Below are 57,671 nucleotides of genomic sequence, written 5' to 3'. Positions count from 1 at the left end.
ATCAATATTTAATAAAAGATGCAAATGGAAAATTAAAACCAGAAAATGATACTCATTGGAAAATTATTAAAAAGAAAATACCTTATGATGTTGGTAAAAAATTAGAAGCAGAAAAGCTAACAGGAGTTCATTTGGAAGCAGATACACAAAGAAATTATCCACAAAATAATACAGCATCTCAAACAATTGGATTTATTATGGGAGATACAAGCTGGGGATTAGAAAAATTTTATAATGAACAATTAACAGGTACACCAGGTAGAATTTATAGAACATATGAAACTAACACTTCAATTGTTACTAATGATATAGAGCCTATAAAAGGTAATGATGTAGTTACTACTATAGACCTTACATTACAACAATATGCTGAAGAAATTGTAAAAAATACTTATAAATCTTTATCACCAAACCATACACCTCAAAATGTATCTTTAATACTTATGAACCCTAAAACAGGTGAAATATTATCTATGGCACAATATCCAAACTTTAATTTAAATAATCCAAATCAAATATCGTTATTAGAAGACTCTAGCTATAAAGCTAATTTTGAAAAGCTACCTTCTGATGAACAATTAAAAATAAAAAATTCAATTTGGAAAAATTTTGCCATTACAGATGCTTTTGAACCAGGCTCAACATTTAAAGCTATAACAGTTGCAGCGGCATTAGAAGAGGGGATTATAAGCCCTAATCAAACTTTTTATTGCGCAGGGTATAAAAAAGTAGCAGACTATACTATAAGGTGTCATAAAAGAGATGGACACGGCACACTTAATCTTACAGAAGCTTTAGAAAAATCTTGTAATATGGCTATGTTAGATATAGCAGATAAAATGGGAAGAAATATTTTTTATAAGTATCAAAGAGATTTTGGGTTTGGATACAGGACAGGAATAGATTTATATGGTGAAGTAAAAGCAGATACTTATATTTTACCAGTAGAAAAATTAAATATTACAGAGTTGGCAACAAGTGCTTTTGGACAAACTTTTACGGCAACACCAATTCAAATAATAACGGCTTTTGCAGCTACTATTAATGGTGGAAACCTTATGAGACCATATTTGGTATCTCAAATAATAGATGAAAATGGAAATATTGTTGAAGAAAAAGGACCAGAAGTTGTTAGAAAAGTTATATCAGAAGATACATCTAATTTCTTAAGAGTTGCTATGATAGAAACTTTAGAGCAAGGGGGTACAGGATATAAAGCTAATATAAAAGGGTATAATATAGGGGGTAAAACAGCAACGGCTCAACAAGGAAGACGTTCGGATAATATATATACACTTGGGTTTGCAGCTTATTTACCAGCAGAAGACCCACAATATCTTATGTTAGCTACAATAGATAAACCGAAAGATTATATAAAAGCACCTCCTGGTACAGTTTCACCAGTTCCTATGGTTAAAGAATTTTCACAAAAAATTATAGAGTATAAAGCTATACCACCGTCAGATACAAGCTTGATAAAAGAAGATAATAAAACATCTAATAATCAAGTTTTATTAAAAGATTATACAAACAAAAGTTTAAAAGAAGCTATACAAATGTTAAATTCTTCAGGATTAGACTTTCAAATAGTTGGTGGTGGTGGAGATACAGTTGTAAAACAAATACCAGCACCTAATACAGCTATAGATAAAGATAGTAAAGTTTTATTATACGTACAGTCTAAAAGTGATGGAAAAGAGCTTATAGCTGTGCCAGATGTTAAAAACTTATCTTTAGATGAGGCAACAAAGCTAATAAAAGAGCTTGGATTTGAAGCCTCTGTTATACAAGAACAATTAAATGAAAAAGAAAAAAATATGGAAAATAAAAATAATAATAATATAGAAGATGAGCAAAATATAGAAGCAAACTCTAATGATAAAACAAAAGAAAATAATAGTAGTAAAAAAGTTTTTGAACAAATTCCTGAGGCTGGAATTTTTATAGAAAAAGGAAGTATAATAAAAATAAAAGTAAAATAGTATAAAAATAGCTGAAGAAAATCTTCAGCTATTTTTACTATAAAATAAAAAATATTAATAATATTATTTTACAAATTTATCGTGAATAGCGTTAGCAGAACGTTCAGCATCTTTTTCATCAACTAAAACAGAAATTTTTATCTCAGATGTGGATATCATATTTACATTAATAGCAGAAGAAAATAAAGCTTCAAATAAATCTGAGGCAACACCAGAGTTTGTATCCATACCCGCACCAACAATAGACACTTTTGCAATGCTTTTATCATAGCTAATACTTTCAAAAGGTACTTTACCTTTTAAATCTTCTAAAGCTAAAAGGGCCGGCTCTAATTCATCTCTAGATACAGTAAAGGATATATCCTTTGTGCTATCTCTACCAATAGATTGAAGAATAATATCTACACTAACTTTGAATTTTGATAAGTTAGAAAATATTTTAAATGCCATTCCAGTAACATCAGGTACACCTATTACAGATATTCTAGCTACATTTTTATCAACCGCCACACCAGTAACAATCATTTTTTCCACGAAAGCTTCCTCCTTTACAACAGTTCCTTCTTCATTTGTTAAACTAGAACGTACTACTAAGTTTACATTATATTTTTTAGCTAATTCTACTGAACGATTATGAAGAACTTTAGCACCTAAAGATGCAAGCTCTAACATTTCATCATAGCTTATAGCATCAAGTTTTTTTGCATTTTTTATAATTCTTGGGTCACCAGTATAAACACCGTCTACATCTGTAAATATTTCACATAAATCCGCTTTTAATGTAGCAGCAAGGGCAACAGCAGAAGTGTCAGACCCACCTCTACCGAGAGTTGTTATATCGCCATATTTGTTTATACCTTGAAAGCCTGTTATAATAACGATATTTTTTTTATCAAGTTCGGCCTGAATTCTATTAGTGTTTATACTTTCTATTCTAGCATTACCATAATTAGATGTTGCACAAATATCGCATTGATTAGCATTTAAAGAAATAGCAGGATAACCCATAGCATGTATAGTCATAGCCATCAAGGCAACGGACTGTTGTTCACCAGTAGCAAGGAGCATATCCATTTCACGTTTTGAATATTTAGGATTTATCTCTTTAGCTTTTTCTATAAGCTTATCTGTAGTATCTCCTTGAGCAGAAAGAACAACAACAACTTTGTTACCTTTGTCGTATTCATCTACTATTCTTTTAGCAGCGTTTTTAACTCTTTCTGGAGTGGCAACAGAAGTTCCGCCAAATTTTTTAACAATTAACAATTATTTAACCCCCTTCATATTAGATATATTTTAATAAAATTAAATATTTGTTTAAAAGTACATTTTTATAGTATAATGTATTTTATAAGATTTAGCAATAATTAATAATAATTTTATTAAAAATATCATAAAATGTTAATTTATAATTATATCTATACTTATTTTTATGAATAATATATATAAAGTGTGCCTTTAAATTGATATGTATCAATAAAAATTTATTAATATATAAAGTAGTATTATTTTTTAATTAAAAATATTTTTATTAAGTAAAAACAACTTTTTATATTATAGCACAAACAAATAATATAATAAATAAGTAATATATAAAAATTTTTGTTCTTGACAAAGTAAAGGAAAGTAAATATTATTAAAATATATACTTTTAAAATATAAAGAGGTGTTTTATGGTTATTATTTTATCTCCAGCAAAAAATATAAAAATTAGAAATTTTGAAGGATTTGATTTTGAAGAACCTATTTTTTATAAAGAAACAAAACAAATATATAATAATTTAAACACTCTTGAGCCACATAATATAGAAAGTATAATGAAAGTTAATAAAGAAATTGCTTTTAAAACTTTTATAAATATTAAAGACTTTAATATAGATAAAAAACAAGGGCATGCATTAAAATCTTATGATGGATTAGTATTTAAAAATATAGAGGTAGAAAAATTTAATAACGAAGATATAACATTTGCTAATGAACATTTAAGAATATTAAGTGGTTTTTATGGTGTATTAAAGCCTCTTACATACATACAACCTTATAGGCTAGAAATGGGATGTAAAATATCTATTGATAATGCTAAAAATCTTTATGAATTTTGGGAAGATAAAATATATAAGAAAATATCAAGTATAAATGAGCCAATAGTAAATTTAGCATCTAAAGAATATAGCAAGACTATAACTCCATTTTTAAAAAGTACAGATAAATTTATAAACATAGATTTTTTTATTTTTAAAAATGGCAAATATAGAACAGTTGCAACGTCTGCTAAAATGGCTAGAGGGCAAATGACAAAATTTATTATAAAAAATAAAATAAACGATATAGAAAAAATAAAAGACTTTTATTATAATGAGTATCAATACAATAAAAATTTATCTAATGATAATAACTTTGTATTTACAAATTAATATAGAAAAAATTATTAATAATACAGTAGTGAAAGGATTGATATAAATGTTAAATGTAGGAGATAAAGCTCCAAATTTTACTTTACCAGATAAAGATGGTAAAGAAGTTAGTTTAAGTGATTTTCTAGGTAAAAAGGTAGTACTATATTTTTATCCTAAAGATAATACTCCAGGGTGTAGCAAACAAGCCTGTGGATTTTCTGAAAATTTAGAACAATTTAATGACAACAATACAGTTATTATTGGAATAAGCAAAGATAGCCAAAAATCACATCAAAATTTTATTGCAAAATATAATTTAAATATAATTCTTTTGTCTGATACTGAAAGAAAAGTAATAGAAGACTATGGGGTTTGGCAAGAGAAAAAACTTTATGGTAAAGTTAGTATGGGTGTTGTGAGAACAACCTTTATTATAGATGAGTTAGGAAACATAGAAAAAATATATGATAAAGTGAAAGCAAGTGAAAACCCTAAAGAAACTTTAGAATATATAAAGAGTAATAAATAAAAAAATTTATTTAAGGTAGTTGACTATTTTATAAAAATTGTGTATAATTTTGTAGTGCATGTTGCATGTAAAAATGTAACTGGAGGGAGGGAATTCAAATGTCAGAAGTTAGAGTTAAAGAAAATGAATCTTTAGATAGCGCTCTTCGTAGATTTAAAAGAAGCTGTGCTAAAGCTGGTATCATGGGCGAAGTTCGTAAAAGAGAAGCTTATGATAAACCTAGCGTTAAACGTAAGAAAAAGTCTGAAGCAGCTAGAAAACGTAAATTTAACTAATAATAAAAGGGATGATGTGTATGTCATTAAAAGAACAGCTTTTTGCTGATTTGAAGGAGGCTATGAAGCAAAAGGATAATATCCTAAAAGATACCATCCAGATGGTTCGTGCTGGTATTCTTCAAATCGAGAAAGACCAAAAAATTGAACTTGAAGATGACGGTGTTATTGAAGTTATTATCAAAGAAATTAAAAAATGCAATGATGTGCTTCCTGACTTTGAAAAAAGTGGCAGACAAGATTTAATTGATGAATTAAACCAAAAACTCACGATTTTAAAATCTTACCTTCCCGAACAGTTAAGCGTTGATGAAATCAACCAAATTGTTTTATGTGCAATAAAAGAAACTAATTCTAGCTCTATGAAAGATATGGGAAAAGTAATGAAATTAGTTTCTGATAAGACAAAAGGTCGAGCAGATAATAAAACGATAAGTGAAGTTGTAAAAAAACTTTTACAACAATAAAATCTTATTTTAGGCTGAAGAACATATCTTCGGCCTTTTAAAATATAAAAAATTATTAAAATTAACTCTAGTTATTTATATATCTATTTAAGAAAAAATAGTAATTGAGGTAGTAGATTTAGTAAAAGAAGGAAAAAAGAATAGGCGACGAAACTATTAAAAAATATGTAGAAAAGCAATGGTTAAATATATAGAATGATCAATGTATATTAGATAAAAAAGTACATTTAAGAGATTACTATGTTAGGGTATTTGTGCATAAAGGTAGCAATCCTTGTAAAAATGTATAATTTAGATGATGAAATATTAAAAGAATGTGATTATTATCCATATGAGCTAGCACATTTTGAGGGGTAAATATAAAATTTTTAGTTTTATATATTACTATAAACTTTATTTGATAAATAAAAATGATAAGAAAAAATTATAAAAACTGTTGACATAAATATTATAATATGATAAAATCTATGAGAATAAAGAAGAAGCTCTACTTCTCACCTTACGGTATATAGCTTTAAGGTTATTAAAATTTCATACTTTAATGTTTTATGCATTTTAGGGATTTTTTAGTAGGAGCATCTTCATTGCTCTTTTTTTATTTTTCAAATTTTAGGAGGTGCTCGCGATTAACGAGTTAATGATTAACGAACAAATCAAGGATAGGGAAGTTAGAGTTATAGGTGATGACGGAAAACAACTTGGAATTATGTCGTCTAGAGAAGCTCAAGCTTTAGCAGATGATAGAAATTTAGATTTAGTTAAAATTTCACCAACGGCTAAACCACCTGTTTGTAGAATAATGGACTATAGTAAATTTAAATTTGATAAAGCTAAAAAAGAAAAGGAAACTCGTAAAAAGCAAAAAGTAGTTTCTGTTAAAGAGTTACGTTTATCCCCTAATATAGATAAGCACGACGTGCAAGTTAAAGTAAAAAAAGCAATAGAGTTCCTTAAAAATGGTGATAAAGTTAAAATTAGTATAAAATTTAGAGGTAGAGAACTTGGGCACACAGACATTGCAAATGATATTATGGACAATTTTGCACAGCAAGTTAGCGAATATGGTATTGTAGAGAAAGCTCCTAAATTAGAAGCTAAGTCTATGGCAATGTTTTTAGGGCCTAAAGCATAAATCTTACAAGGGAGGACATTTAAAATGCCTAAATTAAAAACAAAAAAAGCAGTTTCTAAACGTGTTTCTATTACTGGTACTGGTAAATTAAAGAAAACTAAAGCTAATAAACAACACATATTAACTAAAAAATCTACAAAAAGAAAAAGAGGACTTAGAAAATCTAACTTAGTAGATAAATCTAATATGAAACAAATGAAAAAAGTATTACCTTATATTTAATTGACAATTCATAAGGAGGAAAATTATAATGGCTAGAATTAAAGGTGCTATGAATGCACGTAAAAAACATAAAAAAGTTTTAAAAATGGCTAAGGGGTTTGTTGGCGCTAGAAATAAACAATACAGAATAGCTAAACAATCTGTTATGCGTGCTATGGCTCATGCTTTTGCAGGTAGAAAACAAACTAAAAGAGAATATAGAAGACTTTGGATTACAAGAATTAACGCTGCAGCTAGAATAAATGGTTTATCATATAGCAAATTTATGAATGGTATTAAAAATGCAGGTATTAATATTAACAGAAAAATGCTTGCAGAAATGGCTGTAAATGATGCAAATGCTTTTGCTAAACTTGTAGAAACAGCTAAAGCTAATATTAAATAGTAAGGCTTTATCAAATAATATTGATAAAGAACAATTTTAAGCGATATTTGACACTAATGATTATGGGTTAAATATCGCTTATTTATTTTGGTTATATATTATTTTTAGGTTATTTGCCAATATTAGTGATAAATTTTTTTATTGGGGGTTTACTATTTTTAGCAATAGAAAAAAATATAAATAATTAAAAAATAGTTTACAAATAAAAAATAGAAAATTACTACTAAAAAATCATAAAATATATATATTTATAATACTTAGATATTTATAAATTAAATTATGGTTTAGTTATATTTATAAATTAAAAAAATTATCACTAATTTTGATAAATAACCTTTTTATTACTTTATATTTAGTTGTTTATATAATTTATACAATGAAATATTTATTATAAAGTATTATTTTTATTAGTTAAAATCTTATTTTTGATTTATAATAATTTTTTTATATTATTAAAAACAGTATTTAATCTTTATATATTATACAATTAAAGTATATTTATAATAAAAAATAGGTGGTTAATACCACCTTAATTAACTTTAGATTTATTTAATAGCCATTTAAAAAATTTAAGATTTATCATTGTATAACCAAAACCACCTATTAAACCAGTTATTAGGCGCCTTGTATTAGTTGAACTTTTAATATTAAAAAATTGTAATGACCAGTCTATAAGCATTACTAATGACATTAAGATACTTAACATAAATGATATTTTTTTCTTAAAAAATACTATTATAGCAAGTATTGAAGATATAAAAACTCCTACACATCTTGTACAAACAGGCATTTGATAACCTTTAATAAAAAAACTTCTTTCAGGAAGCTGATGACAACTAAAGCTAAAAAATTCCATTAATATTAACCATATTTTATTAACCATAATTATACCTATATTTTAAATTTATTACCACAATTACCACATACCCAATAAGATTTTGTGTGAGTTTGTTTACCTTTGCCACAAGCACCACATAATAAGCCTATCCAACCAAGAAAGATAACACCACAACAAGCTTTGCCTCCAGAAAAATCTTTACCAGTAGTATTTGTTTCAGTAATTATATGACATTCTTTTCCACAATTAGGACAGTTCATAAAAATATTTACTCCTTTATAAATAATATTTAAATTTAATAAGATTGTATATTAAAATACAAATTTTGTCAATAAAAGCCTTGAAATATGGTGTTATTATTTTATTATATTTTTTATCTTTAATACAATTTTTTAATATGTATATTTTATAAAATGTAAATAAAAATTTTTAATTTATATGGATAAGTAGTAAAAAATATGATATATTAAAATATAATGTATATATAAATAAAAAGATATAATATTTTGTCTTAAAAAAATATACACAAAGTGTTAATTTAGATGTATAATTAATATAAATAAAATATAAGATTTAAGAGGTATAATAATGATATTAAAAGATTTGTTAAAAAATTTAAAATACATAAAATTAATAGGAAATGAAAATGTAGACGTATTACATCTTACGATTGATTCGAGGCAAGTAAAAAAGGGTTCAATGTATTGTGCTATAAAAGGGTTTAATGTAGATGGGCACAAATTTATTCAAAATGCAATAAATAGTGGAGCTTCATTAATACTTTGTGAGGATATAGATAATATAAGCCAAAATGAAAATATAGCTATTTTACAAGTTGAAAATTGTAGAAAAGCTTTAGCAACAATAGCTAAAAATTTTTATAATAATCCTACTAAAAATATAAATTTAATAGGTGTTACAGGTACTAATGGAAAAACAAGCACAACTTATTTTTTAGAACAAGTATTATTAGAATATAAAAAAACAGTGGGTATTATAGGTACTATTGAAATTAGAGAAAATGCTAAAAAAATAGATTTTGATTTTGCAACAAGTACAACACCAGATACTATAGAATTAAATCAACTTTTTGATAAAATGGTAAATGATGGTATAGAAAATATTGTTATGGAAGTATCTTCTCATGCTTTAGAGCTTTATAAAGTAGAAGAATGTAATTTTAATATAGGTATTTTTACAAACTTAACACAAGACCATTTAGATTTACATAAAAATATGCAAAACTATTGTAATGCAAAAAGTAAATTATTTGATATGTGTAAAATAGGTATAATAAATGCAGATGATAAATATGCAAATGATATAGTAAAAAATGCTAATTGTAAAGTATTTAGATATAGTATAGAAAATGATAGTGACTTAAAGGCTATAAACATACAATATTTTATGGATAAAGTAACATTTGATATAAAATATAATGGAAAAATAGAAAGTTTTATTTTAAATATACCAGGTAGATTTAGTGTTTATAATTCCCTAGGTGTTATAGGAGCTTGTTTAATGCAAGGTATACCAATGGAGACTATAAAAGCAGGAATAAAAAACATAAAAGGTGTAGCAGGAAGAATTCAGACTATACCAAATGATAAAGGGTTTAATGTTATTGTAGATTATGCTCATACACCAGATGGTCTTGAAAATATAATAAAATCTGTTAGAGAATTTACTAAAGGTAGAGTTATAACTATTTTTGGTTGTGGTGGAGATAGAGATAGAAAAAAACGCAGTATTATGGGAGAAATATCTGCAAAATTATCAGATTATACTATAATTACATCAGATAATCCTCGTTCTGAAATACCTGAAGATATAATTGATGAAATAGAAAAAGGGGTTAAACCAATAACTAATAATTATGAAAAGATAACAGGACGTAGAGAAGCTATTTATAAAGGGATTTCTATGGCAAATGTTAATGATAGTATTATAATTGCTGGGAAAGGACACGAAAACTATGAAATTTTTGCCGATAGGACAATACACTTTGATGATGCAGAGGTAGCAACAGAAGCTTTGGAGGATTTGTAAAATGAAACCTATTTTTATTGAAGATGTTATAAAAGCAGTAAACGGTACTATAAGCCAAAATGTTAATACGGATAATATTTTTATAAAAAACATTTCCACAGATACAAGAAGCATAAAGGAAGGAGATTTATTTATACCTATAATAGGTGAAAATTTTGATGGACATAATTTTATAGATGTTGCATTTGAAAAAGGTGCTAGCGTTTGTCTTAGTCAAAAGCCTATAAAAACAGATAATATGGTAATAAATGTAGCAGATACAAAAGAAGCTTTAAAAGATTTAGCTATGTATTATAGAAATTTATTTAAAATACCTATTGTAGCTCTTACTGGAAGTGCGGGGAAAACAACAACAAAGGATATGTTAGCATCTTGTTTAGCTCAAAAATATAAAGTGGTAAAAACAGAAGGTAACTTTAATAATGAAATAGGTTTGCCATTAACTATTTTTAATATAGAAGAAGATACAGAAATAGCTATTTTGGAAATGGGAATGAACCATTTTGGAGAGATAAGAGCACTTAGCAAAATAGCAAAGCCAGATATAGCATTAATAACAAATATAGGAGTATCTCACATAGAAAATTTAGGAAATAGAGAAGGTATATTAAGAGCAAAATATGAAATATTTGATTATTTAAAAAATAATGGTATAAAAATATTAAATGGTGATGATGATATATTATGCACATTAAAAGAAGAAAGTGATAATACAAAAGCATATTTTTATAGCATTAATAAAAAATTAGATGCATATGCTACAAATATACAACAAAATGGTATTAATGGAATAAGTGCAACAATTAACTACTTTGATAAAAATTTCGATGTAAATTTAAAAATACCTGGTGAACATACTTTATCTAATGCATTAGCTGTAACATTAGTTTGCGAAAGCTTGGGGCTTACAGAAGATGAAATAAAAACAGGTCTTGAAACATTTAAGCCTAGCAAGATGAGAATGGATATTATAAAAACAAATAATTATACTATAATAAATGATACATATAATGCAAATCCTAACTCTATGAAAGCTACTTTAGATGTTTTAGCTACAACTAAAGGAAGAAAAGTTGCTATATTAGGTGATATGTTTGAGCTAGGAACTTATACAAATGATATGCATTATGATATTGGAAAATATGCCTCAGACAAATGTATAGATGAGCTTATATTTATAGGAAATAATAGTTATTATATGTTAGATGGAGCAAAAAGCAATAAAAATAATACATCTAATTTAAATTATTTTAAAACTCAAGAAGAATTTTTTGATAAAATAGGTAATCTTTTAAAACAAGGAGATATTATACTTATAAAAGCATCTAGAGGTATGAAGCTAGAAAATACAGTTGAGGAAATTATGAGGAGAGAAAACAATGGAATTTAATTTATATTCTGCTATTTATGCTATATTAATAGCCTTTGTTATCAATATATTTTTATGCCCTACTATAATACCATTTTTAACTAGGCTAAAATTTGGGCAAAATGTAAGAGATGATGGACCACAAACACATCTTATAAAATCAGGGACGCCAACAATGGGTGGTATAATGATTTTAATAAGTTTAGTTATATCTTCTTTATTTTTTTTAAAAGATAATAAAGACGGTATGGCAGTATTATTTGTTACAATAGGATATGGTATAATAGGTTTTATAGATGATTATATAAAAGTTGTAAAAAAACGTTCTTTAGGTCTTAGAGCTTATCAAAAGATAATAGGTCAACTTATTATAACTGGTGTATTTTTATATTATTTATACAATTATTCTAATGTTGGTACAGATATATATATACCATTTACGGATGGTAAAACATTAGAGCTAGGAATATTATTTATACCTTTTTTCTTTATAGTTATGGTAGGTACTGTTAATAGTGTAAATTTAACAGATGGTCTTGATGGTCTTGCATCTGGAGTTACAGTTTTAGTTGTAATATTCTTTTTATTTAATGCATTATCCATAAATAAAGGACTTTTACCTATAACAGGTGCGGCTGTTGGGGCTTTACTTGGATTTTTACTTTTTAATACACATCCTGCAAAAGTTTTTATGGGAGATACAGGTTCTCTTGCACTTGGTGGATTAGTAGCTAGCATAGCAATAATAATGAAAATGCCTTTATTTATTATTATTGTAGGTATAATATATGTTTTAGAAGCTATATCTGTTATGCTACAAGTAGGATATTTTAAAGCTACAAAAGGTAAAAGACTTTTTAAAATGGCACCACTTCATCATCATTTTGAACAATGTGGTTGGAAAGAGGTAAAAGTTGTTGCAGTATTTTATATAATAACAGCTATAGCTTGTCTAGTTGGATTTTTAGCTACCAAAAATTTCTTTTAAAAATTAGGAGGATTTTATGGAATTTTATAATAAAAATGTACTTGTTTGTGGCATTGCCAGAAGTGGTATTAGTGCTTCTTTAATGTTAAAAAAATTAGGTGCAAATGTAATAATACAAGATTTAAAAAAAGAAGAAGATATACAACAAATAAATATTTTAAAAGACAATAATATAAAATTATATTTAGGTAAAAATCCGGATAATAAATTAATTGATAGTGTTGATTTAATGGTTGTAAGCCCAGGGCTACCAACAGATTTAGACTTTGTAAAATATGCTAAAACAAAAATACCAGTCATAAGTGAAATAGAACTTTCTTATTTAGTTTGCAAAGCCCCTATAATAGCTATAACAGGGACAAATGGTAAAACAACAACAACAAGCCTTGTAGGTCATATTTTAAATAGATATAAAAAAAGCTATGTAGCGGGTAATATTGGAGTACCTTTTTCAGAATATGCTTTAGATATAGAAAAAGATAGTATAGTAATTTTAGAGCTTAGTAGCTTTCAGCTAGAAACAGTAAAAACATTTAAACCTATTATAGCTTGTGTTTTAAATATTACAGAAGACCATTTAAATAGACATAAAACAATGACAAATTATATAAATGCTAAAGAAAAAATATTTGGAAATCAAGATGAAAGTAATTTTTTAATATTAAATTATGACGATATAGAATGTAGAAAGATGGAGCATAAAACTAAAGCAAAGGTTATTTATTTTTCTACAAAAGAACATATAGATAAAGGTGCATATTTAAAAGATAATTATATATATATAAATGAATATCCTTTTATAAATATAGATGATATAAAAATACTAGGTGAACATAATATACAAAATGTTATGGTAGCAACTTTAATGTGTTTATGCTATAATGTACCATTAGATGTAATAATAGAAGGACTTAAAACTTTTAAAGCGGTAGAGCATAGGATAGAATATGTTACTACTAAAAAAGGTGTAGATTATTACAATGATTCTAAAGGAACTAATACAGATGCTACAATAAAAGCAATAAGAGCTATGAAAAAGCCTACTTATCTTATAGTTGGAGGATATGAAAAAAATTCAGACTTTTTACCACTAATAAAAGAATTTAAAGATAAAGTAAAAGTAGCCGTTGTTATAGGTCAGGTTAGAGATAGAATAGCTAAAGACTGTAAAAGTTTAAATTTTAATAATTATATAATAAAAGATAGCTTTTTAGATGCAATAGATTATTGTTATGAAAATGCTAAATTTGGATATTGTGTTCTTTTATCGCCAGCTTGTGCTAGTTTTGATATGTTTAAAGATTATGAAGAAAGAGGTAATATTTTTAAACAATATGTAAGAGATTTGAAGGAGTGATTTTACATTGGCCACATCAAGAGGAAACTCACATCTTAGGGCAAGCGAAAGACAACGTATAAATAAAAGAGATAATATAAGAAAATTTCAAATAGAGCAAATTGAAGAGGTTGTTATACATAGAGGGAAAATAGACCCTATAATTTTACTAAGCCTTATAATACTTGTTACATTCGGTGTAATAATGGTATTTAGTGCTAGCTATTACGTAGGAAAAACAAAATATGATGATATATTATTTTTTTTCAAAAAACAAGCTACATTTGCTATTTTAGGCTTTATAATTTTACCAGTAGTAACATCTATAGATTGGAGAGTATATAAAAGTTTTTCAAGATTAGCATATATTGTATCTATTATATTTTTAATTTTAGTTTTATTTATAGGTAAAGAAGTAAATGGGGCTAAAAGGTGGATTGTTATAGGTCCTATAAATTTTCAACCATCAGAAATTGCTAAGATAGGTCTTATATTGTATTTATCAAAATTTATATCAGATAATCCTAATATATTAAATAATTGGGAAGGATTTATTAAATGTTGTTTCATACTTGCTATACCAACAGGACTAGTTTTAATAGAAAATACAAGTACGGCAATAATAATGGGTGTTATAGGTATGTCTATTATATTTGTAGCATCTCCTACAATGAAATATTTTTTACCAATAATTTTAGTAGGAGTATTAGGGCTTATTGGTATTATTGCCTTTGGAGACCCATTTAGAATGGCTAGGGTGCAGGCTTGGTTAGACCCTTTTGCCGATACTGTAAAAACTGGTACAGGTTATCAGACAGTTCAGTCCTTATATGCAATAGCATCTGGAGGTTTTTTTGGTTTAGGTATAGGGCAAAGTAGACAAAAGCTAGGATTTATACCAGAGGCACAAAATGATATTATATTTTCTGTTATATGTGAAGAACTTGGGCTTGCAGGAGCAACTATATTTATATTACTTTTTTCTACAATTATATGGAGAGGGTATATAACAGCTATTAGAAGTCCAAAAACTTATATGAGTTATGTATGTGTAGGTATAACAACTATGATTGCTGTTCAAGTTATTATAAATATTGCAGTTGTTACAAATACTATACCAAACACAGGTATACCGCTTCCGTTTGTTAGTTATGGTGGTACGTCTTTATTAATAATGATGGCTTGTACAGGTTTAATATTAAATTTTTCACGATATTTTAAAGAGTAAAGGTGAAACTATGGATAAAAATATAGCAATAATTGTTTGTTCTGGTATAGGCAAAAGAATGGAAAGTAATGTACCAAAACAATTTATAGAAATAAATAATAAGCCTATTGTTTGTTACACAATAGATAAATTCGAAAATTGTTCAAAAATAGATGAAATAATAATAGTAACTAATAAAGATTACATAGATTATTTTAATAGTGATATAATAAAAAAATATAATTATAAAAAAATTGTAAATGTTATAGAAGGTGGAAAAGAAAGGTTAAACTCTGTTTATAATGGTATAAATAGTATAAAATGTAGTAATAGTATAGTTCTTATTCATGATGGTGTAAGACCATTTATAGATGAAAAGGATATAATAAATATAATTGATAAAACTAATAAGTATGATGCTTGCATATTAGCTGTAAAAGCTAAAGATACAATAAAAATATGTAAGAATGGGTTTATAGAGTATACACCTAATAGAGAAGACATATGGCTTGCTCAAACACCTCAAGCATTTAAATATGATATAATAAAAAAAGCGTATGATTATTGTATTAAAAACAATTTATTTTTTACAGATGATGCTAGTGCAGTTGAAAATATTGGGCAAAAGGTTATGATAATAGAAGGTAATTATGATAATATTAAAATAACTACAAAGGAAGATTTAAAATTTTTTGATTGATAATTAAAAATAAGATATAACCATAAAATATTGTTTTTGGTATATCTTATTTTTGTTTTTTTGATTATATTGACAAAAATGAATTGATTATGTTATTATTTATTAATAAAAATTAGTAAAATTTTCTTGAAAATTAGCAAATATAAAATTAGATAATTTAATATTATAAAAAATTTATCTTAATTTATAAAATAATAAAAAGGTGTGGTAAAATGAATATACAATGGTATCCTGGACATATGACCAAAACAAGACGTATGATGCAGGAAAATATAGGATTAGTAGATATTGTTATAGAACTTTTAGATGGTAGAATACCTTTTAGTAGTAAAAATCCAGAAATAGATGAGCTTGCTAAAAATAAAAAAAGAATAGTTATTTTAAATAAAGTTGATTTAGCAGATGATAAAAAAACAAATTTATGGGTGCAATATTTTGAAGAAAGAAATTGCAAAGTTATATTGGTAAACTCTATAACTGGAAAAGGTATTAAAGATATAACAGAAATATCTAAAGAGCTTATGAAAGAAAAAGTAGAAAGATTAAGACAAAGAGGGCGACTTTTTGTGCCAACAAGAGCTATGATAGTTGGTATACCGAACGTAGGAAAATCTACTTTAATAAATAAATTTGTAGGAAAATCTTTAGCCAAAACTGGTGATAAACCAGGTGTTACAAGAGGTAAACAATGGATAAAAATAAAAAAAGATTTTGAACTTTTAGATACACCAGGTATATTATGGCCAAAATTTGAAGACCAAAAAGTAGGACTAAAATTAGCTTTTACAGGAGCAGTTAATGATGACATATTGGATACTTATACACTGGCATTAAATTTAATAGAATATTTAAAACAAATTTATCCAGATAGTTTAAAACAAAGATATAATATAGATTTTGATGAAGAAGATAAAGCAGATAAAATATTAGAAAATATTGGAATAGCTAGAAGCTTTAAAACAAAGGGTGGAGAAATAGATTTAACAAGATCTGCATATATATTGATAGATGAATTTAGAGGATGTAAGCTTGGCAAAATAACATTAGAAGTACCAGAAGATTTTATTGAAAATTAGTAATGTATAAATTTTACTTAAATAAACCTGTATAAAAAATAAATATATGACAATAATAGTTATTGTAAGGTAAGTTAATATTTTTTATTACAATATATAATTAAAATATAAGCTAATCTTACAGAATAATTAATAAAATTTATTTATTTTTTAGGAGGCGTTTATTATGGACAAAAAAAATAATAAAAATTTAAAAGCTAATAAAAATAATAATCAATCTACAGCAAGAACAGAATTTGCAGAAGAAATGAACTTTGATTCTAGCAAAAAGTCTAATAAATATAATAGCAATAAACATAGTAATTGCAACACTAATAAATAATTATAAATTTAATAAATATAAAATGCAAATTTTATAATTAAAAATAAATCTTCTATGATAAAATTAATAATATCATAGAAGATTTTCTTATATTTTAATAATATAATATATTAATTTCATAATATTAACATATATAAGTTTTATTTAAAAATAGTATAGATTATAAATAAATCTTGAAAAAATATAAAAATCATAGTAAAATAATATGTATAAATAAAATTATAAAAGTATTTATATTAAGGGGAGAATGTATTACAATGAATGTGGAAGTTATAAATCCTTTCATACAAGGTACTAAGCAAGTTTTAGCTACAGTTTGTAATTTAGATAGTAAAATGGGTAAAGTTTCCATTAAATCAAAACCTTTTGAGGATAAAATAAATATAAGTATAGGTATTGTTGGGGATATTAAAGGAAAAGTAAATTATGCATTTGATTTAAATGTAGCATTATTTATAGCATCAAAAATGATGTTTATGGAAGTTAATACTTTAGATGATATATCTAAAAGTGCAATATGTGAGCTTTCTAATATGATATCTGGTGCTATTGCTACAATTTTTTCTAATAATGGAAAAGTTATAGATATTACAACTCCTAAATTAGAAGAAAATTATTTAAATTGTGATGTTGATAAGTTTGTTTCTATACCTTTGGAGCTAGAAGCTGGTAAAATATTTGAAATTGGAGTATGGATAGAGGAGTAAAATGAATATAGTATTATTAGAACCAGAAATACCTGCAAATACTGGTAATATAGGCAGAACTTGTGTAGCAACAGGAACAAAGTTGCATCTTATAAGACCTCTTGGATTTTCTGTTGATGATAAAGCTTTAAAACGTTCTGGGCTTGATTATTGGGATAAATTACAAGTTTATTATTATGATAATTTTGAAGAATTTTTACAAAAAAATAATAATCCAAAAGTACTTATGGGAACAACAAAAGCTAAAAAAACTTATACAGAAGTAGATTATGATAAAGATGCTTTTATTATGTTTGGTAAAGAATCTAAAGGTATACCAGAAGAAATTTTATTAAATAATAAAGAAACTTGCATTAGGATACCTATGCTTTCAGAATATAGGTCTTTAAATTTATCTAATTCAGTTGCAATTGTTTTATATGAAGCACTTAGACAAAATAATTTTTATAATCTATTAAAAGAAGGACAACTACATAAAAATCATTGGTAATAATAAAAAAATTTAATAAAATATTTAATATTTGTAAATATTAGAGATATAATAATGTTTTAATATTTAAAATTTTTTCTTGCAAAGTTTATTAACTTTCTGTTAAACTATATTGAGATATTTAAAATAATTTAAAGAGGTGTTATAGTGTTTGGTCTTATAGAAAAAATATTTGGAAATTACAGTGAAAAAGAATTAAAAAGAATTATGCCTATTGTAGATAAAATTGAAAAACTTGATGACGAGATGACAAAATTATCTGATGAACAATTAAAGGCTAAAACACAAGAATTTAAAAATAGATATAATAATGGTGAAAGTTTAGATAATATGTTACCAGAAGCATTCGCAGTTGTAAGAGAAGCTGGTAAAAGAGTTCTTGGTATGAAACATTTTAGAGTACAACTTATAGGTGGTATAATATTACATCAAGGGCGTATTGCTGAAATGAGAACAGGTGAAGGTAAAACATTAGTTTCTACATTACCAGCATATCTTAATGCTATATCTGGTAAAGGCGTACACATTGTTACAGTAAATGATTATCTTGCAAAGCGTGATGCAGAATGGATGGGTAAAATACACGAATTTTTAGGTCTTAGCGTTGGTGTAGTGCTTAACAATATGGAAAAGCCAGAAAGACAACAAGCTTATGCTTGTGATATAACTTATGCTACAAACAATGAATTAGGATTTGACTATTTAAGAGATAATATGGCTGTTTATGAAAAAGACCTTGTTCAAAGAGGACTTAACTATGCCGTTATAGATGAGGTTGACTCTGTACTTATAGATGAGGCAAGAACACCTCTTATTATTTCTGGTAGTAGTGGTAAATCAACTCATTTATACCAAGTAGCTAATACATTTGTAAAAACTTTAAAAAAAGGTAAAATATTAAATGAAGAAGAAGCTTTAAATCCTTTAACTAGAGAAGAAATAAAAGAAGAAGGAGATTTTGTTATAGATGAAAAATCTAAAACAGCTACTTTAACTCAAGAGGGTATTGAAAAAGCTGAAAAATTCTTTAACGTAGAAAATTTAGCAGACCCAGATAATTTAGAAATTCAACATCATATAAATAATGCGCTTAAAGCACATTATACAATGTTTTTAGATAAAGACTATGTTGTACAAGATGATGAAATAGTTATTGTAGACGAATTTACAGGAAGATTGATGGACGGAAGAAGATATTCAGATGGTCTTCATCAAGCTATTGAAGCAAAAGAAAATGTTACTGTTAAAAAAGAAAGCAAAACTTTAGCTACAGTTACATTCCAAAATTTCTTTAATAAATATACAAAAAAATCTGGTATGACAGGTACAGCTCAAACAGAAGAAAGTGAATTTAGAGAAATATATGGTATGGATGTTGTTACTATACCTACAAATAGACCGGTACAAAGAATTGACCACCCAGATGTTGTATATAAAACAGAAAAAGGAAAATTACACGCAATAGTAGAAGATGTAAAAAAATCTTACGAAAAAGGACAACCTGTTTTAGTTGGTACTGTTACTATTGAAAAATCTGAAGAGATAAGTAAACTTCTTAAAAAAGAAGGTATAAAACATCAAGTGTTAAATGCTAAATATCATGAAAAAGAAGCAGAAATAGTTGAGCTTGCTGGTCAAAAAGGTGCTGTTACAATAGCTACTAATATGGCAGGACGTGGTACAGATATTAAGCTTGAAGAAGGCGTGGAAGATTTAGGTGGACTTAAAATAATAGGTACTGAAAGACACGAATCTAGACGTATTGATAACCAGCTAAGAGGGCGTGCAGGACGTCAAGGTGATAAAGGTGAATCTAGATTTTATATAGCATTAGAAGATGACCTTATGCGTTTATTTGGTGGAGATAATCTTATTAAAACTTTTGAAAGAATGAATATATCCGAATATGAAGCGATAGAAAGTAAATTACTTACAAAAAGTATAGAAAATGCTCAAAGAAAAGTAGAGGGTAATAACTTCTCTATACGTAAGCATCTTTTAGAATATGACCGTGTTATGAATGAACAAAGAGAAACTATTTATGCAGAAAGATATAAAGTTTTAACTGGTGAAGATATTCACGAAAAAATTTATCTTATGATAAAAAATGTTATTCAAGGTCAAGTTGATTTATTTATAGGTGATGATGAATATCCAGAACAATGGAATTTAATTGGACTTAATGAGGCACTTTCTCCATTCCACTTAAATAATATTTATTTAGATGGTGATGATAAAGATACTCTTACTAAAGATAAACTTGTTGAACGTATATATAACCAAGCTAAAGAATTTTATGATAAAAAAGAACAAGAAATAGGTTCAGAAGAGCTTAGAGAACTTGAAAGAGTAATATTACTTAGAGTAGTTGACCAAAAATGGATGGACCATTTAGATAATATGGAACAAATGAGACAAGGTATTACTCTTAGGGCTTATGGACAAAGAGACCCTATTGTAGAGTATAAAAACTTAAGTTATGATATGTTTGAAGAAATGAATTATAATATTTTATTTGATACAATAAAAGGATTATTTAATTTAAGAGTTGAAACTCATATGGAAAGAGAAGTTGTTGCAACACCTATTTCAACTAATAAAGATGAAAGCTTTGGAAAACAACCTAAAAAACGCAGTGAACCTAAAGTAGGTCGTAATGATGAATGCCCTTGTGGAAGTGGCAAAAAATACAAACAATGTTGTGGTATAAATAATTAATTTTTTGTGGTATCTATTATTATAGATACCACTTTGTAAAATATTTAATAGTAGCTTATAAATTTATTAAAGGAAGTGATAAAATGTTATTTGAGCTTGAACAAATATATAGTACAATTCAGCCTTATAAACAAAATTTAAAAGAAATGAGGGAATCTCTTTGACATTGATAATAAATTGTTAAAGATTGAAGAATTAGAAGAAATATCTGCAGACCCTGACTTTTGGAACGATTTAGAAAATGCACAAAAAATTTCACAACAAACAAAAACATTAAAAACTAATGTAGAAAAGTATGAAACATTAGTTACTAGCTACGAAGATTTAATAACTCTCATAGAAATAGGAAATGAAGAAGATGATGAAACCTTAATTCCTGAAGTGAAAGATTTAAAAGAAAATTTTTTAAATGAATATGAAACCCTTAGAATATCTACTCTTTTAAATGGTGAATATGACAAAAATAATGCAATAATAACACTTCATTCTGGAGCAGGGGGGACAGAAGCTTGTGATTGGGTTAGTATTCTTTATAGAATGTATACAAGATGGATAGAAAAAGCAGGATTTACCTATGAAGAGCTTGACTTTTTAGCTGGTGATGAAGCGGGAATAAAATCTGTTACTATACAAGTTAATGGAGAAAATGCTTATGGATATTTAAAAAGTGAAAAAGGAATCCATAGATTAGTTAGAATATCTCCTTTTGACTCTTCAGGTAGAAGACATACATCTTTTGCATCTTGTGAAGTTATGCCCGAAATAAGTGAAGAAATAGATTTTCAAATAAACCCAGATGACCTTAGGATAGATACTTATCGTGCTAGTGGAGCAGGTGGACAACATGTAAATAAAACTTCGTCTGCAATAAGAATTACTCACATACCAACCAACACAGTTGTACAATGTCAAAGTGAACGTTCACAGTTTCAAAATAAAGATACGGCTATGAAAATGCTTAAATCTAAATTATATAAATTAGAATTAGAAAAACAACAAGAAAAGCTTACCGATATTAGAGGTGAAGTAAAAGATATTAGCTGGGGAAGTCAGATACGTTCTTATGTTTTTCATCCTTACAATATGGTTAAAGACCATAGAACAAATGAAGAAACAGGAAACACACAAGCTGTTATGGACGGAGATATAGATAGATTTATAAATAGCTATCTTTTACAAATAAATTCTGTAAATAAAAATTTTAATTAAGAGGTAATTTATTATGAAATATAAAATGATAATTTTAGATTTGGATGATACGTTATTATTAGATAATGGCAAAATATCTGAAGGTAATAAAAAAGCCTTAAAGTTAGCTCAAGAAAAGGGGGTTAAGGTAGTTTTAGCTTCTGGTAGACCAACTTTTGCTATTAAAAACATTGCAGATGAGTTAGAGCTTGATAAGTTTGGTGGATATGTATTATCTTATAATGGCTCTAGAATAATTGATTATAAAACAAAAGAAGTTTTATATGAAATTGATTTAACTAAAAATCAAGTAGAAGAATTATATAATTTATCATTAAAGTATGAAACTTTTATACATACATATAACGGTGATGAAATATTAACTTGTACAGATAATCCTTATACATATATTGAAAGTGAAATAACAGGTATGAAAATCAATATGTGTAATGACTTTATATCTTCTTTGCCAGAAAAATGTGTAAAAGTTATAATGTTACAATCTCCTAATCATTTAAAAGAAGTAGAAGAAATGTTAAAGCCTATAATAAAAGATAAAATGACTATGACAATTACTAAACCTTTTTTCTTAGAATTTATGAATAAAGAAGTAGATAAAAGTAAAAGTATATTACGTCTTTGTGAAAAATTAAATATTAATATAGAAGATACAATAGCAATAGGCGATAGTTATAATGACATATCTATGATAGAAACTGCAGGGCTTGGTGTAGCAATGGGTAATGCCATTGAAGAAATAAAAAAAATAGCTGATTTTATTACAGATACTAATGAAAATGATGGTGTAGCAAAAGTTGTAAATAAGTATATATTGGAGTAATTATTGACAATTTTTATTGCAAACATTATAATATATGAGTATTTTTAAGTATTTAAATTAGAAGGAGGACTTGTTATATGTCTATAAAAAATTGCCCTAAGTGTAAAAAAATATTTTCGCCTGTTGGTGGCAGTTTAATATGTAGTGAATGTGTTAAAGAAGAAGAAAAAGAGTTTGAAAAAGTAAGAGACTATTTAAGAGAAAATAGAGGTGCTAATATAAATATTGTATCTGAAGAAACAGGTGTATCTACTAAGAAAATTTTTAAATATTTAAGAGAAGGTAGATTAGAGGTTACAGATGGAATAGGTGAAATTTTAAAATGTGTAAAATGTGGTACATCTATAAAAAGTGGGCAATATTGTCGAGCTTGTTCAGATAAAGTTTCAAAAAATTTATCAAGTGTTTTAATAACAAATGATGACCGTCAACCTACAGCTAAAATGCATATAAAAAGAAAGTAAAAATAATAAATTTTAATAGTATGCTTTAATATATTTTAATAATTTTTATACTTAAACAAAATTATAATAAATTTGTAATATTATTGTAATTGTATTATTTAAAAAAAAATGTAATAATATATATAACACATTAAATTTTTAGAAAGGGTATAAAAATGAAAAAAATATTAGGCATACTTTTTAATTTTATTTTTATATTTTTATTTACTTTTAATATATATGCTAATTCTAATATAAATGTAGAAAATAGTATTGTAAATATAAAAAAAGATAATACGATTATAACTGGTGAATATCCTATTATTTCTGGATTTTCAAATATATCTTTTCAAAAAAATGTAAATAAAAGTATAGAAGATACTATAAAAAATAAAATAACATCGTATTCTCAAAAAACAACAAACAAAATAGAAATATCATATGATATTATAGAAGATGAGAATATAATATCGGTAATTATATATTTTAAAAATTTATACACAAATGAAGTTACTCCATATAGTATAAATTTTAATATAAAAACCAATAGTTTTATTTCTATAAATACTTGTTTAGGTGTAAATGGATTAAATTATACAAATAAAATTGTATCTAATAAAGCATCTGATTTGGGAGTTACATATAAAAAGGTATCTGAATCTACACCTTTTTATATAAAAAATAATAATGTTTATGTTATTTTTGGAGCAGGGAAAATTACATTTCCTCAAAAAGGTAACATAATATTTGAAATACCTTATAATAATTTAAAAAATTATCAAATAAATAAAAATAGCTATTATAAAAAATCTGAATATAATGTTAAAATGGTACCTTTAAGAGATGTTTTAGAATATTTTGGATATAGTATGAGCTGGCAAAATAGTACAAATTCTATAACTGTTTTAAAAGATGGAAAATTCATTTCATATCTTGTTATAGGAGAAAATAAGTATTCAGATAAAAACAATAAAATTATAAGACAATTAGAATTTCCGCCAGAAATAAAAAACGGTAAAGCTTATGTTCCTATATCATATTTTAGTGAAATTTTAGAAATGTTATTTGCAGTAGATAATAATGAGAATATAGTAATATCTTCATATAAATTATAGTATATAAAATAAGTTATAATAAATAACAGTATTTATTATAACTTATTTTATAGTTTTATTTTAATTTTTTCTCATGTATAAATCTTGATATGTAAATAACAGGGGTATCTAATATACTTGTTATTATAAATATAAAGTAGCTAGATAAAAATATACTTATAAGAGTTTTTATATCATATAAACCATAAAATGCAAAAAATGTAAATAATAAAGAATTTATAAGTTGAGATGTTAATGTAGAAGCATTATTTCTTAACCAAAGATATTTTCTTTTATCACCACTTATTTTTTCAGTAAAAGACCACCATTTATGATATACCCACACATCAAAAAATTGGCTTATAGCATAAACAATTATACTAGATATCATAATTCTTGGTGTATTAGAAAAAATTAGTTTAAAAGGTTTGTCTAAATCATTAACAACATCATACAAAAGCCAACTTTGTGACAAAATGATAAAAAATATAGAAGTTAAAATACCAACTATAACAGCTTGTTTAGAGCTTTTTTTACCATAAAACTCACTTAACATATCAGTAGCTAAAAAACTTGCTCCGAATAATACATTACCAAGAGTTTGCTCCAAAGAAAATGCTTTTATAACTAATAAAACTTCTATATTAGCTGCAATTGTTGCAAATACTGTAAAGCATAAAAGACCTTTATCACCAAAGATATAAAACCATAATAAAACCATTCCATATATAATAAATATTGATAATATTAAAAGGATTTCATTATTAAGCATTTTTAGTACCTCCAACACCAAAATCTGTATTTTCTAATAAAATATCAACTCTATTATTATCTTTATATATAGGATAAATATATTTTATAAAATTTTCTATAGTGTTAGGGTCGGGCTTTATTTTTGTTTTATTTTTAACCATTATATTTATGCATATTCTTTCAAAATGTTCAAGGCCTAAGGCAATATCTTTAAGCATAAATTCTACACTTTGCCCAGCTAAACCTTGTAATAGGCATACTTCATCAAAATATTTTTTTATTATGTTAATATCTTGCTCTTCTATACCCTTATTTAAGAAACTTTCTCTATAGTAATAATCAAATGTTTCTATACCTATTTTTGTTTTTACATTTATACCAATATTTTTAAAATAATTTTTTAAAGGGATAATATCATCTTTATGTGCCCAATGACATTCAAAATGTAGTGTTTTAATATTTTTTTCTATACATACATCTTCTATTTTTTTCATAGTTTTTTTATCTAAATCTACAAAGCTACCAGAATTTACTATTTCTATAGTATGATATCTTCCAGTTACTTTATTTAGTTCTTTTTCATTTATTTTGTAACATAAATCTTCATTTTTATTATAATCTGTATGATAATCACAAAAACTACACTTTTTCCATTTACAACCACTACCAATAAGAAGAAGAAATTCTCTTTTATTTTTTTGGTTTATAACGGAATATCTAATTAAATTATCCATAATTCCTCCATTTTTAGACAGTAAAACCTATACTATGTCAAATTAATGAAAGATTATAAAATAAAAGAGCTATACAAATAGCTCAAATTAATATAATAAAAATAAATATTTAATTTGACCTAGTTTTGTTTAAAGACAGGAGGTTTCGAACTGTCTATATAATAATAACCATAATTTTACTTATGGTTATTATTATATCAAAATATACATATAAATTCAATACTTTAATCTTTTTTTGTTTTAAAATCGCAAACAGAATTATAAAACACATCAGCTTGACTTGACAATTCTTGAGAAGCTGCGGCAGATTCTTGACTTGTAGCAGTATTTACTTGTGTAACGCTAGATATTTGAGTTATACCAATATTAATTTGTTCTATAGATTTTTCTTGTTCTTTAGATGATACAGCACAAGAGTTAATTAAATTAGATATTTCATCTATTTGTGATATTATATTTAATAAAGAGTCAGCAGTTAAATTAGCTATTTTAGAGCCTTCTTCTACTTTTTGAACAGAACTTTCTATAAGTTGAGTAGTTTCTTTAGCAGCTTGATGACTTCTTGCGGCAAGATTTCTTACTTCTTCGGCAACAACAGAAAATCCTTTACCGTGGTCACCAGCACGAGCAGCTTCAACAGCAGCATTTAATGCTAGTACATTTGTTTGAAAAGCAATATCATCTATTACTTTTATTATATTGTATATACTATTAGATGACACATTAATTTCTTCCATATCCAAAAGCATATTGTTCATTTGATTACTACCAATACTTGCATTTTCTTTTGTTTCTAATGCTAAAATTCCCTTTTGCAAATTCATAAAGTATATATTGAGTTTCTTTAATAGGAAGAACAACATTTTCTATAAATGTATTTAAACCATTAGTTATTTCTTGCCATTGTCCTACATAGTTAGAAGTATCTAGCCTAAATTTTAAATTTCCTTCATTACCAGCGTTTATAAGACCAACAATGTCATTTGATACATTTTTTAAATAAGTTTATACTGATGATAATTCAGTAGTAATAATAGATTTTTCACCTATAAATTGTTTAATATCATTATTAAACTCTCCATTACCAAACTCTTTAACTTTTTCTATAATATATAAAGAATCATCTATAAGGCTATCAGCTGTAATGTTAATAGATTTAATTGTATCATTAAAAACACCTTCATATTTACCTTCATCTATTCTATAAGATATATTTCCTTTTTCAAATTCTGTAGATAAAGTTTTAATGTCTAATAAAATATTATTTAATGTATTTATCATAGTGCTAAAAAATTGTGCTAGTTTGCCAATTTCATCCTTAGAATTTAATGGTAGTTTAACGTTTGTATTTCCCTTAGAAACTTGATATATAGCATTTTGTAATTCTTTTATAGGGGAGCTAATATTTTTGGAAATTCTTATAGCTAAAAATATACTTATATCAAATATTAAAATAAATAAAATATTAATTAAAGTTATTTTATCTTGAATACGTTCACTTAATGCAGATTGATGTATAGAAAATTCATTAAAACTTGATTTTGGTGCTTCATAAGCATAATCAAAAAGTTTATCTCCTATTTCATTATGTTGTTTTTCTATTTCTTTTAATTTATCAGAGTTATTTTCATTACTTATTTCATTAAGATATTGTAAATTTAAATCATTATATTGTTTTAATTCTTGGATATTTTCTTCAATTTTAGCAACATCTTCAGTTCTATTTAAACTTAAGCAAGCATTTTTATAAGTTTCTAAACTATTTAAAGCTTCTTCATAAGAAGTATTTAAGTCTTGCTTTATTTTTTTAATTTCATTTAAATCTTTTGTATTTATTTCAGATGGGGTTTTATATGATATAGATTTAATTCTAAAGTTAATAATTTTTTCGAAAGAATTCATACTTTCAAATATAACTGTTTTGCTAGTTTCTAATTCTTTAGAATATAAGCGATTACTAATTATTAATGTTGAAGTAGATAAAAAAACAAAATAATTGTAAAAAATATAGTTGTTCCAAATCCTAATGCCATTTTTTTCATAATGGGTAATTTGTCAATCATTTTATACCTCCTAAAAGTTTATAGATTAAAATAAAAATATTTTCAATATTCTAAATATAAATAATTTTTTAATAACATACAAAAATTTATATATACTAAACATAATATTATTATATTAGAATAAACTTAAAGGAGTTACTATATTTTTTACAATTTAAATATAAGAAAATTTTATTATTAATAAATTACATCATTTTAATAAATTCTTTTTTTAGCCTACTAATTATTCTTTTTTCCAATCTAGATATATAAGATTGAGATATACCTAGCATATCGGCTACTTCTTTTTGTGTTTTTTCTATACCGTCAGAAAATATACCATATCTAAGTTCTATTATTATACGTTCTCGTTTATCCAGTTTATTTATAGCTTTTTTTAATAATTCTCTATCTATTTCTTCTTCCAAATTTTTAGATATTATATCTACATCTGTACCTAATATATCAGATAATAATAGTTCATTACCTTCCCAATCTACATTTAAAGGTTCATCTATAGATATTTCTGTTTTTGTTTTTGTATTTCTTCTAAGATACATAAGTATTTCATTTTCTATACATCTTGTTGCATATGTAGCAAGTTTTATATTTTTATCACACTTAAATGTATTAATAGCTTTAATAAGACCTATGCTACCTATAGATATTAAATCTTCTACATTAATACCAGTATTTTCAAATTTTCTAGCGATATAAACAACAAGCCTTAAATTTCTTTCTATAAGTTTGGATTTAGCCATTTCATCTTTGTCTGTACCTAAAAGAGCTATTATCTCAGCTTCTTCATCATTTGTTAATGGGGCAGGCAATACATCAGCACCACCTATATAAAAGATACTATCATCATCTTTTTCCTTAAAAATATTTATAATATTTTTTAATATATTTTTCATAGCAAGCATAGCATTACCTCCATTTTTATAGAGCTTGTATTAGTTAAAACAATTTATTAATTCAGGATTTAAAAGAGCATTGTAAAAGTTATCATTTGATAAATTAAAGTTTGATATAGCTACTATTGCATCTTTTAATATAATTTTATTTTCTGTATCTATTTCTAATTTATCTATTTTTATACCAATTAACATACCATTTTCTTTTCCAACACTTTTAAAGGGTATAAGACGTATATCAGCTGTATGTCCTAGTTCCATTAGTTTATATAGGTCATTTTCTTGTTTTTCATAAAAAATGACTTTTAGATTTTCTGGTAGAATAGGTTTTAAGGCTACAAATTCTGCAATTATAACAGGTTTTTTTGTTATAGGTTCTTTTAAGGTATTTCCAGTGTCTAAAAGTGCATTTAATGATACATTTGTATTATTTTTGTATAATGTAATATTATAAAAGCTTTGTTTTTTTAGAAATATTCTTTTATACCAAGATAGAAAAATTTTAATTATTATGTATGTACAGATGATAGAAATTATTAAAAATTTTAATGGTAAATTTTGTAATGTAAAATTTAAAAAATAGTTAAAATTTGTATAGTAAAAAATAGCAATACTTCCGCCACCAATGCAAAAAGCCACTATATTTACCATTAAAAACAACTTTGAAAATTCTTTAATATTTTTTGGTTTAAAACTAATTATAATGGATATTATAAAAATAAAAAATATTATAAAAATACTTAATATTTTATTATATGGTACAAAAATAATAGTTAAAATGTAAAGGATTGTTGCTAAAAATGCACCTAATGCAATTTTTTTTAAGCTAGTTTTATTTTTATTAAGCTTATTAACTATAAAAAATATAAAATAAACCATTATAAAATTTATAAAAAATAAAACGTCTATATAAACTTCTATTTGCATTAAATCCCTCCAAAAGCTTTTATATATAGATTATATAGATAAATTAAAGAAAATTTTGTTATATTCTAGTTTAAAAAGAAAAAAATAAATAGACATATAAATAAAAAAAATGAGCTAAAAGCCCATTTTTTTTACGCGATTATCATAATCATCTAAAAAGTTATAAAAATTTCCATCTTTATGATATCCAATAATAGTACTTAAATTTATATTTTCTACACTATTAAATATGTTTTTTTCAATATTAGGATTATCATCTCTAAGTTTTCTTATTAAATTTTTTATATTTTGACGAGTAGAACCACTTTGTTCTTTATTTTCATATGCAATATTTTCTGTAAATCTACAACCACATCTTAAAAATTCTAATTGATGATATTTAGCCCAAGCTATAATATCTTCTTCTCTAACCATATACATAGGTCTTATAAGCTCCATACCTTCAAAATTAAGGCTATGTAGTTTAGGCATCATAGTTTGAACTTGACCACCATATATTATACCCATAAGGATTGTTTCTATAACATCATCAAAATGATGACCAAGAGCTATTTTGTTACAACCAAGCTCTTTAGCTTTACTATATAAATGTCCACGGCGCATACGAGCGCAAAGATAGCAAGGATTATCTTCTATATCTATAACAATGTCAAAAATACTAGTTTCAAAAACATTAATAGGTATATTTAAAAGTTTTGCATTTTCTAAAATTTTGTCCATATTTTCTTTGCTATAGCCAGGGTTCATAACTATAAATTTTACTTCAAAATGAAATTTTCCGTGTTTTTGTAGTTCTTGCATAAGCTTTGCTAAAAGCATAGAATCTTTACCACCGGATATACAAACGGCTATTTTGTCATTTTCTTTTATAAGGTCATATTTTTTTATACCTTTTATAAATCCACGCCATATAGTTTTTCTATATTTTTTTATAATGCTTCGTTCTATTTCATTAAGTCTTTTATTTTCCAAAATTGTCCTCCAAAATTATAAATTATCTAGTTATTAGTGCTACACATTCTATATGAGTAGTCATACAAAACATATCCACAGGTTGTATTTTATTAAGTTTAAATCCAAAGTTAGATAAATAAGAAATATCTCTAGCTAATGTAGCATTATCACAAGATACATATACAAGTTTTTTAATAGAAGTTTTAGCTATTGCATCTAATAAAGCTTTATCACAGCCTTTTCTAGGTGGGTCTACTACTATAACATCTGGATATATATTTTCTTTAAATATAAGGTTTGGTATAATTTCTTCAGATTTGCCTACATAAAATTCTGCATTTTGTATATTATTTAGCTTTGCATTTGATTTAGCATTTTTTATTGCATCTTCTACAATTTCTATACCATATACTTTTTTACAGTTTTTAGCTAAAAATAAAGATATTGTACCTATACCACAATAAGCATCAAAAACAATTTCATCACCATTTAAATCACAAAAATCTAAAGCAGTTTGATATAAAACTTCTGCTTGAGTAGGATTTACTTGATAAAAAGATAGGGGAGATATATTAAATTTTAAATCTTTTATATAATCTACAATATATCCTTTGCCTAATATAGTTTCTGTTTTATTTCCTAAAATAACATTATTATTTTTGGTGTTATAATTTATAACAATACTATCTAAATTAGGTATATCTTTAAAACACTCTATAAGTAAATCTTTATATAAAAACTTAGTATTATTTACAACTACACATATTAGAAGTTCATTTGTTTTTGTGCTTATTCTAGTTACAATATGTCTTAAATCACCTTTTCCATTATTTTCATTATATATAGATATATTACTTTTTTTAATAAAGTCTTTAGTTTTTTCTATTATAATATTATTTATAGGGTGTTGTATAATACAATTATCTATATTAATAATATTATGAGAGCGAGGTTTATAAAAACCTATATTTATTTTGTCTGTAAAATTGATAGGAAAACTGGCTTTATTTCTATAATGAAAAGGATTATCCATACCAATAGGTTTATTTACACTTATATTATCTATTTTAGCAATTTTTTTTAAGTTAGATTGTATAAATTTAGCTTTTATATTAAGCTGTTCATCATAGGAAAGATGAAGAAGATTACAACCACCACATTTATTAAAATGTTGACAAGAAGGTGTTTGTCTAAAAGGCGATGGTTTAATTATATTTATAAGCTTACCATAGGCATAATTTTTTTTAACTTTAATAATTTTTATATTAATGGTTTCATTTGATAAAGCACCGTTTACAAATATAGTAAAATTATCTATTTTACCAATGCCTTCTCCATTTATACCTATATCAGTTATATCTATATTAAAATAATCATTTTTTTTAATTTTCATTTTTAGTACCTTTTTTTATATCTTTTTTATCTAATTTTAAATATTGTTGTAAAGCTTTAGCTAAGAGTTTTTCATCTGTCATATTTAAAACTTTTTCAATATTATTTTGTTTAATATCTTTTTTCATAAAAACCTCTAAATTTTAAAGTTTATCATAAAAATCACAAACCGTTTGTCTACACATACAATACCTACAATGGGCAAAATTGCAAGTAGGCTCACCATCACCTGTTTTTAACATTTTTCTCATATCGGATAATACACTTAAAAGATATTTTCTTAAATATCTAGTATTTTTAACAACAAAACAATAGTCTTTGTATATAAGCTTTCCTTTTTTTACTTTATACCCATACAAATCTTCTATTATTAAAAAATAAGTCACAAGTTGTAATAAATCACCAGTATGAGGCATAGGGTCATCTTTTATTAAACCACTTTTAAGCTCTATTACATAGCAAGTCTTAAACTTTTTATATATAAAATCTGGTTTACCTTGTATATTATATTTTTCTGAAAATAGAAGTTTTTTATATATAACGTTAGATTTTCTTGTTTTTGTATTTTGGTCTGTATAAAATAAAGTATATCCAAAAGGAGCTAAAGATTTAGATTTAGTTTTTTTAATAGATTTAGATTTTGCTAAAAGTATAAAAGTTAATGTTAAAAATATAAACGTTAAAAAATACCACATAATTTTAAAATAAATAATAATAAAGATATGAAGAAAATTAATATTAAAGTTTTAAATATTACTTTAACTTTTCTTTTAGCTAAAAAACTATCGTGAAATTCTATTCCTCTTTTAAAATTATCTATTGTTTTGTAAGTAAAATCTAGGTTATCATTTCGTTTTTTATATTGTTCTCTAATATATTTTTTACCATATAACCTTTCATAGTACCAACTATATTCACAATAGCAATATTTATTTATCTCACTAGCAGATATTTTTTCGTTATCATTATACATTAAAAATTAGACTTTCTAAGGTTTCTAGCTAGCATTTTATGATATCCAACCCAATTACAAGTTGTGTTATCAGAAAATATACTATCTTCATATATTTTTAATTTTGCATCTAGTTCATCTGCACAATGTAAGATAAAAGCTTCTATTGTTTTTGGTCTTTTTGGTGAGCCAAATTCGTATTCACCGTGATGAGAAAGTATGCTATGCTTTAAAAGTGATTGTAATTGATGAGGAAAATCTGGTATATTATTACATTCTTTTGTTATAAGTTCAACACCAATTACTATATGTCCTAAAAGTTGACCATCATCTGTATAATCATTGTCTGGGAAAGGAGATAGCTCAAACATTTTACCAACATCGTGTAAAAGTGCAGAGGCTAATAATAAATCTCTATTTACGTAAGGATAATGGCTAGATAAAAAATCACATATCTGACATATAGATAAACTATGCTCTAATAGACCTCCCATATAGCTGTGGTGCATAGTTTTAGCAGCCGAATGTGTTTTAAATTTTTCTCTTATAGTATCATTTTTTATATAAATATTTTCTAAAAGAGATTTTATAAAATTATTTTTTAAACTATTTATAATATTTACAATTTTTTGATAAAGTTCTTCTATATTTTTATCTGTAGAAGGGATATAATCCATAGGGTCATATTCTCCTTCTTGGCTACGTCTTATTTTTCTAACAGTTAGTTGTAGTTCATTTTGATAAGATAAAACAGTAGCATCTATTTTTATAAAATCGTTTTCTTCAAAACTTTGAATTTGATTGTTAAGGTCCCAAACTTTTGCATTTATAGTACCTGTTTTGTCTTGAAGCAACAAAGAAAGATAGTTTTTACCAGTACGAGATTTTAGTGTTTGTTTTTTTTTGCAAAGGTAATGTTCAACTATCGTTTCATCAATTTTAAAATCCGAAATATATCTCATTGATAATCCTCCAAATATTTTATAATATAAATATACTATGTAAATACAAATTAGTCAAATTTTTTAAGTGATTTATTGCAAGAATAGTTAAAAAGTTTGCCTTGAAATCTGTTTTCATTTATCATTTTTTCTTCTATCATATCCTTAATTTTCCACCAACTCATACCCCAATTTGAAAAAAATGTAAACTGTTCTGGTGCTCTACCTATAATTCTTTGTATTGCAATATTAGGAGATAGATATTCTAAAAAAGTAATTGTTTTTTCTATATAATCTTCAAGAGGTAACATAGTAAATTCATTGTTTAAATATTGTTTAGCAAGGACAGTATTTTTTTCTATATATAAAGCGTGTAGCTTAACAAAATCTGTATTTAATATAGATATTATCTTAGCTGTTTCTATTGTATCTTCTATTGTATCCCACGGAAGATTTAATATAACATGTGTACATACATTAAAATCATAAGTTTTTATAATATTTACTGCCTGTATATATTCGGCTAATGTATGTCCTCTATTTATTTTTTTTAGTGTTTTATAATTTGCAGTTTGTAAGCCAAGCTCTATTGTTATATCTACATTATGATTATCTTTAATTTTTTTTAATATATCTAAATATTCTACACTTATACAATCTGGTCTTGTAGATATAGATATGTCCACAATATCATCAATTATAGCTTCATTTACATATTTTTCAAATAAATTTAATGGAATATACGTATTTGAATAGCTTTGAAAATAAGCTATAAATTTTTTTGCTTTATATTTTTTTGATATAAATTCTTTATTTTTTAAAAGCTGCTCTTTTACAGAAAGATTTGAAGATAGATTTTCAAATCCAACACCTTCAACACCACAATATGTACAACCACCAAAGCCTAAGTTGCCATCTCTATTAGGGCAATTTGTTTCTTTTAAAGATATTGGTAGTTTATATACTTTTTGTCCATATTTTTCTTTTAAATATTTTGAATATTCTTTATACATAAAATGCCTTTCTAATTTATAATAATATAATAAAATGTAACAAATAATAGTTAGAATAAAATAAATTTATAAAAATTTAATATAATAACAATTATAGTAAATTTAAAATATATTTTCAAGAAAAGTATTGACAATAAGCTAAATTTTTTGTTAATCTAAAAAGCAAAGTGATTTTTTGTTATTTATAAAAATTAAAAAAATAAAAAGGTAGGAGCTTTATGGCAAAAAAAAATATAAAAAAAGAATCTCAATATGGAAATGAAAGTATTACCTCTTTAAAAGGTGCAGATAGAGTAAGATTAAGACCAGCCGTAATATTTGGCTCTGATGGTATTTTAGGTTGTAAACACTCTATTTTTGAAATATTATCAAATTCTATTGATGAGGCAAGAGAAGGTTTTGGTAATTTAATAAAAATATCATATTTTAAAGATAAATCTATATGTATAGAAGATAATGGGAGAGGTATACCTGTAGATTATAACCCTAAAGAAGAAAAATATAATTGGGAACTTTTATTTTGTGAGCTTTATGCAGGTGGTAAATATTTAAATAATAGTGGAGAAAATTATGAGTTTAGCTTAGGGCTTAATGGACTTGGGCTTTGTTCTACACAATATAGCTCTGAATATATGGACGTAGAAATAATTAGAGATGGATTTAAATATACACTACATTTTGAAAAAGGAGAGAATGTAGGCGGTTTAAAAAAAGAAAAAACTACTATAAATACAACAGGTAGTAAAATACATTGGCGTCCAGATAGAGAAGTTTTTACAGATATAGATATTGATATAGATTATTTTAAAGAAACTTTAAAAAGACAATGCGTAGTAAATGCAGGTCTTAAATTTGAGCTTTACTATGAAGAAACAGATGAAAAATTTTTCTTTTGTTATGAAGATGGGATAAAAGATTATATAAAAGAAATAGGAAAGGATAAAAGTTTTACAGAACCTGTTTATTATAGTCACGAAACAAAAGGTAAAGACAGAGAAGATAAAGATGAATATAAGTTAAAGTTTGAAATGGCTTTTTCTTTTAATAATGAAATAAATATTGTAGAATATTATCACAATTCTAGCTTTTTAGAATATGGAGGTTCTCCAGATAAGGCAGTAAAATCTGCTTTTGTATTTGCTATTGACAAATATATAAAAGTTAATAATTTATATAAAAAAGATGAAAAAAAGATAGTTTATTCAGATGTAGAAGATAGTTTGATTATGGTAATAAATTCATTTTCTACACAAACAAGCTATGAAAACCAAACTAAAAAAGCTATAACAAATAAATTTATACAAGAAGCTATGACAGACTTTTTAAAAGAACGTTTAGAAGTTTATTTTATAGAAAATAAAGCAGATGCAGATAAAATAGCAAATCAAGTATTAATAAATAAAAGAAGTAGAGAAACGGCAGAAAAAACTAGAATAAATATTAAAAAGAAACTTACAGGGTCTTTAGATATTAATAATAGAGTAGAAAAATTTGTTAATTGTAGGTCTAAAGATGTTACAAAAAGAGAAATTTATATAGTAGAGGGAGATTCTGCGTTAGGAGCTTGTATGCAAGGGCGTGATGCAGAGTTTCAAGGAATAATGCCTGTAAGAGGTAAAATACTTAATTGTTTAAAAGCAAATTATGATAAAATATTTAATAGTGATATTATAACAGACCTTTTAAAAGTTTTAGGTTGTGGAGTTGAGCTAAAAACTAAACATAATAAAGAACTTAACAGTTTTGATTTAAGCCAACTTAGATGGGACAAAATTATAATATGTACAGATGCCGATGTAGATGGGTTCCAGATAAGAACACTTATACTGACTATGCTTTATAGATTAGTTCCAACTTTAATAGAAGAAAAAAAGGTATTTATTGCAGAATCACCTTTATATGAAATTACGTCAAATAAAAAGACTTATTTTGCATATTCTGAAAAAGAAAAGATAGATATAATAAATAAGATAAATGGTAAATATCACATACAACGTTCAAAAGGGCTTGGAGAAAATGAACCAGAAATGATGTGGCAAACTACTATGAATCCTAAAACTAGAAAACTTATTCAAGTTTTACCAGAAGATGTAGAAAAAACAAAAGAAATGTTTGAAATGCTACTGGGAGATAATTTAAAAGGAAGAAAGGAATATATAGAACAAAACGGATATAAATATATAGACCTTACAGATGTTTAAAATATAATATCTAATTTTTAATTATAATATAAGGAGATTATATGAATAATTATATAGAACAACCAATAACAAAAACATTAGAAATAAATTATATGCCTTATGCTATGAGTGTTATTATATCTAGAGCTATACCAGAGATAGATGGATTTAAACCTTCTCATAGAAAATTATTATACACTATGTATAAAATGGGGCTTTTAAACGGAAATAGAACAAAATCTACAAATGTTGTTGGGCAAACTATGAAGCTTAACCCACACGGAGATATGGCTATATATGAAACACTTGTTAGATTAACAAGAGGTAATGATGCTTTACTTACACCTTTTATAGATTCTAAAGGAAATTTTGGTAAACAATTTTCTAGAGATATGGCTTTTGCAGCATCTAGATATACAGAAGTTAAGCTAGATAGTATATGTCAAGAAATATTTAAAAATATAGAAAAAGATACAGTAAATTTTATAGATAATTATGATGGAACTATGAAAGAACCTACACTTTTTCCTACAACTTTTCCTAATATATTAGTTACTAATAATCAAGGTATAGCAGTAAGTATGGCAAGTTCTATTTGTAGCTTTAACTTTAAAGAAGTTTGTGATACTACTATAAAGTTTATTAAAAATGAGAAAGTAAATATATTAAAATATCTTAAAGCACCAGATTTTTCTAGCGGTGGAGAGCTTATTTATAATGAAAAAGAGATAAATACTATATACGAGACAGGCCGTGGTAGCTTTAAGCTTAGAGGTAAATATAGATTTGATAAAAAAAATAGCCTTATAGAAATTTATGAAATACCATATACAACAACAGTAGAAGCTATTATTGATAAAATCATTACTCTTGTTAAAACTAATAAGATTAAAGAAATAAATGATGTTAGGAACGAAACAGATAAGAATGGGTTAAAAATAGCTATAGATATTAAAAAAAGTGCCAACCCAGAGCTACTTATGCATAAGCTATATTCTATGACTAGCTTAAGTGATAGTTTTAGTTGTAATTTTAATGTACTTATTAATGGTGTTCCTAAAACTTTGGGAGTAAAAGAAATACTTAAAGAATGGCTTAAATTTAGAATAGAATGCATAAAAAGGCAAACAGCATATGATTTAGAAAAGAAAAAAAGCAAGCATCATTTGTTATCAGGTCTTGCTAAAATTTTATTAGATATAGACAAAGCCATTAGTATTATTAGAGATACAGAAGAAGATAATATGGTTATACCAAATCTTATAAAAGGATTTAATATAGATGAAGAACAAGCAGAGTATATAGCAGAAATAAGGCTTAGAAATCTTAATAAAGAATATCTTTTAAACCGTATAAAAGAGCGTGAACAAATAGAAGAAGATATTAAAAAATTAGAAGATATATACAAAAGCGAAGAGCTTATAAAAGAAATAATATGTACAGAGCTTAAAGAAATATCTAAAAAATATGGTAAGCCTAGAAAAACAGACATAATATATCACGAAGAAGTAAAAGAAATAGAACAACACGAGCTTATAGAAGACTATACTGCTAAATTTTTCTTAACAAAAGAAAATTACTTTAAAAAGGTAACATTAGTATCCTTACGTTCTTCTGGTGAACATAAGCTAAAAGAAGAAGATTTTATTATACAAGAAATAGAGGCTAATAACAAGTCAGAAATAATATTTTTTTCAGATAAATATAATGTTTATAAAATAAAAGCATATGACATACCAGAAGTAAAAGTTAGTAATATAGGACATTATTTACCAAATATATTAGGTATGGAAGAAAATGAAAACATATTATATTTTGTAATAACAAGTGATTATCAAGGACATATGTTATTTACATTTGAAAATGGTAAAATAGCTAAAGTACCTTTAGAGGCTTATAAGACAAAAGTTAATAGAAAAAAACTTATAAACGCATATAGTGATAAATGTAAACTATTAAATATAAGATATATTTTAGAAGATTTAGATATAATTTTAATAAGAGATAATGATAAGGCACTTCTTATAAATACTAATAAAATAGAAGAAAAGACTACAAAGTCATCTATTGGTGTTAATGTTTTAACTACTAAAAAAGATAATAAAGTTACATTTTGTTTAGAAAAAGATGAGTTTTTATCAAATGATATAGAGTATTATCGTGTAAAAGATATACCTTCAACAGGGCATTTTATATCAGATAAAGATAAAAATAAAAATAAGTTTTTAAAATAAAGTTATAAAAAAAAACCTGTTTACATATATTTTTATAAAATAAAATATGTAGGAGGTCTTTTTTTATGGACATTTTAAAGAAAGATATAACAATAGATAAAAAAATAGGAAAAGAAACCAGCCAAGTTTTGGTAGAAGGTGATATTATTGTACCAGATACTAAACCAGATATAGATATGGTATTAGAAGCTAATGCAGTTGCGTACATAGATAGTAAAGATATAGTTAATGATAGAATAACATTTAAAGGAAATTTGGATATAAATGTTTTATTTGTTGCAAAAGCAGAAAATAAACCTATATATAATATGCAATATACATATCCTATAAACGACTTTATAAATATGGACGGAATAGATAAAAGTATGACAGTATTTACTACTTGTAATATTACTAATTTAGATTATAAGCTTATAAACGATAGGAAAGTAAGCTTTAGAGCTATTTTAGACGTTACTTCTGAAGTATTATCTAAAGAAAATATTGAAATTGTATCTAGTATAGATGGACTTGATGAAAAACAAATGAAAGTGACTAATATAAATATAAATAAAGTTGCTTGCACTAAGTTTGACCGTTTTAATATAAAAGATGATATAGAAATATCTAGTGGTAGACCTAATATTAAAGAAATTTTAGACATTAGCTTTAATATTGCTAATAAAGATATAAAAACTCAATTAGAGAAAATAAACATATCTGGTGATGTTAGAGCTTGTATATTATATAAAAGTGATGAAGAAGACAGCATGATTACATATTTTGAACAAGATATACCTTTTAATGGAGCAATAGAGGTAGAGGGTGCTACAGATGATATGATAGGAGATGTATATTTAGATATACAAGAAAAAAACGTACAAATATTAGAAGATGTTGAAGGAAACCCAAGAGTTATTGGTATAGATATTTATGTAGGGTGTAACATTAAAGTTAGCTATGAAGATAAAATGAATATATTAGAAGATGCTTATGCACTAGATAAACAAATTAATATTGAAAAAAATATGCAAAGTTATCCTATGCTTATTTGTAAAAATAAAAATCAAGCATCTATTAAAGAGATTATAAAATTAGATGAAGAATGTCCACCTATTTTGCAAGTTTTAAAAGTTTCTGGTAAGCCTATATTGGATAATATTGAAATTTTAGAAAATAAAGTTGTAGCAGAAGGTATTGTAGAATGCAAAATATTATATATTACTAATAATGATGAATATCCAATGTATTGCTTTAACACTATTATACCTTATAGTCAAGCTATAGATACTAAAGGAACTAAACCAGATATGGTTAAAGTTGATATTAATTCTAGCCTTGAGCATATAGGCATTAATATGATGTCTGATAAAGATGTAGAAGTTAGATGTGCTATTAATTTTGATACTTGTGTTACTAAGGAAAAAGAAATTTCTTTTATTACAGATGTTGTATTTGATGAAGTAGATGAACAATTTTTAGATAGTATTGCTAGTATGATTATTTATGTAGTGCAACCTGGTGATACCCTTTGGTGTTTAGCTAAAAAGTTTAATACAACAGTAGATGATATCGTTAGTCTTAATGATATAGAAAACCCAGATTTAATATATCCAGGGCAAAAATTATTAATACTTAAAAAAATTTGTTAATATAATATATAAATTGTAAAAATAAGGCATAATCAAAAATTATTAATACACTTGAGTATGTCTTATTTTTATTTTTAAAATTTAACCTAAAAGGTTTATATTTTACGATAAAACAATAGTTATAAAAATATGGTAAAAAATTAATATATTTTTATATATATTTATTATTGAAATTGATATAAATATATATTAATATAAAGATATCATCTAGTTATTAGCATCCGGTATAAAGTTTTGTATAAATGGAGGAATTTAGTTATGAAAAAGTCATTAAAAGCAATTTTTTTAACGACATTAATTTTGACAACATCTTCTACACTAACTTTTGCAGGAAGTAACTATCATTTAAGAGGACTTGGTGGTATTGGGAGTTTTGGGAGTAGTTCAATTATGGGTAGTGGAAGCCGTCGCCCAGTAACCGGAGGTATTGGTAGTGTTAGTAGTTCAATTATGGGTGGTGGAAGCCGTCGTCCAGTAACTGGCGGTATTGGTAGCGTTAGTAGTGGAAGTACAACAAGAATACCTAATTATGTTTCAGATAGTATTTCAGTTGAACATCGCTCAACAGAAATACAAACAAAAAATGTAATTTTAAACCCAAATTCAACTATAAATATTGTTATGCCATTTGATAAAAATAAGCTTGTTCAAGGTACAATAACAATTATAGGAAATAATACGAAGAAAAAGAAAGAATACACTTTTGCTAATTATACAGATAATAAAGAAACTATAAATATTATTGATTTTAATGAGCCTTGTATAGTAAGTATTCGTGTTGAAGGAAGAGGTACTAGTAAAAATAGTAGAATTATAGAGTATAAAATAAGCTAAGTTTTATAAGTACAAGATAATAAAATTAAATTTTATTATCTTGTACTTATGTAAAAAAAATTAATTAAGGAGAAAACAGAATATGATTTCAACAATAAATATAAGTAATAATATTAATTGTTTAGGATATAGCACAACTAAAAAAGAAAAATTTAGATTAGATAAAAATATAAATGAAAATAAGGAAAATAATAAAATAGAAGAAAATAAAGGATATTTTACACCACAGCAGTTATTTGAAATGGAAAAAGCAAAAGAAAGAAGAATGAATAATATAAAAACGTATTATAATGAAAATCATAATAATTATGATATAGATAATAAAGATTATAAATATAGCATATATGCTAGTAAAGATATTATTTTAGGAGCACATTATGGATTTGGAGAATTTTTAGATATAAAAGAAGTAGAAAAAATAATGCCTTTAGGAGAGTTTGAAAAGCTTGTAACAGAGTATATAAATATTTTTAATCAAGAGGATTGGTTTAAAGGAAGTTATACTAATGAATTTATAGTGAGTATGTCTGAGCATTATGCATTAGCAGAAATTAGCGGAAAGGCTTTTCGTACTGACAAAGGAGCTTTTTTATATGATGAAGAACATGGTTGGGAATATTGTGAAGGTGATAGAGTAGTATTTCATATATCTGATGTAGCACCAAATCTTCAAGATATATTAACAAATATAGCAAAATATATTAATGAAAATTATGTAAAAAATCTTACATTTGATTATTGGGATAAATTTTTAGATGATATAGATAAAATGCCAGATGATTCGGAATTAAAAAAATCTTTTGCTGAATTTAATAAAGTATTTAAAGACTAATATAAAAATAATAAAAAACTTATTAAATTAATAATATTTGATTTAATAAGTTTTTTATTTTAAAGATAAAATGTATCTTAACAGAAATTATATTTTAATCAAATAAAATAGGGAAAAATAATAAAAGTAGTATGAATAGAATATGATTTAAGTTAGATTTAAAATAAAAGTTAGTTAAATACAAAAAAGACAGATTTATTAATAACTCTGTCTTTTAAAACCTTAGAATAAAAGCGGGTGATGGGAATCGAACCCACGTCCTCAGCTTGGAAGGCTGATGTTCTACCATTGAACCACACCCGCATAAGCGCGAGACGGGATTCGAACCCGCGACCCTCGCCTTGGCAAGGCGATGCTCTACCACTGAGCCACTCGCGCGTATTAAGGTAAAAGCGGGTGATGGGAATCGAACCCACGTCCTCAGCTTGGAAGGCTGATGTTCTACCATTGAACCACACCCGCATATGCCCAGAGACGGAATCGAACCGCCGACACGAGGATTTTCAGTCCTCTGCTCTACCGACTGAGCTATCTGGGCTTAAGCTTTTCCCTTAAGACAATAATTATTATAATCTATAATCCTAATATTGTCAACAGTTTTTTAAAAAAATTTTAAAATAAAGTATTAACATTGATTATTTATAAGTTTTGTAAAATTTTCTATAAATTTATAATCACATTCTTTGGTTCGTTTTTTTATTTTAAAATCTTTTTTACCAGATTTTCTTAGCTTTTTACCAATATGTTTTCTTAGTAAAAGTTCATTTATATTATTATTTGTAAAAATATAACCATTTTGATTAATGACAAAACAATTTTTAGTTAAGCACATAGCAGCAAGAGAATAATCTTGTGTTACAACAATATCGTTTTTTTCACATTTATTTAATAATATAAAATCGGAGCTATCTTTTCCTTTATCTGCAATTATACAAGTTATTTTTTCATTTTCAAAATTAAAAATATGAGAAGTGTCATAAACAATTAAAACTTCTATATTATTTTTTAATGCTATATCTATACATATATTTATTACGGGGCAACCATCAGCATCTATTAATATTTTCATAAAACCTCCATTATAATAAAAATATCTTTATTAAATAAAGTAGAAAAAGATGAAAAGGATACAAAATGTAAAATATATATTTTATATTTTTACCTTTTTTTCCATTATAAAATAAAATTATAAATAAGGGTATAATTGTAAAAATATATAAATTAAAAGATTGATAAATATAGTTTTTATCATTAATTTTATAGTATAGTATGTTTAATATAAAGTCAATATTTTTTATAGTAACCCAAAATATACTATAAAATAAAATATATTTTTTATCCTCTACAAAGTAGAAAATATAAATTAATACAATACCCCAAGTTCCATAATCAGTTTTTAAAATGTAAGCTAATAAAATACCTAAAAATAGGAAAAAATATTTTATCAAATAGTTTGTATTTTTATTGTAGAAAAATAAAGAAATACTAGCAATAAATAGTGTATACACTGTATTTGTTTGATTAATAAAATTTATTTCACTATTAAAGCATAAATCATAAAATATTTCAGATATTATTGATAAAATAAAAAGAGTTTTTAAATAATTTTTTATGTTAGAAGTTTTTTTCAAACCTTCAGTTATTAAAAATGAATATAGAGGAAAAGATAAACGACCAATATATCTGAATAACAAATGATTTTTAAAGATAACACCTCCTATATGATCTATAATCATTGTTATTAAAGCTATTATTTTTATAGAATAATTTGTCATAGGCACCTCTAAATTTAAACAGTTTATATACAGTATAATTTAATTTTAATAAAAATACAATTGTTTAGGTATAAAAAGTTACTTTAATCATATATTTAAATATATTTTATAAGGTGGTTAAGTATGTCTCAATTTAATGATTTAAAATTAGATAGTCAATTAAAAACCTCACTTAGTATACCTGAAGATATGATTGAAAGAAGTAATATAAAAGCTGGATATAATAAAAATAATAATTTATGGGAAGTTATTGTTAAATATAATGGTGATTTACAAAAAATTAAACAAGATATGAACATAGAAATAGAGATATTATCATCTAATTATGCAATATTTACACTAAAAAAAGAGGAAATATTTATTTTAACTTTATATAGAGAAATAGAATATATTGAACAGCCAAGAAATTTATCTATTGAATTAGACACTGCTATTAATAGTATTTGTATTGAACAAGTAAGAGAAATGCCATACAATCTATCTGGTAAAGGTACATTAATTGGAATTATAGATTCTGGTATAAATTATCTTCATAAAGATTTTAGAAATGAAGATGGTACAACTAGAATAGAATATATATGGGATCAAACATTAGAAGGTAATCCTCCAGAAGGTTTTTCAGCTGGTGTTGTATATACTAGAGAAGAAATAAACAATGCTTTATTAAGTGAAAATCCTTTTAACATAGTTAAAACAAATGATACAATAGGCCACGGAACAGCTGTTGCTGGTATAGCTTGTGGAAATGGAGCATCTTCTAAAAAAAAATATTTAGGGGTTGCAAATAATAGTGATATTATTGTTGTAAAACTAGGAGAAAAAGGAAGAGAATCTTTTGCAAGAAATACAGAAATAATGAGAGCTATAAAATTTGTTTTGGACAAAGCTATAGAGCTTAATAAACCAATAGCTATAAATATATCTTTTGGAACTAATGATGGTTCTCATACAGGAAGTTCATTGTTTGAAACATATATAAATGATATGTCTAATATATGGAAAACTTCTATTGTTGTTCCAACTGGTAACGAAGGTTCAACTTCCCATCATTATCAAAACACTATAAAAACAGGAGAAACTATTGAAATAGAAATATCCTTAGATAGTAATTTGTCATCATTATATATTGTTTTATTTAAAAATTTTGTTGATATATTTAATATAAATATTATATCACCTAATGGGGTGGAAACAGGGTTTATAAATAATACAACAAAAAGTAATGTATTTAATTTTGGTAATGCAAATTTATACTTTAATTTAGGAGAACCAACACCATATAGCTTGGAACAAGGTGTATTTTTTGAAATTATATCTACAAGGGGAACTTTGGCAAGTGGAATATGGAAAATAATTATAAAAGGCATAAATATTGTTGAAGGTTTGTTTAATATTTGGTTGCCAGTTACAGAAGTTTCTTCCAAAAACACAAAATTTTTAAAACCTAATATAAATACCACGTTAACAATACCTTCTACGGCTAATAATGTTATAACTGTTGGAGGATATAATGATTTATTAAATTCTATTTCAGAATTTTCAGGTAGGGGATTTACTAGAGATAATAGAATAAAGCCAGATTTAGTAGCACCTAGTGAAAATATAACTACAACTTCAAATTTTTTAGGATATTATGCTGTAATAATAAGACTTAATTAAAAATATTTAAAAATTAAGTTTTTTTGTTGTATTTTTATCAAAGCTAAGAAATATTATTGCTATTTTAAAATAAGTTTAATAAATAATCATTTTTTCTTTTAATTGTTTATAAATAATAAAATTAACATATATTATGTGTAAATAAGTTTACAAAAAATTTAATAAATAATAGTTGAAGAATTTATACAAATTAGATATAATAAAAAAGTAGAATTTAACGAAATATTTTATTATAATTTAATAGTACCTTAAAATTATTAATTAAACCATTTATATAGGAAATTTTATTATAATATTTACACTAAATATGATATATCATATTTAAAATAATATTTCTAATAATATTATTTGGAAGGAAGGGTTAAATGGACAATAATATAAATCAAAATCAAAATAATAGTTCTGGTAATAATAGCAATAATAAAAAACCAAATAAAAATACACCCATAACAATATTAACCATAGCTATTATTTTAACTTTTGTTTTTAATATTGCAACTGTTTCTATGCTAACAAAAGGAAGTAGAGAAATTAGTTATAGTGAATTTTTAAATATGCTAGAAGAAGGAAAAGTTAAAAAGGTTGAGCTACAATCTGGTAAAATATTAATTTTTCCTAAAGATGAAGAAAATAAAAGTGATACAAAAATATTAGGTATAGATAGTAATCAACCTCTATATACTGGTAGATTTCCAGATTTTACTTTAAAAGAAGATTTAAAAAAATATAATGTAGAGTTTAAAGCTCCTATTGTAGAAAATAATGGAGTTGTAAATTTTTTTGTATATTATATTTTACCTATTTTAATTACCTACCTTATACTAACTATTTTATTTAGAGGAGTTAGTAAAAAAATGGGTGGCGGTATGTTTGGTATGGGTAAAAGTAATGCCAAAGTTTATATGCAAAAAGAAACAGGTATAACATTTAAAGATGTTGCAGGTCAAGAAGAAGCAAAAGAATCTTTAAAAGAAATAGTAGATTTTTTAAATAATCCAGAAAAGTATTCTAAGATAGGTGCAGTACAACCTAAAGGTGCATTATTAGTAGGTCCACCAGGTACAGGTAAAACTATGCTTGCAAAAGCTGTTGCAGGTGAAGCAAATGTTACTTTTTTATCCATATCTGGTTCTGACTTTGTAGAAATGTATGTAGGTTTAGGAGCTTCTAGAGTTCGTAGCCTTTATAAACAAGCTATGGAAAATACACCTTGTATAGTATTTATTGATGAAATAGATACAATTGGTAAAAAAAGAGATGGTCACGGTGGTAATGATGAAAGGGAACAAACATTAAATCAACTTTTATCCGAAATGGATGGATTTGATTCTTCTAAAGGTATAGTTATACTAGCTGCAACTAATAGACCAGAAGTCTTAGATAAAGCGCTTTTAAGACCAGGTAGATTTGATAGAAGAATAATAGTTGAAAGACCAGACCTTAAGGGTAGGGAAGATATATTAAATGTACACGCTAAAAAAGTTAAACTAGATAAAGATGTAGACCTTAAAAAAATTGCTTTAGCGACAAGTGGTAGCGTTGGAGCAGACCTTGCTAATATGGTTAATGAAGCGGCTTTAAGGGCTGTTAGATGTGGAAGAGAGCTTGTAAAACAAGAAGACCTTATGGAAGCCGTTGAAGTTGTTATAGCTGGTAAAGAGAAAAAAGACCGTATTTTATCTGAAGAAGAAAGAAGAATTGTAGCTTATCACGAAGTTGGTCACGCATTAGTATCTGCTATGTTAAAAAATACTGAACCAGTACAAAAAATTACTATTGTACCAAGAACAATGGGTTCATTAGGTTATACTCTTCAAGTTCCAGAAAAAGATAAATATTTAAAAAATAATGTGGAAATGCTTGAAGAAATAATGGTTTTATTAGGTGGACGTTGTGCTGAAGAAGTAGAATTTGGAACTATAACTACTGGAGCAAGTAATGATATACAACGAGCTACTAGTATAGCTAGAAGTATGGTTACTTTATATGGTATGAGTGAAAAATTTGATATGGTTGCATTAGAAGATATAGAAAATAGATACCTTGATGGAAGACTTGTTTCTAATTGTTCGTCAAAAACTCAAAGAGAAATAGATAAAGAAATACAATGTATCATAAAAGATTGTCATATAAAAGCTAGAAATATTTTAAAAGAAAATAAAGAAGCTTTAGATGAAATATCAGAATATTTGATTAATAAAGAAAATATTACTGGTGAAGAATTTATGAATATTTTAAAAAAGTTTCGCAAAAGCAGTACTAATGATACTGAAAAAAATAGTAATAAAAAAAAGTGTAAAGTTAGATTTATTGAAGAGAACAGAAGAAGAAAAAAGAGATTTATATTTAAAATACGTAAATATAACAATAAAGTAAAAAGATACTATAATATAAATAAAAAATAAACTTATTACAAATTTAGTGGGGATTTTATGAATATAATTAATTGGAAAGAAGAACTATTTCCTTATAAGCAAGCAACAGATGAGTTATATATAAAATTTAATAGTATAAAAAAGCAGTATATGGAGCTTGAACAACATTCACCAATAGAGCTTGTTCAAACTAGAGTTAAATCTATATCAAGCATTTTAGATAAAGCTAATAAAAGAGATATACCTCTTACTAAAATATTTGGTACATTAGAAGATATAGCTGGTGTTAGAATAACTTGTAAATTTGTTGAAGATATATATAAAGTTGTTAATCTTATAAGAGATAGAGATGGAAAAGACCTTAAAATAAAAGAAGAAGAAGACTATATAAATAATACTAAAAGCAGTGGATATAGAAGTTATCATATAACAATAAACTATAAAATAATAACGGCTAATGGAGAAAAAGAAATACCTTGTGAGATACAGATAAGAACAATGGCTATGAACTTTTGGGCAACTATTGAACATTCTCTTAGATATAAATATAATGGTAATATGCCTAAGCATCTTAGAGAAAGGTTAGAAGCTTGTGCTGAAGCCTCTTTTATGCTTGATAAAGAAATGGGTACAATAAGAGATGAAATTATTGAAAATCAGAAGATTATCCAAACAAAAGAAAATTTGGTAGAAAAAATCTTAAAAAATATTCAAAATTTATATTATATTGGTAAAATAGAACAAATGAATAATTTTAATAGAGAATTTATAGATTTGTATCAAGAAGACAATATAGAAAAATTATATGCTTTTAATAATAAGCTAGAAACTATGGCAAATTTATATAAAGTTAGTTATAACTAACTAAATAAATAAAGCACTTAAATAACCTTTTATTAGTGTTGTTTAAGCGCTTTATTTATTTCATATTTTATAATTAATTATATATATTTATTATTTCTATATCTTTATAATATTTATGAAAAACATCTTCATAGGTATTACCAGATTGAATCATCTTATATGCACCGTACATACTAAGTCCTACACCGTGTCCATATCCACCACCATAAAGTGTTACTTTCTTTAAGTATCCATTATTATCATATATTTTATCAAAAACAAAATAACTACTTGGTAGAGTAGAAATATTTTGAACTATTTCACCATTATTATCTATTACAGAATTTAAAGAAAAAACTTTCTTTATTATTAAATCAGACATTATTAAAACTGTATTTTTTTCTCCTATTATTTCTAATTCCATTATATTTCCAGCATCACCTCTTTTTTTAACATTAATATCTTTTATTTTTCCTATATCTTCTACTGGTTTATAAATATATTTGTCATTTTCTAAAGTTTTTATAAAATATTTTTCAGTTTTATAAAGTTGTTTTATATTATCGTTTATTTTTGAAATATCTTTTTCTTCTAAAGTGGTAGACCATCTAAACCATTTACTATCTTTTTCTATACTATCAATATCCTTTGTTTTATAAAAAATATTAGCATTAACTTCTTCTTGTAAATTTTCGTATATATTTTCAGTAAAATCTTTTATATGTACTAAATAAGGTTTATTATTTGACGGATAAGAGTAATAAGATTTATCTGACCATATTTCTCCACTATTTGCTGTAACTCCAGATGAATAAGAAAAGTATGTTAAATTTGCTACTTGATTTTGATTTGTAATTATTTTACCCTTTGTTTCACTTACAGCTTGTTTAAAAATATCTTGGCTTTTTTTATTATTATATATTTGATATTTAGAACTATCATCTAAATTTGCACCTATATGTTTTAGGTTATTTTCATTTATATATCTAATAGCCTGTGTTCTATAAATTATAGCTAAAGTTTTTAACATTTCTAAATTTTGGTAATTATTGTTATCGCTAGCTAATACACTTTCTACATAGCTTTCTATACTAATTTCATTTACTAAAACATATTTATTATCCATTTTACATATTTCTAATTTTTCATAAAAAGTAGGGAGTTCATATACTCTTTTAATATTTTCAATTATTATACCTTCATCTTTATTATTAGATTCTAATATTATTATTTCATTTTCACCTATACCAAAATCTTGATTATTTTTTATATGTATACTTGATAAATTTTTTTCTTGACCTTTAACTAAAACTTTCATACCACTATTAGCTTTTAGCTTAATTTCATTAAAATATAAATTATTATAGCTAGTATCATTTATAGCAACTCTTATTTTATCATATTTAGGACTAGTATTTATTATAGCACTATATATTTTATTTTCATTACCTTTTGTAAAGTATGATGCAATATTTTGTCCAATTAATAATTCATCTATATTACTCATAGATATTTGGTTGTTTAATAATGAATATATTTTAAAGTCTTCATCTAATACATAGTTTGTATTATTTATTCTAAGAGTATTATTATCTATTCTATTTAATATACCATTAATTGTATTTCTATAATAATCTATTGATATTATTTCATCATTTTTTATTTTTATATCTGCCATTATATTTTCTTCTTGTATTTTTATATTTTCATCTTTTATATATAATCTTTTTTTTGCACCACCAATAAATATATCTATATAATTTTTGTTTATTTTTTCTATGTAGCATCTTTTTAAGGTAGGTTCAGTTTCTATAACATCTGTTATGGCAATTACTTCATTATCTCTTTGAAAAACTTTAATTTTAGTGTTTATATATTTATTTACTTCTATCCCTTCAAAAGAATATAGACCTTTATCTGTCATAACATAATCATCTTTTAAACTTTTATTTGTATCTTTTGTAGCTAAAATAACTAATTCTTCTTGTTGTATATTTGTATCTTGAATAATTTGAGAATATATATTACACCATAATGCATAAGAAATAGGCTTGTCTTTATTTTTATCATCTATTTTTATTTTTTTGTTTTTATCATATTTATTTATTAAATATTGTGTCTGAGTTATTGTTAAATTACCATTAGGGTCAAATTTATCTTCTAAAACTCCACTCATATCACCTTTTATATAAGCACAGTTTATATATTTATTGTACCAACTATCTTCTTTTACATCTTTAAAATTAATAACATTATCTAGAGCTAAAATTTCTTTTTTATTATAGCTAGCTAAAGCCATCATTTTAGATACAGTAGCTCTATCAACTGGATAATTATTACCTATAACACCTATTTTTAACTCTTCATTTTTTTCTTCGCTATTTTTTGTACAACCAACAAATGTAAAGCATAATATACAAATAATAAATAGCAGTTTTTTATTCATAACATTTCCTCCTTAAAGTATACTTATATTATATATATGAATAAAAAATGCTATTATTACATAACTTTAAATTATTTTTTTAATATTATATTAAATATTTTATTAATATAGAATATTTAAAGTATATATGTTATTATATTTATAATAATAGTTGGAAGGTGATTTTATGTTAATAAGAAAAAATTATACTTGTCCTCTTGAGCTAGTGCACGATATGATGAAAGGGAAATGGAAATGTATAATAATATGGCGTCTTCGTCTTGGGGCTACGATGCCCTCTAATTTGTTAAAAGAAATATGTGGTATAACAGAAAAAATGTTACATCAGCACTTAAAAGAACTTATTAGCTATGGGATTATTGATAAACGTACATATGGTCAATATCCATTAAAAACAGAATATTTTTTAACAGATATGGGACAAGATATTTTAAAAGCATTAGAAATATACCAAAAAGTTGGTATAGAATATATGATAAAAAATGGACAAGAAGTTATTTTAAAAGAAAAAGGGTTAATATAATACTAACAAAAAAGTGGGTAATTTACAAATTTTAAAAATATAATATAATTAATATATATTTAATTTGTTTAGGAGGAAAAATATGAAAGTAACTAGTAAAGGAATTGTAAATGGAGTTATAGATGATAAATATGGTAAAAGGGGTCAATGTAATGATTTTGGTATGCCTATATGTTCTTTACCATTAAAATTTGAAGAAGTACCAGCTAACACAGTTAGCTATGCAATATTTTTAGAAGATAAAGATGCTTATCCTGTAAGTGGTGGTTTTTCTTGGGTACATTGGACTGCTGCTAATATTACAAAAAATGAATTAGAAGAAAATGAAAGTCAAAATGCTAATTTTGTACAAGGTGTTAATAGTTGGATGAGTATGCAAGGAGGAAGCAATCCTCCAGAGTTATGTTCTTATTATGGTGGTATGGCTCCACCGGATAAAAAACATACTTATGAGATAAATGTATATGCTCTTGATTGTATGTTAGATTTACAAAATGGGTTTTATTTAAATGAACTTTTTAATGCTATGGAAGGGCATATTTTAGACCATTGTTTATTAAAAGCAACATATGAAAACTAATTAATATTTTATAAAAAAAGACAAGGTTATTAAACTTTGTCTTTTTTTATATATTATAAATAAAAAATATAAAATTAATATAAACATATAGAAAAAATTTATAAATTTTAAAAATACTAAAATTTTAACAAAAGAATTATTACAAATATTAGTAAAATAAGTACGTATATATAATGATAAAAATATAAAAATAATTTTTAAATATAAAAATGGAAATATTTTTAAGTATTAACTTGTCAATATGATATGACAGTTTTACAGGAACAAGTATGTCGGCTCCATTTGTAACAGGTGCTTGTGCATTATTAATGGAGTGGGGTATAGTAAATAAAAATGATTTATTTTTATATGGCCAAAGATTAAAAGCTTTTTTAAGATTGGGAGCAAAAAGAAACCAAAATTTAATTTATCCCAATAAAGAGTGGGGTTATGGTAGTTTATGTATTTTAAATACAATTAATATATTAGAAATTTATAATGTTAAAGGTGTGGTGTCATCTATGAATTTAGAAGAAAGTGAAAATATGAGTTTAAATGATATAGCTTATTCTGAAGAATATGTATCTATGTTTGCAGAGTACAATAATGAAACAAGGTTAATAATAGAAAAATATGATTTTATAAAAATATGTAAAGTATTAACTGGAGACTTTGTAATTTTATATATAAAGAAAGATAAATTTAATACAATAACTCAAGAAGAAATGTCTAAAATGAGCCTACAACAACCTTTTAATTTAGGATTAATGGATAAATCGGCACTAGAGGCAACAGGAGTATTAGCTATACAAAATCAACCTTTTTTAAATTTAAGAGGAAATGGAGTTTTAATAGGTATTGTTGATACAGGTATAAATTATACATTAGATGAATTTATATATGAAGATAATACAAGTAAAATAGTAAGTATATGGGACCAAACTATACCAAATAATACTTCACAAAATTATTGCTTTGGTACAGAATATACAAGAGAAGATATTAATTTAGCATTGTCTAAAGAAAATCCTTTCGATATAGTTCCATCAAAAGATGAAATAGGGCACGGAACAAAATTGGCTAGCATATGTGCAGGTCGAGAAAATATAGAAAAAAATTTTATAGGTGTTGCACCAGATGCAGAATTAGTTGTGGTAAAATTAAAACAGTCTAATAAAAATTTAAGAGATTATGAATTTGTTCCAGACAATGTACCAGCATATAGTAGTTCAGATTTAATACTTGGGATAGAATATCTTTATGAAAAGTCATTAGAATTAAACAAACCATTAGCTATTTGTATTGGAATGGGGAGTAATACAGGGTTTCATAATGGTTTATCAATATTAGAATCTTATATATCTAATATAGCTATAAAAAATGGAATTTGTATAAATATATGTAACGGTAACGAAGGAAATGCTCAACACCATTCTCTTATTAAAGTAGATAAAACAGGAGATAAAAAAACTTTAGAGTTTAAAATTGCAGAAAATGAAAGAGGAATAATGTTAACTATTGTGGCTTATCCATCGGATAGAATAAGTATAAATATTATATCTCCAACAGGAGAAAGCACAGGTAAAATACCTCCACGAGATAATTATAACGAAGAAATATTATTACCATTAAGTAATACAAGAATTAGAATACAATATTATAATAAAAGCTTTGCAAGTAGTGGACAGTTAACACTAATAAAATTTATAACACCAAGTGAGGGCATTTGGAAAATAGATATATATGGTGAAAAAATTTTAATAGGAGATATTCATAGTTGGTTACCTATAAAAAATTTTTTAAAAGAGGATACATTTTTTTTAACACCAGATCCTTTTTATACAGTAACACTACCTGCAACAGCAAATTCTATTGTTAGCGTTGGCGGATATAATCATTTTGATAATAGTTTTTTTATACAATCTGGTAGAGGTCCTACAAGATTAAATGATATAAGACCAATTGTCTGTGCACCAGCAGTTAACATTAGTTGCATTAATGAAGATGGTAATTTAGATACTATAACAGGAACAAGTGGGGCTGCTGCAATATCTACTGGGTGTTCTGCTTTAATGCTAGAATGGGGCATAGTTAAAAAAAATAGCCTTAATATAAATACAATATCTATAATAAGTTATTTTATATCTGGTGCTCAGGGACAAAAAAATGAACTTTTACCAAATAATTTATGGGGCTTTGGTAAATTAAATATATTAAGTACTTTTGAAAATTTATAAGTATTTTTCAATACTTTCTACAAATAATTTAATATTTTCTATCTCACTTTTTATATATTTACGGTCTAAAATTTTAGACTTTGATAGAAAATTACAATATAAAGAAAGTTTTCTAGTTAGTAGAGAAAGGTTAAAAACATTTTGGACTAAAACTTCTTGTTGTTTTTTATTTTTAGTACACATAATAATCACCTCAAAAAAGATTATATACTAAAACCAAATAAAAAACAATATACAAAAAGTATTGTATGATAGTTTTTATAGAACTATTTTACAATACTTTTTGTTTTATAAATATATTTAAAATTTATTTTTATAGTTTTTAATGCAAGTTTCTATAATTTGTTTTGCTTCTTCGGCACTACCTAATTTTTCAACTGTAGTTTTTTTATTTTCAAGGTCTTTATATATAGTAAAGAAATGTTTCATTTCTTCAAATATATGTTGTGGAAGCTCAGATATATCTTTATAAGAGTTATATACAGGGTCATTATGAGGTATAGCTATGATTTTCTCATCATTTTCACCGTTATCAACCATATGCATAACACCAATAGGATATGCTTCAACAAGTGTTAAAGGGTCAATAGTTTCAGAACATAATAAAAGAACATCTAGAGGGTCTTTATCATCGCCATAAGTTTTAGGTATAAAACCATAGTTGGCTGGATAATGAACAGATGAATGTAAAATTCTATCTAAAATAATAAGACCAGTTTCTTTATCTAGTTCATATTTTTTTTTGCTACCTTTAGATATTTCTATAACACATACAAAATCTTCTGGTTTTACTCTATTTTCATTAATATCATGCCAAATATTCATTAATTTTCCTCCTGAAAAAATAGTATTATCGTTATTAATTATATATTTAAATAGTAAAAAATTAAATTGACAAATAATATGAATTAAAAACAATTTTATTGTATAAATTATACAAATTAAACAAAAATAAATTAAAATGGTTAATATTTATATATTTTCTAATTCTTCTATAAAAAGAGAGCTTTTTAAATTTACATATAAATGCGAATTTAAAAGTTTTTTGCTAATTAAAGATAGTTCGTTTAAAATATTATCAGATACATTAAAATTATATAATTTATCTATTTTTGAAGATAAAATATACTTTGTAACTAAAATACTATTATATGAAATATTTAATAAAAACTCTTCTTTATTTACACAATTTTTACATACAACACCATTACTTCCCCAATATATTTTATCCTCTTTATTAATAATATTGTTACAATAGCTACAATTATCAACTAAAGGCATATATCCATTTAATTGTAAAAATTTAATTTCAAATATTTTACATATTAATTTAGGTGAAATAGAAGTAGATTTAGATAAAATTAATAAAGATTTTAATAAAAGCAACATAATATCGTTTATTGGGGTTGCTTCTTGTGTGTTTTTATCTATAAATTCTAAAAAATATGTACCATAAGCTAGAGAGTCTAAGTCTTCTGTTAGATTATAGAAATTTTCTATTATATCTATTTGGTTTAAAGAAAGAGTTCTTCCATTATCATATATAATAAAATCGGCATAAGAAAATATGGAAGAGCCAGATAAAAGCTTACTTTTGCTATTTCTACAATTCCTAGCCCATATAGTAAATTTTCCATAATCTTTTAGCAGTATTATAAGAGATTTGTCGTTATCTCCAACTAAATTTTCTTTTATTATTATACCTCTAGCTTTAAATGTACTCATTATATCCTTCCTTAATAGTTATTTTTTGTCTTTATCTTTTTCTGTATTATTTACATTGTTTGTTTTATATTCTTTATAAGCTAAAAAAGCATTAATATCTCCACTTTTTTCAAAAATATTCCAAAATAAATTTTCCATAATTTTAGCCCCCATTTAAAAGTATATAAATATTTTTAGTAAAAACTATATTTATATACTATTGAAAATTTACCATAAAAGGTGCTAAAATACTATTGACAAATTAATTTTTAAATTTGTTTTTGGTCATATCCAAAGTTTTTTAATAAAAAGTCGCTATCTCTCCAGTCTTTTTTTACTTTTATCCAAATTTGTAAATTTATAGGAGAACCTAAAAGCCTTTCTATCTCATAACGAGCATTAGACCCTATTTTTTTAAGCATAGACCCTTGTTTTCCTATTATAATACCTTTGTGAGAATCTC

At 25.0% G+C, this 57,671-nt stretch carries 60 protein-coding genes and 4 tRNA genes (2 of these 64 only partly in view); 35 read left to right on the top strand and 29 right to left on the bottom strand.

From position 1 onward, the window contains the following. A protein-coding gene (locus NBW53_RS06005; protein WP_250277350.1) for a penicillin-binding transpeptidase domain-containing protein crosses the window boundary here: on the top strand, positions 1 to 1,982 show its 3' portion. It extends 304 nt beyond the left edge of the window; the window shows 1,982 of its 2,286 coding nt (coding positions 305-2,286); the start codon falls outside the window, past its left edge; its stop codon occupies positions 1,980 to 1,982. A gap of 63 nt (positions 1,983 to 2,045) precedes the next feature. On the opposite strand, the gene NBW53_RS06000 is transcribed toward NBW53_RS06005, so the two are convergent. After that, a complete protein-coding gene (locus NBW53_RS06000) occupies positions 2,046 to 3,248 on the bottom strand; it encodes an aspartate kinase (RefSeq protein WP_250277349.1) in 1,203 nt (400 codons plus the stop codon). 407 nt (positions 3,249 to 3,655) lie between these two features. Here NBW53_RS06000 and yaaA point away from each other — a divergent pair, with 407 nt between their 5' ends. The 8 genes from yaaA (at position 3,656) to rplT (ending at position 7,388) form a co-directional block, all read left to right on the top strand. Next, positions 3,656 to 4,396 (top strand): peroxide stress protein YaaA, encoded by a 741-nt coding sequence (gene yaaA / locus NBW53_RS05995; RefSeq protein ID WP_250277348.1) that lies wholly within the window; start codon positions 3,656 to 3,658, stop codon positions 4,394 to 4,396. Between the two features lie 46 nt (positions 4,397 to 4,442). Then, a complete protein-coding gene (gene bcp / locus NBW53_RS05990) occupies positions 4,443 to 4,907 on the top strand; it encodes a thioredoxin-dependent thiol peroxidase (RefSeq protein WP_250277347.1) in 465 nt (154 codons plus the stop codon). 98 nt (positions 4,908 to 5,005) lie between these two features. Next, a complete protein-coding gene (gene rpsU / locus NBW53_RS05985) occupies positions 5,006 to 5,182 on the top strand; it encodes a 30S ribosomal protein S21 (RefSeq protein ID WP_250277346.1) in 177 nt (58 codons plus the stop codon). Between the two features lie 20 nt (positions 5,183 to 5,202). Further along, positions 5,203 to 5,649, top strand: coding sequence for a GatB/YqeY domain-containing protein (locus NBW53_RS05980; RefSeq protein WP_250277345.1), 447 nt, complete (start codon positions 5,203 to 5,205; stop codon positions 5,647 to 5,649). 240 nt (positions 5,650 to 5,889) lie between these two features. Beyond that, positions 5,890 to 6,006 carry a PoNe immunity protein domain-containing protein gene (locus NBW53_RS05975; RefSeq protein WP_250277344.1) on the top strand — a complete coding sequence of 39 codons (117 nt, stop codon included), beginning with the start codon at positions 5,890 to 5,892 and terminating at the stop codon, positions 6,004 to 6,006. A 280-nt stretch (positions 6,007 to 6,286) separates the two neighbouring features. Continuing rightward, positions 6,287 to 6,781 carry a translation initiation factor IF-3 gene (gene infC, locus NBW53_RS05970; protein WP_250277343.1) on the top strand — a complete coding sequence of 165 codons (495 nt, stop codon included), beginning with the start codon at positions 6,287 to 6,289 and terminating at the stop codon, positions 6,779 to 6,781. Positions 6,782 to 6,805: 24 nt separating this feature from the next. After that, positions 6,806 to 7,003 (top strand): 50S ribosomal protein L35, encoded by a 198-nt coding sequence (gene rpmI / locus NBW53_RS05965; protein ID WP_250277342.1) that lies wholly within the window; start codon positions 6,806 to 6,808, stop codon positions 7,001 to 7,003. Between the two features lie 28 nt (positions 7,004 to 7,031). Next, positions 7,032 to 7,388, top strand: coding sequence for a 50S ribosomal protein L20 (gene rplT, locus NBW53_RS05960; RefSeq protein WP_250277341.1), 357 nt, complete (start codon positions 7,032 to 7,034; stop codon positions 7,386 to 7,388). A gap of 529 nt (positions 7,389 to 7,917) precedes the next feature. On the opposite strand, the gene NBW53_RS05955 is transcribed toward rplT, so the two are convergent. Together NBW53_RS05955 and NBW53_RS05950 are read right to left on the bottom strand one after the other, a co-directional pair. Then, positions 7,918 to 8,271: a DUF2085 domain-containing protein gene (locus tag NBW53_RS05955; protein ID WP_250277340.1), complete on the bottom strand. Its 354-nt coding sequence runs from the start codon at positions 8,269 to 8,271 to the stop codon at positions 7,918 to 7,920. A gap of 8 nt (positions 8,272 to 8,279) precedes the next feature. Continuing rightward, complete coding sequence (locus NBW53_RS05950; protein WP_250277339.1) at positions 8,280 to 8,486, bottom strand: hypothetical protein; 207 nt, start codon at positions 8,484 to 8,486, stop codon at positions 8,280 to 8,282. A gap of 328 nt (positions 8,487 to 8,814) precedes the next feature. Here NBW53_RS05950 and NBW53_RS05945 point away from each other — a divergent pair, with 328 nt between their 5' ends. The 15 genes from NBW53_RS05945 (at position 8,815) to NBW53_RS05875 (ending at position 24,775) form a co-directional block, all read left to right on the top strand. Next, positions 8,815 to 10,275 carry a UDP-N-acetylmuramoyl-L-alanyl-D-glutamate--2,6-diaminopimelate ligase gene (locus NBW53_RS05945; protein ID WP_250277338.1) on the top strand — a complete coding sequence of 487 codons (1,461 nt, stop codon included), beginning with the start codon at positions 8,815 to 8,817 and terminating at the stop codon, positions 10,273 to 10,275. Position 10,276: 1 nt separating this feature from the next. Beyond that, positions 10,277 to 11,665, top strand: coding sequence for a UDP-N-acetylmuramoyl-tripeptide--D-alanyl-D-alanine ligase (locus NBW53_RS05940; protein ID WP_250277337.1), 1,389 nt, complete (start codon positions 10,277 to 10,279; stop codon positions 11,663 to 11,665). Next, on the top strand, positions 11,655 to 12,632 hold the full coding sequence (gene mraY, locus NBW53_RS05935) for a phospho-N-acetylmuramoyl-pentapeptide-transferase (RefSeq protein ID WP_250277336.1): 978 nt from the start codon (positions 11,655 to 11,657) through the stop codon (positions 12,630 to 12,632). Before NBW53_RS05940 ends, mraY begins: the two co-directional genes overlap by 11 nt. A gap of 16 nt (positions 12,633 to 12,648) precedes the next feature. Next, positions 12,649 to 13,989 (top strand): UDP-N-acetylmuramoyl-L-alanine--D-glutamate ligase, encoded by a 1,341-nt coding sequence (murD, locus tag NBW53_RS05930; RefSeq protein ID WP_250277335.1) that lies wholly within the window; start codon positions 12,649 to 12,651, stop codon positions 13,987 to 13,989. A 7-nt stretch (positions 13,990 to 13,996) separates the two neighbouring features. Further along, positions 13,997 to 15,196 (top strand): putative lipid II flippase FtsW, encoded by a 1,200-nt coding sequence (ftsW, locus tag NBW53_RS05925; protein WP_250277334.1) that lies wholly within the window; start codon positions 13,997 to 13,999, stop codon positions 15,194 to 15,196. A gap of 10 nt (positions 15,197 to 15,206) precedes the next feature. Further along, a complete protein-coding gene (ispD, locus tag NBW53_RS05920; protein ID WP_250277333.1) occupies positions 15,207 to 15,875 on the top strand; it encodes a 2-C-methyl-D-erythritol 4-phosphate cytidylyltransferase in 669 nt (222 codons plus the stop codon). A 212-nt stretch (positions 15,876 to 16,087) separates the two neighbouring features. Beyond that, a complete protein-coding gene (gene ylqF / locus NBW53_RS05915; RefSeq protein WP_250277332.1) occupies positions 16,088 to 16,951 on the top strand; it encodes a ribosome biogenesis GTPase YlqF in 864 nt (287 codons plus the stop codon). A 166-nt stretch (positions 16,952 to 17,117) separates the two neighbouring features. Further along, the gene (locus NBW53_RS05910; protein WP_250277331.1) at positions 17,118 to 17,273 is read left to right on the top strand and encodes a hypothetical protein; all 156 of its coding nucleotides are present in this window, start codon (positions 17,118 to 17,120) and stop codon (positions 17,271 to 17,273) included. A gap of 257 nt (positions 17,274 to 17,530) precedes the next feature. Next, positions 17,531 to 17,980 (top strand): chemotaxis protein CheX, encoded by a 450-nt coding sequence (locus NBW53_RS05905; RefSeq protein ID WP_250277330.1) that lies wholly within the window; start codon positions 17,531 to 17,533, stop codon positions 17,978 to 17,980. Between the two features lies 1 nt (position 17,981). Beyond that, positions 17,982 to 18,470: a tRNA (uridine(34)/cytosine(34)/5-carboxymethylaminomethyluridine(34)-2'-O)-methyltransferase TrmL gene (gene trmL, locus NBW53_RS05900; RefSeq protein ID WP_250277329.1), complete on the top strand. Its 489-nt coding sequence runs from the start codon at positions 17,982 to 17,984 to the stop codon at positions 18,468 to 18,470. Positions 18,471 to 18,677: 207 nt separating this feature from the next. Next, positions 18,678 to 21,188: a preprotein translocase subunit SecA gene (gene secA / locus NBW53_RS05895; RefSeq protein ID WP_408647056.1), complete on the top strand. Its 2,511-nt coding sequence runs from the start codon at positions 18,678 to 18,680 to the stop codon at positions 21,186 to 21,188. Between the two features lie 83 nt (positions 21,189 to 21,271). After that, a protein-coding gene (gene prfB / locus NBW53_RS05890; protein ID WP_250277327.1) for a peptide chain release factor 2 occupies positions 21,272 to 22,397 on the top strand; the annotation gives its coding sequence in 2 pieces (ribosomal slippage) (positions 21,272 to 21,349 and positions 21,351 to 22,397; 1,125 coding nt in all). Between the two features lie 13 nt (positions 22,398 to 22,410). After that, positions 22,411 to 23,217: a Cof-type HAD-IIB family hydrolase gene (locus NBW53_RS05885; protein WP_250277326.1), complete on the top strand. Its 807-nt coding sequence runs from the start codon at positions 22,411 to 22,413 to the stop codon at positions 23,215 to 23,217. 77 nt (positions 23,218 to 23,294) lie between these two features. Then, the gene (locus tag NBW53_RS05880; RefSeq protein WP_250277325.1) at positions 23,295 to 23,681 is read left to right on the top strand and encodes a MerR family transcriptional regulator; all 387 of its coding nucleotides are present in this window, start codon (positions 23,295 to 23,297) and stop codon (positions 23,679 to 23,681) included. Between the two features lie 155 nt (positions 23,682 to 23,836). Then, positions 23,837 to 24,775 carry a copper amine oxidase N-terminal domain-containing protein gene (locus NBW53_RS05875; RefSeq protein WP_250277324.1) on the top strand — a complete coding sequence of 313 codons (939 nt, stop codon included), beginning with the start codon at positions 23,837 to 23,839 and terminating at the stop codon, positions 24,773 to 24,775. 55 nt (positions 24,776 to 24,830) lie between these two features. Here NBW53_RS05875 and NBW53_RS05870 read toward each other — a convergent pair whose 3' ends face one another. The 14 genes from NBW53_RS05870 to NBW53_RS05810 all read right to left on the bottom strand — a co-directional run bounded on the left by NBW53_RS05870 (position 24,831) and on the right by NBW53_RS05810 (position 35,376). Further along, positions 24,831 to 25,526 (bottom strand): queuosine precursor transporter, encoded by a 696-nt coding sequence (locus NBW53_RS05870; RefSeq protein WP_250277323.1) that lies wholly within the window; start codon positions 25,524 to 25,526, stop codon positions 24,831 to 24,833. Further along, positions 25,519 to 26,241, bottom strand: a complete 723-nt coding sequence (locus tag NBW53_RS05865; protein ID WP_250277322.1) for a radical SAM protein — start codon at positions 26,239 to 26,241, stop codon at positions 25,519 to 25,521. Before NBW53_RS05865 ends, NBW53_RS05870 begins: the two co-directional genes overlap by 8 nt. Before the next feature lie 224 nt (positions 26,242 to 26,465). After that, positions 26,466 to 27,065 carry a methyl-accepting chemotaxis protein gene (locus NBW53_RS05860; RefSeq protein ID WP_250277321.1) on the bottom strand — a complete coding sequence of 200 codons (600 nt, stop codon included), beginning with the start codon at positions 27,063 to 27,065 and terminating at the stop codon, positions 26,466 to 26,468. Beyond that, a complete protein-coding gene (locus tag NBW53_RS10185; protein ID WP_408647054.1) occupies positions 27,007 to 27,135 on the bottom strand; it encodes a hypothetical protein in 129 nt (42 codons plus the stop codon). Before NBW53_RS10185 ends, NBW53_RS05860 begins: the two co-directional genes overlap by 59 nt. A gap of 111 nt (positions 27,136 to 27,246) precedes the next feature. Next, the gene (locus tag NBW53_RS05855; RefSeq protein WP_250277320.1) at positions 27,247 to 28,143 is read right to left on the bottom strand and encodes a HAMP domain-containing protein; all 897 of its coding nucleotides are present in this window, start codon (positions 28,141 to 28,143) and stop codon (positions 27,247 to 27,249) included. Positions 28,144 to 28,489: 346 nt separating this feature from the next. Next, the gene (gene sigE / locus NBW53_RS05850; RefSeq protein ID WP_250279012.1) at positions 28,490 to 29,197 is read right to left on the bottom strand and encodes an RNA polymerase sporulation sigma factor SigE; all 708 of its coding nucleotides are present in this window, start codon (positions 29,195 to 29,197) and stop codon (positions 28,490 to 28,492) included. 39 nt (positions 29,198 to 29,236) lie between these two features. Continuing rightward, positions 29,237 to 30,124: a sigma-E processing peptidase SpoIIGA gene (locus tag NBW53_RS05845; protein WP_250277319.1), complete on the bottom strand. Its 888-nt coding sequence runs from the start codon at positions 30,122 to 30,124 to the stop codon at positions 29,237 to 29,239. Between the two features lie 114 nt (positions 30,125 to 30,238). Next, positions 30,239 to 31,096, bottom strand: coding sequence for a tRNA lysidine(34) synthetase (locus tag NBW53_RS05840; protein WP_330651595.1), 858 nt, complete (start codon positions 31,094 to 31,096; stop codon positions 30,239 to 30,241). 22 nt (positions 31,097 to 31,118) lie between these two features. Next, the gene (rlmD, locus tag NBW53_RS05835; protein ID WP_250277318.1) at positions 31,119 to 32,471 is read right to left on the bottom strand and encodes a 23S rRNA (uracil(1939)-C(5))-methyltransferase RlmD; all 1,353 of its coding nucleotides are present in this window, start codon (positions 32,469 to 32,471) and stop codon (positions 31,119 to 31,121) included. Beyond that, complete coding sequence (locus NBW53_RS05830) at positions 32,461 to 32,598, bottom strand: hypothetical protein (protein WP_250277317.1); 138 nt, start codon at positions 32,596 to 32,598, stop codon at positions 32,461 to 32,463. The genes rlmD and NBW53_RS05830 overlap by 11 nt, the downstream gene beginning before the upstream one ends. 15 nt (positions 32,599 to 32,613) lie before the next feature. Continuing rightward, positions 32,614 to 33,165, bottom strand: a complete 552-nt coding sequence (gene cas4, locus NBW53_RS05825; protein WP_250277316.1) for a CRISPR-associated protein Cas4 — start codon at positions 33,163 to 33,165, stop codon at positions 32,614 to 32,616. Further along, complete coding sequence (locus NBW53_RS05820; protein ID WP_250277315.1) at positions 33,150 to 33,443, bottom strand: hypothetical protein; 294 nt, start codon at positions 33,441 to 33,443, stop codon at positions 33,150 to 33,152. Before NBW53_RS05820 ends, cas4 begins: the two co-directional genes overlap by 16 nt. Further along, entirely contained in the window at positions 33,443 to 34,384 is a 942-nt protein-coding gene (locus NBW53_RS05815) for a 3'-5' exoribonuclease YhaM family protein (protein WP_250277314.1), read from the bottom strand. The genes NBW53_RS05820 and NBW53_RS05815 overlap by 1 nt, the downstream gene beginning before the upstream one ends. A gap of 50 nt (positions 34,385 to 34,434) precedes the next feature. Continuing rightward, positions 34,435 to 35,376: a TIGR01212 family radical SAM protein gene (locus tag NBW53_RS05810; RefSeq protein WP_250277313.1), complete on the bottom strand. Its 942-nt coding sequence runs from the start codon at positions 35,374 to 35,376 to the stop codon at positions 34,435 to 34,437. Positions 35,377 to 35,594: 218 nt separating this feature from the next. Between NBW53_RS05810 and NBW53_RS05805 the strand changes: the two genes are divergently transcribed. From NBW53_RS05805 to NBW53_RS05785, 5 genes are all read left to right on the top strand, one after another. Then, positions 35,595 to 37,577, top strand: a complete 1,983-nt coding sequence (locus NBW53_RS05805) for a DNA gyrase/topoisomerase IV subunit B (RefSeq protein ID WP_250277312.1) — start codon at positions 35,595 to 35,597, stop codon at positions 37,575 to 37,577. A 41-nt stretch (positions 37,578 to 37,618) separates the two neighbouring features. Then, positions 37,619 to 39,790: a DNA gyrase/topoisomerase IV subunit A gene (locus tag NBW53_RS05800; protein WP_250277311.1), complete on the top strand. Its 2,172-nt coding sequence runs from the start codon at positions 37,619 to 37,621 to the stop codon at positions 39,788 to 39,790. Between the two features lie 65 nt (positions 39,791 to 39,855). Next, entirely contained in the window at positions 39,856 to 41,421 is a 1,566-nt protein-coding gene (locus NBW53_RS05795) for a DUF3794 and LysM peptidoglycan-binding domain-containing protein (protein WP_250277310.1), read from the top strand. A gap of 258 nt (positions 41,422 to 41,679) precedes the next feature. Continuing rightward, positions 41,680 to 42,255, top strand: coding sequence for a hypothetical protein (locus tag NBW53_RS05790; protein ID WP_250277309.1), 576 nt, complete (start codon positions 41,680 to 41,682; stop codon positions 42,253 to 42,255). An 82-nt stretch (positions 42,256 to 42,337) separates the two neighbouring features. Further along, positions 42,338 to 43,087: a hypothetical protein gene (locus NBW53_RS05785; RefSeq protein ID WP_250277308.1), complete on the top strand. Its 750-nt coding sequence runs from the start codon at positions 42,338 to 42,340 to the stop codon at positions 43,085 to 43,087. Between the two features lie 232 nt (positions 43,088 to 43,319). Here the strand turns inward: NBW53_RS05785 and NBW53_RS05780 are convergent. The 6 genes from NBW53_RS05780 to NBW53_RS10180 form a co-directional block, all read right to left on the bottom strand. Next, a tRNA-Gly gene (locus NBW53_RS05780) sits at positions 43,320 to 43,390 on the bottom strand. 3 nt (positions 43,391 to 43,393) lie between these two features. Beyond that, a tRNA-Gly gene (locus tag NBW53_RS05775) sits at positions 43,394 to 43,465 on the bottom strand. Between the two features lie 13 nt (positions 43,466 to 43,478). After that, a tRNA-Gly gene (locus tag NBW53_RS05770) sits at positions 43,479 to 43,549 on the bottom strand. A 3-nt stretch (positions 43,550 to 43,552) separates the two neighbouring features. After that, positions 43,553 to 43,625: transfer RNA gene (locus tag NBW53_RS05765), tRNA-Phe, on the bottom strand. A gap of 87 nt (positions 43,626 to 43,712) precedes the next feature. Continuing rightward, the gene (locus tag NBW53_RS05760; RefSeq protein ID WP_250277307.1) at positions 43,713 to 44,156 is read right to left on the bottom strand and encodes a YaiI/YqxD family protein; all 444 of its coding nucleotides are present in this window, start codon (positions 44,154 to 44,156) and stop codon (positions 43,713 to 43,715) included. Positions 44,157 to 44,166: 10 nt separating this feature from the next. Further along, positions 44,167 to 44,823, bottom strand: coding sequence for a TraX family protein (locus NBW53_RS10180; protein ID WP_408647053.1), 657 nt, complete (start codon positions 44,821 to 44,823; stop codon positions 44,167 to 44,169). Positions 44,824 to 44,985: 162 nt separating this feature from the next. On the opposite strand from NBW53_RS10180, the gene NBW53_RS05755 reads away from it, so the two are divergent. The 3 genes from NBW53_RS05755 to NBW53_RS05745 all read left to right on the top strand — a co-directional run bounded on the left by NBW53_RS05755 (position 44,986) and on the right by NBW53_RS05745 (position 49,760). Continuing rightward, positions 44,986 to 46,521 carry a S8 family peptidase gene (locus NBW53_RS05755; RefSeq protein WP_250277306.1) on the top strand — a complete coding sequence of 512 codons (1,536 nt, stop codon included), beginning with the start codon at positions 44,986 to 44,988 and terminating at the stop codon, positions 46,519 to 46,521. Positions 46,522 to 46,886: 365 nt separating this feature from the next. Beyond that, positions 46,887 to 48,926, top strand: a complete 2,040-nt coding sequence (ftsH, locus tag NBW53_RS05750) for an ATP-dependent zinc metalloprotease FtsH (RefSeq protein WP_250277305.1) — start codon at positions 46,887 to 46,889, stop codon at positions 48,924 to 48,926. 27 nt (positions 48,927 to 48,953) lie between these two features. Further along, a complete protein-coding gene (locus NBW53_RS05745) occupies positions 48,954 to 49,760 on the top strand; it encodes a GTP pyrophosphokinase (RefSeq protein ID WP_250277304.1) in 807 nt (268 codons plus the stop codon). A 73-nt stretch (positions 49,761 to 49,833) separates the two neighbouring features. Here the strand turns inward: NBW53_RS05745 and NBW53_RS05740 are convergent, their stop codons facing one another. Beyond that, positions 49,834 to 52,185: a SpoIID/LytB domain-containing protein gene (locus tag NBW53_RS05740; protein ID WP_250277303.1), complete on the bottom strand. Its 2,352-nt coding sequence runs from the start codon at positions 52,183 to 52,185 to the stop codon at positions 49,834 to 49,836. 166 nt (positions 52,186 to 52,351) lie between these two features. Here NBW53_RS05740 and NBW53_RS05735 point away from each other — a divergent pair, with 166 nt between their 5' ends. The 3 genes from NBW53_RS05735 (at position 52,352) to NBW53_RS05725 (ending at position 55,504) form a co-directional block, all read left to right on the top strand. Next, entirely contained in the window at positions 52,352 to 52,708 is a 357-nt protein-coding gene (locus NBW53_RS05735) for a winged helix-turn-helix transcriptional regulator (RefSeq protein ID WP_250277302.1), read from the top strand. Between the two features lie 82 nt (positions 52,709 to 52,790). Continuing rightward, positions 52,791 to 53,288 carry a YbhB/YbcL family Raf kinase inhibitor-like protein gene (locus tag NBW53_RS05730; RefSeq protein WP_250277301.1) on the top strand — a complete coding sequence of 166 codons (498 nt, stop codon included), beginning with the start codon at positions 52,791 to 52,793 and terminating at the stop codon, positions 53,286 to 53,288. Between the two features lie 269 nt (positions 53,289 to 53,557). After that, on the top strand, positions 53,558 to 55,504 hold the full coding sequence (locus NBW53_RS05725) for a S8 family peptidase (RefSeq protein WP_250277300.1): 1,947 nt from the start codon (positions 53,558 to 53,560) through the stop codon (positions 55,502 to 55,504). Here NBW53_RS05725 and NBW53_RS05720 read toward each other — a convergent pair. The 5 genes from NBW53_RS05720 to era form a co-directional block, all read right to left on the bottom strand. After that, positions 55,499 to 55,687, bottom strand: a complete 189-nt coding sequence (locus tag NBW53_RS05720; RefSeq protein WP_250277299.1) for a hypothetical protein — start codon at positions 55,685 to 55,687, stop codon at positions 55,499 to 55,501. The genes NBW53_RS05725 and NBW53_RS05720 overlap by 6 nt on opposite strands. 117 nt (positions 55,688 to 55,804) lie before the next feature. Then, positions 55,805 to 56,329, bottom strand: coding sequence for an inorganic diphosphatase (locus NBW53_RS05715; protein ID WP_250277298.1), 525 nt, complete (start codon positions 56,327 to 56,329; stop codon positions 55,805 to 55,807). A gap of 147 nt (positions 56,330 to 56,476) precedes the next feature. Continuing rightward, positions 56,477 to 57,229, bottom strand: coding sequence for a DNA repair protein RecO (gene recO, locus NBW53_RS05710; protein WP_250277297.1), 753 nt, complete (start codon positions 57,227 to 57,229; stop codon positions 56,477 to 56,479). Between the two features lie 18 nt (positions 57,230 to 57,247). Beyond that, positions 57,248 to 57,367: a YqzL family protein gene (locus NBW53_RS05705; protein ID WP_250277296.1), complete on the bottom strand. Its 120-nt coding sequence runs from the start codon at positions 57,365 to 57,367 to the stop codon at positions 57,248 to 57,250. Positions 57,368 to 57,477: 110 nt separating this feature from the next. Continuing rightward, positions 57,478 to 57,671: the final stretch of a GTPase Era gene (gene era, locus NBW53_RS05700; protein ID WP_250277295.1), read on the bottom strand. It continues 712 nt past the right edge of the window; only the last 194 of its 906 coding nucleotides appear in the window; its start codon lies off the right edge, out of view — the gene reads right to left on this strand; its stop codon occupies positions 57,478 to 57,480.

It is taken from the genome of [Clostridium] colinum, from assembly GCF_940677205.1.
Classification (GTDB): Bacteria; Bacillota; Clostridia; order Lachnospirales; family CAG-274; genus Tyzzerella; species Tyzzerella colina.
This window is presented reverse-complemented; position numbering and strand designations above follow the sequence as displayed.

Excerpts from the sequence above, each read along its gene's own strand:
- yaaA (WP_250277348.1), top strand. The coding sequence starts at position 3,656 with ATGGTTATTATTTTATCTCCAGCAAAAAATATAAAAATTAGAAATTTT.
- bcp (WP_250277347.1), top strand. The coding sequence starts at position 4,443 with ATGTTAAATGTAGGAGATAAAGCTCCAAATTTTACTTTACCAGATAAA.
- rpsU (WP_250277346.1), top strand. The coding sequence starts at position 5,006 with ATGTCAGAAGTTAGAGTTAAAGAAAATGAATCTTTAGATAGCGCTCTT.
- NBW53_RS05980 (WP_250277345.1), top strand. The coding sequence starts at position 5,203 with ATGTCATTAAAAGAACAGCTTTTTGCTGATTTGAAGGAGGCTATGAAG.
- NBW53_RS05975 (WP_250277344.1), top strand. The coding sequence starts at position 5,890 with ATGTTAGGGTATTTGTGCATAAAGGTAGCAATCCTTGTAAAAATGTAT.
- infC (WP_250277343.1), top strand. The coding sequence starts at position 6,287 with ATGATTAACGAACAAATCAAGGATAGGGAAGTTAGAGTTATAGGTGAT.
- rpmI (WP_250277342.1), top strand. The coding sequence starts at position 6,806 with ATGCCTAAATTAAAAACAAAAAAAGCAGTTTCTAAACGTGTTTCTATT.
- rplT (WP_250277341.1), top strand. The coding sequence starts at position 7,032 with ATGGCTAGAATTAAAGGTGCTATGAATGCACGTAAAAAACATAAAAAA.
- NBW53_RS05955 (WP_250277340.1), bottom strand. The coding sequence starts at position 8,271 with ATGGTTAATAAAATATGGTTAATATTAATGGAATTTTTTAGCTTTAGT.
- NBW53_RS05950 (WP_250277339.1), bottom strand. The coding sequence starts at position 8,486 with ATGAACTGTCCTAATTGTGGAAAAGAATGTCATATAATTACTGAAACA.
- NBW53_RS05945 (WP_250277338.1), top strand. The coding sequence starts at position 8,815 with ATGATATTAAAAGATTTGTTAAAAAATTTAAAATACATAAAATTAATA.
- NBW53_RS05940 (WP_250277337.1), top strand. The coding sequence starts at position 10,277 with ATGAAACCTATTTTTATTGAAGATGTTATAAAAGCAGTAAACGGTACT.
- mraY (WP_250277336.1), top strand. The coding sequence starts at position 11,655 with ATGGAATTTAATTTATATTCTGCTATTTATGCTATATTAATAGCCTTT.
- murD (WP_250277335.1), top strand. The coding sequence starts at position 12,649 with ATGGAATTTTATAATAAAAATGTACTTGTTTGTGGCATTGCCAGAAGT.
- ispD (WP_250277333.1), top strand. The coding sequence starts at position 15,207 with ATGGATAAAAATATAGCAATAATTGTTTGTTCTGGTATAGGCAAAAGA.
- ylqF (WP_250277332.1), top strand. The coding sequence starts at position 16,088 with ATGAATATACAATGGTATCCTGGACATATGACCAAAACAAGACGTATG.
- NBW53_RS05910 (WP_250277331.1), top strand. The coding sequence starts at position 17,118 with ATGGACAAAAAAAATAATAAAAATTTAAAAGCTAATAAAAATAATAAT.
- NBW53_RS05905 (WP_250277330.1), top strand. The coding sequence starts at position 17,531 with ATGAATGTGGAAGTTATAAATCCTTTCATACAAGGTACTAAGCAAGTT.
- trmL (WP_250277329.1), top strand. The coding sequence starts at position 17,982 with ATGAATATAGTATTATTAGAACCAGAAATACCTGCAAATACTGGTAAT.
- secA (WP_408647056.1), top strand. The coding sequence starts at position 18,678 with ATGCCTATTGTAGATAAAATTGAAAAACTTGATGACGAGATGACAAAA.
- NBW53_RS05885 (WP_250277326.1), top strand. The coding sequence starts at position 22,411 with ATGAAATATAAAATGATAATTTTAGATTTGGATGATACGTTATTATTA.
- NBW53_RS05880 (WP_250277325.1), top strand. The coding sequence starts at position 23,295 with ATGTCTATAAAAAATTGCCCTAAGTGTAAAAAAATATTTTCGCCTGTT.
- NBW53_RS05875 (WP_250277324.1), top strand. The coding sequence starts at position 23,837 with ATGAAAAAAATATTAGGCATACTTTTTAATTTTATTTTTATATTTTTA.
- NBW53_RS05870 (WP_250277323.1), bottom strand. The coding sequence starts at position 25,526 with ATGCTTAATAATGAAATCCTTTTAATATTATCAATATTTATTATATAT.
- NBW53_RS05865 (WP_250277322.1), bottom strand. The coding sequence starts at position 26,241 with ATGGATAATTTAATTAGATATTCCGTTATAAACCAAAAAAATAAAAGA.
- NBW53_RS05860 (WP_250277321.1), bottom strand. The coding sequence starts at position 27,065 with ATGAATTTGCAAAAGGGAATTTTAGCATTAGAAACAAAAGAAAATGCA.
- NBW53_RS05855 (WP_250277320.1), bottom strand. The coding sequence starts at position 28,143 with ATGAATTCTTTCGAAAAAATTATTAACTTTAGAATTAAATCTATATCA.
- sigE (WP_250279012.1), bottom strand. The coding sequence starts at position 29,197 with ATGAAAAATATATTAAAAAATATTATAAATATTTTTAAGGAAAAAGAT.
- NBW53_RS05845 (WP_250277319.1), bottom strand. The coding sequence starts at position 30,124 with ATGCAAATAGAAGTTTATATAGACGTTTTATTTTTTATAAATTTTATA.
- rlmD (WP_250277318.1), bottom strand. The coding sequence starts at position 32,471 with ATGAAAATTAAAAAAAATGATTATTTTAATATAGATATAACTGATATA.
- NBW53_RS05830 (WP_250277317.1), bottom strand. The coding sequence starts at position 32,598 with ATGAAAAAAGATATTAAACAAAATAATATTGAAAAAGTTTTAAATATG.
- cas4 (WP_250277316.1), bottom strand. The coding sequence starts at position 33,165 with ATGTGGTATTTTTTAACGTTTATATTTTTAACATTAACTTTTATACTT.
- NBW53_RS05820 (WP_250277315.1), bottom strand. The coding sequence starts at position 33,443 with ATGTATAATGATAACGAAAAAATATCTGCTAGTGAGATAAATAAATAT.
- NBW53_RS05815 (WP_250277314.1), bottom strand. The coding sequence starts at position 34,384 with ATGAGATATATTTCGGATTTTAAAATTGATGAAACGATAGTTGAACAT.
- NBW53_RS05810 (WP_250277313.1), bottom strand. The coding sequence starts at position 35,376 with ATGTATAAAGAATATTCAAAATATTTAAAAGAAAAATATGGACAAAAA.
- NBW53_RS05805 (WP_250277312.1), top strand. The coding sequence starts at position 35,595 with ATGGCAAAAAAAAATATAAAAAAAGAATCTCAATATGGAAATGAAAGT.
- NBW53_RS05800 (WP_250277311.1), top strand. The coding sequence starts at position 37,619 with ATGAATAATTATATAGAACAACCAATAACAAAAACATTAGAAATAAAT.
- NBW53_RS05795 (WP_250277310.1), top strand. The coding sequence starts at position 39,856 with ATGGACATTTTAAAGAAAGATATAACAATAGATAAAAAAATAGGAAAA.
- NBW53_RS05790 (WP_250277309.1), top strand. The coding sequence starts at position 41,680 with ATGAAAAAGTCATTAAAAGCAATTTTTTTAACGACATTAATTTTGACA.
- NBW53_RS05785 (WP_250277308.1), top strand. The coding sequence starts at position 42,338 with ATGATTTCAACAATAAATATAAGTAATAATATTAATTGTTTAGGATAT.
- NBW53_RS05760 (WP_250277307.1), bottom strand. The coding sequence starts at position 44,156 with ATGAAAATATTAATAGATGCTGATGGTTGCCCCGTAATAAATATATGT.
- NBW53_RS10180 (WP_408647053.1), bottom strand. The coding sequence starts at position 44,823 with ATGATTATAGATCATATAGGAGGTGTTATCTTTAAAAATCATTTGTTA.
- NBW53_RS05755 (WP_250277306.1), top strand. The coding sequence starts at position 44,986 with ATGTCTCAATTTAATGATTTAAAATTAGATAGTCAATTAAAAACCTCA.
- ftsH (WP_250277305.1), top strand. The coding sequence starts at position 46,887 with ATGGACAATAATATAAATCAAAATCAAAATAATAGTTCTGGTAATAAT.
- NBW53_RS05745 (WP_250277304.1), top strand. The coding sequence starts at position 48,954 with ATGAATATAATTAATTGGAAAGAAGAACTATTTCCTTATAAGCAAGCA.
- NBW53_RS05740 (WP_250277303.1), bottom strand. The coding sequence starts at position 52,185 with ATGAATAAAAAACTGCTATTTATTATTTGTATATTATGCTTTACATTT.
- NBW53_RS05735 (WP_250277302.1), top strand. The coding sequence starts at position 52,352 with ATGTTAATAAGAAAAAATTATACTTGTCCTCTTGAGCTAGTGCACGAT.
- NBW53_RS05730 (WP_250277301.1), top strand. The coding sequence starts at position 52,791 with ATGAAAGTAACTAGTAAAGGAATTGTAAATGGAGTTATAGATGATAAA.
- NBW53_RS05725 (WP_250277300.1), top strand. The coding sequence starts at position 53,558 with ATGTCGGCTCCATTTGTAACAGGTGCTTGTGCATTATTAATGGAGTGG.
- NBW53_RS05720 (WP_250277299.1), bottom strand. The coding sequence starts at position 55,687 with ATGTGTACTAAAAATAAAAAACAACAAGAAGTTTTAGTCCAAAATGTT.
- NBW53_RS05715 (WP_250277298.1), bottom strand. The coding sequence starts at position 56,329 with ATGAATATTTGGCATGATATTAATGAAAATAGAGTAAAACCAGAAGAT.
- recO (WP_250277297.1), bottom strand. The coding sequence starts at position 57,229 with ATGAGTACATTTAAAGCTAGAGGTATAATAATAAAAGAAAATTTAGTT.
- NBW53_RS05705 (WP_250277296.1), bottom strand. The coding sequence starts at position 57,367 with ATGGAAAATTTATTTTGGAATATTTTTGAAAAAAGTGGAGATATTAAT.